The organism is Alteromonas sp. 5NW40-0090, from assembly GCF_057552975.1.
Window position 1 is genome coordinate 1 of record NZ_BAAJLT010000019.1, and the last position, 46,788, is coordinate 46,788.

The 46,788-nt window shown below is 41.8% G+C and carries 40 protein-coding genes and 1 pseudogene; 29 read left to right on the forward strand and 12 right to left on the reverse strand.

The genetic code is table 11. The annotated features are described in order from the left end of the window. Positions 1-127: 127 nt before the first annotated feature. From AC27KT_RS19360 to AC27KT_RS19410, 11 genes and pseudogenes are all read left to right on the forward strand, one after another. Entirely contained in the window at positions 128-322 is a 195-nt protein-coding gene (locus tag AC27KT_RS19360) for a hypothetical protein (RefSeq protein ID WP_487132675.1), read from the forward strand. A gap of 176 nt (positions 323-498) precedes the next feature. Beyond that, positions 499-1,273 (forward strand): annotated as a pseudogene (locus AC27KT_RS19365) (IS3 family transposase); the annotation flags it as partial. Positions 1,274-1,549: 276 nt separating this feature from the next. Next, the gene (locus AC27KT_RS19370; RefSeq protein WP_150140772.1) at positions 1,550-1,894 is read left to right on the forward strand and encodes a hypothetical protein; all 345 of its coding nucleotides are present in this window, start codon (positions 1,550-1,552) and stop codon (positions 1,892-1,894) included. Positions 1,895-2,314: 420 nt separating this feature from the next. After that, positions 2,315-2,980, forward strand: coding sequence for a recombinase family protein (locus AC27KT_RS19375; protein ID WP_487132677.1), 666 nt, complete (start codon positions 2,315-2,317; stop codon positions 2,978-2,980). Positions 2,981-3,488: 508 nt separating this feature from the next. After that, complete coding sequence (gene hsdR / locus AC27KT_RS19380) at positions 3,489-7,004, forward strand: type I restriction-modification system endonuclease (protein ID WP_487132679.1); 3,516 nt, start codon at positions 3,489-3,491, stop codon at positions 7,002-7,004. A 270-nt stretch (positions 7,005-7,274) separates the two neighbouring features. Further along, entirely contained in the window at positions 7,275-8,378 is a 1,104-nt protein-coding gene (gene fic / locus AC27KT_RS19385) for a protein adenylyltransferase Fic (protein ID WP_487132681.1), read from the forward strand. Between the two features lie 55 nt (positions 8,379-8,433). Beyond that, positions 8,434-10,023, forward strand: a complete 1,590-nt coding sequence (locus AC27KT_RS19390) for a class I SAM-dependent DNA methyltransferase (protein WP_487132683.1) — start codon at positions 8,434-8,436, stop codon at positions 10,021-10,023. Between the two features lie 2 nt (positions 10,024-10,025). Next, on the forward strand, positions 10,026-11,534 hold the full coding sequence (locus tag AC27KT_RS19395) for a restriction endonuclease subunit S (RefSeq protein WP_487132685.1): 1,509 nt from the start codon (positions 10,026-10,028) through the stop codon (positions 11,532-11,534). 9 nt (positions 11,535-11,543) lie between these two features. Next, positions 11,544-11,732, forward strand: a complete 189-nt coding sequence (locus AC27KT_RS19400) for a hypothetical protein (protein ID WP_487132687.1) — start codon at positions 11,544-11,546, stop codon at positions 11,730-11,732. Between the two features lie 530 nt (positions 11,733-12,262). Then, complete coding sequence (gene trpS, locus AC27KT_RS19405) at positions 12,263-13,282, forward strand: tryptophan--tRNA ligase (RefSeq protein WP_487132689.1); 1,020 nt, start codon at positions 12,263-12,265, stop codon at positions 13,280-13,282. Positions 13,283-13,632: 350 nt separating this feature from the next. Next, positions 13,633-14,379, forward strand: a complete 747-nt coding sequence (locus tag AC27KT_RS19410; RefSeq protein ID WP_487132691.1) for a hypothetical protein — start codon at positions 13,633-13,635, stop codon at positions 14,377-14,379. A 266-nt stretch (positions 14,380-14,645) separates the two neighbouring features. Here AC27KT_RS19410 and AC27KT_RS19415 read toward each other — a convergent pair whose 3' ends face one another. Further along, positions 14,646-15,422, reverse strand: a complete 777-nt coding sequence (locus AC27KT_RS19415) for an endonuclease/exonuclease/phosphatase family protein (protein ID WP_487132693.1) — start codon at positions 15,420-15,422, stop codon at positions 14,646-14,648. 109 nt (positions 15,423-15,531) lie between these two features. Further along, positions 15,532-16,437 (reverse strand): restriction endonuclease, encoded by a 906-nt coding sequence (locus AC27KT_RS19420; protein WP_487132695.1) that lies wholly within the window; start codon positions 16,435-16,437, stop codon positions 15,532-15,534. A 279-nt stretch (positions 16,438-16,716) separates the two neighbouring features. Between AC27KT_RS19420 and AC27KT_RS19425 the strand changes: the two genes are divergently transcribed. From AC27KT_RS19425 to AC27KT_RS19440, 4 genes are all read left to right on the forward strand, one after another. Next, entirely contained in the window at positions 16,717-17,328 is a 612-nt protein-coding gene (locus AC27KT_RS19425) for a tyrosine-type recombinase/integrase (protein ID WP_487132697.1), read from the forward strand. A 138-nt stretch (positions 17,329-17,466) separates the two neighbouring features. Beyond that, positions 17,467-18,327, forward strand: coding sequence for a hypothetical protein (locus AC27KT_RS19430; protein ID WP_487132699.1), 861 nt, complete (start codon positions 17,467-17,469; stop codon positions 18,325-18,327). Positions 18,328-18,698: 371 nt separating this feature from the next. Further along, on the forward strand, positions 18,699-20,264 hold the full coding sequence (locus tag AC27KT_RS19435) for an ATP-dependent nuclease (RefSeq protein WP_487132701.1): 1,566 nt from the start codon (positions 18,699-18,701) through the stop codon (positions 20,262-20,264). Then, positions 20,249-21,271: a DEAD/DEAH box helicase family protein gene (locus AC27KT_RS19440; protein WP_487132703.1), complete on the forward strand. Its 1,023-nt coding sequence runs from the start codon at positions 20,249-20,251 to the stop codon at positions 21,269-21,271. The genes AC27KT_RS19435 and AC27KT_RS19440 overlap by 16 nt, the downstream gene beginning before the upstream one ends. Before the next feature lie 252 nt (positions 21,272-21,523). Here the strand turns inward: AC27KT_RS19440 and AC27KT_RS19445 are convergent, their stop codons facing one another. The 4 genes from AC27KT_RS19445 to AC27KT_RS19460 all read right to left on the reverse strand — a co-directional run bounded on the left by AC27KT_RS19445 (position 21,524) and on the right by AC27KT_RS19460 (position 25,449). Then, positions 21,524-22,252, reverse strand: coding sequence for a hypothetical protein (locus tag AC27KT_RS19445; RefSeq protein WP_487132705.1), 729 nt, complete (start codon positions 22,250-22,252; stop codon positions 21,524-21,526). Continuing rightward, positions 22,252-22,407, reverse strand: a complete 156-nt coding sequence (locus AC27KT_RS19450; protein ID WP_239220452.1) for a hypothetical protein — start codon at positions 22,405-22,407, stop codon at positions 22,252-22,254. The genes AC27KT_RS19445 and AC27KT_RS19450 overlap by 1 nt, the downstream gene beginning before the upstream one ends. Before the next feature lie 449 nt (positions 22,408-22,856). After that, complete coding sequence (locus AC27KT_RS19455; RefSeq protein ID WP_487132707.1) at positions 22,857-24,170, reverse strand: hypothetical protein; 1,314 nt, start codon at positions 24,168-24,170, stop codon at positions 22,857-22,859. Between the two features lie 175 nt (positions 24,171-24,345). Continuing rightward, positions 24,346-25,449: a tyrosine-type recombinase/integrase gene (locus tag AC27KT_RS19460; protein ID WP_487132709.1), complete on the reverse strand. Its 1,104-nt coding sequence runs from the start codon at positions 25,447-25,449 to the stop codon at positions 24,346-24,348. A gap of 178 nt (positions 25,450-25,627) precedes the next feature. On the opposite strand from AC27KT_RS19460, the gene dusA reads away from it, so the two are divergent. From dusA to AC27KT_RS19510, 10 genes are all read left to right on the forward strand, one after another. Then, positions 25,628-26,644 carry a tRNA dihydrouridine(20/20a) synthase DusA gene (gene dusA, locus AC27KT_RS19465; RefSeq protein ID WP_487132711.1) on the forward strand — a complete coding sequence of 339 codons (1,017 nt, stop codon included), beginning with the start codon at positions 25,628-25,630 and terminating at the stop codon, positions 26,642-26,644. 192 nt (positions 26,645-26,836) lie between these two features. Beyond that, complete coding sequence (locus AC27KT_RS19470) at positions 26,837-27,124, forward strand: hypothetical protein (RefSeq protein WP_039216335.1); 288 nt, start codon at positions 26,837-26,839, stop codon at positions 27,122-27,124. A 345-nt stretch (positions 27,125-27,469) separates the two neighbouring features. Beyond that, positions 27,470-28,138 carry a phage shock protein PspA gene (gene pspA, locus AC27KT_RS19475; protein ID WP_487132713.1) on the forward strand — a complete coding sequence of 223 codons (669 nt, stop codon included), beginning with the start codon at positions 27,470-27,472 and terminating at the stop codon, positions 28,136-28,138. A 62-nt stretch (positions 28,139-28,200) separates the two neighbouring features. Next, positions 28,201-28,401 (forward strand): PspC domain-containing protein, encoded by a 201-nt coding sequence (locus AC27KT_RS19480; protein ID WP_025254029.1) that lies wholly within the window; start codon positions 28,201-28,203, stop codon positions 28,399-28,401. Next, positions 28,401-28,763: a hypothetical protein gene (locus AC27KT_RS19485; protein ID WP_136783721.1), complete on the forward strand. Its 363-nt coding sequence runs from the start codon at positions 28,401-28,403 to the stop codon at positions 28,761-28,763. Before AC27KT_RS19480 ends, AC27KT_RS19485 begins: the two co-directional genes overlap by 1 nt. Positions 28,764-28,918: 155 nt before the next feature. After that, on the forward strand, positions 28,919-29,911 hold the full coding sequence (locus tag AC27KT_RS19490; RefSeq protein ID WP_487132716.1) for a DUF2333 family protein: 993 nt from the start codon (positions 28,919-28,921) through the stop codon (positions 29,909-29,911). A gap of 3 nt (positions 29,912-29,914) precedes the next feature. Further along, entirely contained in the window at positions 29,915-30,670 is a 756-nt protein-coding gene (locus AC27KT_RS19495; RefSeq protein ID WP_487132718.1) for a TIGR04219 family outer membrane beta-barrel protein, read from the forward strand. A 199-nt stretch (positions 30,671-30,869) separates the two neighbouring features. Next, positions 30,870-32,693, forward strand: a complete 1,824-nt coding sequence (locus tag AC27KT_RS19500) for an assimilatory sulfite reductase (NADPH) flavoprotein subunit (RefSeq protein ID WP_487132720.1) — start codon at positions 30,870-30,872, stop codon at positions 32,691-32,693. Continuing rightward, positions 32,693-34,414: an assimilatory sulfite reductase (NADPH) hemoprotein subunit gene (gene cysI / locus AC27KT_RS19505; protein ID WP_487132722.1), complete on the forward strand. Its 1,722-nt coding sequence runs from the start codon at positions 32,693-32,695 to the stop codon at positions 34,412-34,414. The genes AC27KT_RS19500 and cysI overlap by 1 nt, the downstream gene beginning before the upstream one ends. Beyond that, positions 34,404-35,150: a phosphoadenylyl-sulfate reductase gene (locus AC27KT_RS19510; protein WP_487132724.1), complete on the forward strand. Its 747-nt coding sequence runs from the start codon at positions 34,404-34,406 to the stop codon at positions 35,148-35,150. The genes cysI and AC27KT_RS19510 overlap by 11 nt, the downstream gene beginning before the upstream one ends. Here the strand turns inward: AC27KT_RS19510 and AC27KT_RS19515 are convergent. Next, positions 35,147-36,052, reverse strand: coding sequence for a TIGR03899 family protein (locus AC27KT_RS19515; protein ID WP_487132726.1), 906 nt, complete (start codon positions 36,050-36,052; stop codon positions 35,147-35,149). The two genes, AC27KT_RS19510 and AC27KT_RS19515, sit on opposite strands and share 4 nt — an antisense overlap. Before the next feature lie 143 nt (positions 36,053-36,195). On the opposite strand from AC27KT_RS19515, the gene AC27KT_RS19520 reads away from it, so the two are divergent. Then, positions 36,196-38,421, forward strand: coding sequence for a bifunctional diguanylate cyclase/phosphodiesterase (locus AC27KT_RS19520; protein ID WP_487132728.1), 2,226 nt, complete (start codon positions 36,196-36,198; stop codon positions 38,419-38,421). Here the strand turns inward: AC27KT_RS19520 and AC27KT_RS19525 are convergent. After that, positions 38,418-38,996: a uracil-DNA glycosylase family protein gene (locus tag AC27KT_RS19525; protein WP_487132731.1), complete on the reverse strand. Its 579-nt coding sequence runs from the start codon at positions 38,994-38,996 to the stop codon at positions 38,418-38,420. The two genes, AC27KT_RS19520 and AC27KT_RS19525, sit on opposite strands and share 4 nt — an antisense overlap. Before the next feature lie 114 nt (positions 38,997-39,110). Here AC27KT_RS19525 and AC27KT_RS19530 point away from each other — a divergent pair, with 114 nt between their 5' ends. Beyond that, a complete protein-coding gene (locus AC27KT_RS19530; protein ID WP_014950713.1) occupies positions 39,111-39,416 on the forward strand; it encodes a hypothetical protein in 306 nt (101 codons plus the stop codon). Positions 39,417-39,472: 56 nt separating this feature from the next. Here the strand turns inward: AC27KT_RS19530 and sthA are convergent, their stop codons facing one another. Further along, positions 39,473-40,894 carry a Si-specific NAD(P)(+) transhydrogenase gene (gene sthA / locus AC27KT_RS19535; RefSeq protein WP_462586381.1) on the reverse strand — a complete coding sequence of 474 codons (1,422 nt, stop codon included), beginning with the start codon at positions 40,892-40,894 and terminating at the stop codon, positions 39,473-39,475. 238 nt (positions 40,895-41,132) lie between these two features. Continuing rightward, a complete protein-coding gene (locus AC27KT_RS19540; protein ID WP_039216323.1) occupies positions 41,133-42,260 on the reverse strand; it encodes an acyl-CoA desaturase in 1,128 nt (375 codons plus the stop codon). A gap of 340 nt (positions 42,261-42,600) precedes the next feature. Here AC27KT_RS19540 and fabR point away from each other — a divergent pair, with 340 nt between their 5' ends. Then, positions 42,601-43,194, forward strand: coding sequence for an HTH-type transcriptional repressor FabR (fabR, locus tag AC27KT_RS19545; RefSeq protein ID WP_423078933.1), 594 nt, complete (start codon positions 42,601-42,603; stop codon positions 43,192-43,194). Between the two features lie 78 nt (positions 43,195-43,272). On the opposite strand, the gene trmA is transcribed toward fabR, so the two are convergent. Next, on the reverse strand, positions 43,273-44,370 hold the full coding sequence (trmA, locus tag AC27KT_RS19550; protein ID WP_487132734.1) for a tRNA (uridine(54)-C5)-methyltransferase TrmA: 1,098 nt from the start codon (positions 44,368-44,370) through the stop codon (positions 43,273-43,275). 175 nt (positions 44,371-44,545) lie between these two features. Between trmA and AC27KT_RS19555 the strand changes: the two genes are divergently transcribed. Then, positions 44,546-45,862, forward strand: coding sequence for a DUF5610 domain-containing protein (locus AC27KT_RS19555; RefSeq protein WP_487132736.1), 1,317 nt, complete (start codon positions 44,546-44,548; stop codon positions 45,860-45,862). Between the two features lie 76 nt (positions 45,863-45,938). Here AC27KT_RS19555 and AC27KT_RS19560 read toward each other — a convergent pair whose 3' ends face one another. Then, positions 45,939-46,403 (reverse strand): RNA recognition motif domain-containing protein, encoded by a 465-nt coding sequence (locus AC27KT_RS19560; RefSeq protein ID WP_487132738.1) that lies wholly within the window; start codon positions 46,401-46,403, stop codon positions 45,939-45,941. Positions 46,404-46,788 lie beyond the last annotated feature (385 nt).

Below are 46,788 nucleotides of genomic sequence, written 5' to 3' on the forward strand. Positions count from 1 at the left end.
TTTATTCACGGTTTTCATTCCTAAGGACGCGCTAACTCAGGTGCTGAGTTGGAAAAAATTGGTGCTTTCATTCATGGTTTTCATTCCTTAAGACGTGCTAACTCAGGTGCTGAGTTGGAAAGAATTGGTGCTTTTATTCACGGTTATCATTTCTAAGGCTGGGCTAACTCAGGTGCTGAGTTGGAAAGAATTGGTGCTTTTATTCACGGTTATTATTCCTAAGGCCGGGCTAACTCAGGTGCTGAGATTTTTGGTTAATGGGCAGTTGTGCACGCTCATCTACTGGGAACTCGAGCTTAACTCAGGTGCTGAGTTGGAATAAATTAGTGCTTTTATTCACGGTTATTATTCCTAAGCCGGGCTAACTCAGGTGCTGAGTTGGAAGGAATTGGTGCTGTCATTCATGGTTTTCATTCCTAAGGACGCGCTAACTCAGGTGCTGAGATTTTAGTTAAAGGGAAGTTGTGCTCGCTCATCTGCAAAGCAGTCCGACTGAGGTACGCCTTTATTAAACAGAATTTGGACCGGCGGCCTGTTCGTTGGCTGTACAAAATGTTCGATGTGCATCCATGTGGATGTTACGTATGGAGTAAGCAGCTTCACTCTAAACGAGCTAAAGTCAATCAACGTCTTACAGGTTTGATAAAACAATTTTGGCTAGAGTCAGGTGAGGTTTACGGCTTACGTAAAGTCCATTCTGACTTACGTGATATCGGCGAAAAGCGTGGTGTTAATCGCGTTTATCGACTACAGCGTCAATTCAATCTTGAGCCGCCAGATGAGTCATGGGTGAAGGACATTACTCACACCCGAATTCATGAGTGACTGCTTTATTTAGCCGTGGTGATCGATTTGTTTTCACGCAAAGCCTTTGGTTGGTCAATACTATCTCGTATTATGAAGGAAGTAGTGTTAAATGCGCTATTAATGGCTGTTTGGCGGTGTAATTCCAAGAGAATGGAGACAGTTCATTCAGACCATGGCAGTCAATACACAAGCTATGATTGGCACACTTCTTTAAAGTAATTGTCTTGAAGGTAGCATGAGGAGACGCGGCAACTGCCATGACAATGTGGTGGCTAAAACTTTCTTCCAACTGCTGAAACGTGAGCGAGTAAAGCGAAAAATCTATTTAACAAGGGATGATGCTAGAAGCGATATTTTCGAGTACATGAAGATGTTTTAGAACAATAAGAGAAAACATGGTTCCAATGATCTGCTTTCGCCAGTAGAGTATGAAAAGCGATACCCAGAACGATGGAGAAGCGCATAGATTATTGGTGTCGATTCATTAAAATGAATTTATTAGCGGTAGGCTGAAAGCGAATTATGATAATAGGATTGTAAGACCAGATTTACTTAAAGGCATCACTCTTCCACCACTCACCGCTGATAATGTCTTTGAGCATTTCTACAAATCAAAACGATTACTAGAATGCATGATAATTGTTAAAGAAATATCGCATGATTATTTTTATTAGAGGATAAAACTATTAACGATAATGAATCAAATATACCATCACAGGATGAACTTGATCGCGCAACTCCTGTGGCATTGAAAACTGCAATTCGCATCTTGGAGTCTTGGTCTTGTGAACCAGCTCAAATGGAGGTGATTTTAGGGCTTTCAAAACAGGTGATGTGTGAGTGCAATCATAATCCGAAACAAGTGAATCTGACCCAAGAGCAGCAAGAAAGGCTAAGCTATGTTTTGAATATCTACCAAGCAATTAGAATGCTCTTCAGTCAGCAGACCAATGTTGATAACTTCATGTCATTGAAAAACTGTAATGGCTTGTTCAATGGCAAAGCGCCGTTGGATTTTATATTAGAAGGCCATTTAGATAACTTGAAATATACTTATCTACATATTCAATCACTCAGTGGGCATTAGGATTAATCCGCAAAGCGTCTTCTTTCAGCATGAAGCTTTAAACGAGAGGAAGTCTATTATGCCAATCATAACGATATCTGTTTTTCTGGTAAGTGCTTTAATCTTAGCAACTGCATTCTACATATTGAGCAAGTATGCAAAATAGCTGGTTAGCTAACATTTTTCAGGTGAAACTATCCACCTAAAATATATAGGCGCGTGAAGAGTTTCGTACGCAACTATCTATAGTTTTCTCATTTTTGTTGAATGGCTTGAGCTTGAATGAGTTTAAGTAGTCTTGCCGCGACACTACCAGTAGAGTCCTCATTTTTGTAACAAAGTCTAGTGTGTAAAAAAGAGCTAATCCCTCGTTAAGCTCTTTTTTGACAGGTGCCGGTTTGGTCTCATTCTGGTCTGAAATGACCAGTTGAGGAAAACTATATGCAATTCATCGCTTATTATCGAGTATCCACGCAACGCCAAGGTATTTCGGGTTTAGGCCTAGAAGCTCAGCAAGATATTGTTGAAGACTACATCCGTCGTCAGGAGGGTAAGTTGCTCCATATTTATACTGAAATAGAATCGGGTAAGAGGGATGACCGTCCACAACTGTTAAAAGCGCTGCAACATTGTCAGCTCACTAACTCAACGTTAGTTGTGTCAAAGCTCGATCGTCTTAGTCGCGATCTCCATTTCTTATCAACCGTTATGAAAAGTGGGATCCCATTCATATGTTGTGATCAGCCGAACAGTGGCCCGCTAGTTCTTCAGGTGCTTGCCGCAGTAGCAGAGGAAGAACGTAGAATGATTAGTGAGCGAACTAGGTTGGCACTAGCTGCTGCAAAAAAGCGTGGTGTAAAACTGGGTAATCCTCGCCTCCATGAAATAAGAAATAGCTGCATGAAGAATGCGCGAGGCACATGGCAAAAAAATAACGATGAGTTCAACCAAGCCATCCGGCCTGTTATCGAAAGTTTGCAACAACAGGGCCTCGACACCTACACAGCTTTGGCAAGTGAGCTTAATCGCCTTGGCTTCAAAACTCGCTATGGTCGTCAGTTTTATTCTGCGACGGTACGGAATATATTGTTAGGTCAGGATAAGTAATCTAGCTTGTGTACCTCTCGTTATTTGTTAGAAATAAAGCAGGAACTAAGCTGAACTTGACCACGGGTGCCAGCAATTCATTAACCAGTATTTGATACCATAGTAGAACTATGTGTTGAATTACTATAACTCTGCATATTATTCCTCGCAGGAAAACGGTCATCCTGCAATAGCCGCCAATTTCATAGGGATAAGAGTTTCTGCAAGATATTGCAGGGAAAGAGCTAAGTAGGGAGTGTTTTAACGTCAGAACATGAGGTCATGACGTTAGCTTAAATGACAGTAGTTCTGCGAGTCATTGCAGGACTAAAAACAAGCACGCTGTAAGCTATCTTCTGACCAGAATGATAGTGAAAATTCCACTTGAAATAGAATTCTGCAAGGTATTGCAGAGAAACGGTAATATCGTCTCGCCAAGACTATGACTAACCCTCTGTGATAGTTGTACAAATTCCGCTATTCTAGGTAACGATAAGACAAAAAATAACGGCTCGAAGGAACGATATCAGTGGCGAGTAATTTCAGTTTTTTAGAAAGTCATGACCCTATTTTTTATCAACTAGCGCATAACGCAGAAACCGTTTTTGCGACAGACCCAAATACTACACTGATAAAATTGCGGCAGTTTGGCGAAGCCATTGCTCAGGAAATTGCGACTGGCGCAGGGATTTTTTTTGATGAACAGACTAGTCAAAAAGATTTACTTTTTAGAATCCATCGTGACTTAAATTTAGATCCGCTTATTAAAGATGTCTTTCACCACCTTCGGATTGAAGGCAATAAAGCAACTCATCGCTTTAAGACAAAACATAAAGAAGCCATGGACGGGTTACGTGTTGCTCGCCAACTGGCAATTTGGTTTCATAAGTCGTCAGATAAATGCCCAGCCAATTTTAAGCCTGGTCCATTTGTTCCGCCAGAAGACCCAAGTGAACACCATAGAACACTGCAAAAACAAATTTTACAGCTACAGTCTGAACTTACAAATACTCACCAACAGCTTGAGTCAAATCAACAGCTCACTCAGCTCTTACAGCAAGAAAAAGAAGAGTACGCTGTATTAGCTGAGCAAATGGACAAAGAGGCTCGCCAATATAAATCACTGTTCGAGTCACAAGATAAAGAATTGGAAAAGCAGCGTGCTGAATTCAACGAAAAATTAGCAACAACGCAAAAACAAGAGCAGCAGCAAAGCGACGAAGAAAAACAAGCAACCAAACAAAAGCAAAAGATTTATGCCAAGCAGCTTAGAGAAGCTACTAAGGTGCTATACCTCAATGAAGAGGTCACTCGTATTGTTATCGATCAACACTTAATTGAAGCTGGTTGGGAAACAGATACTGAAAACTTAAACTTTAAAAAGAACAAAACCATGCCTGAAGAAGGCAAAGACATGGCGATTGCCGAGTGGCCAACGGAGTATGAAGGTAAAAAAGGCTATGCCGATTATGTTCTGTTTAAAGGGTTAACACCGATAGCGGTGGTCGAAGCGAAAAAAGAAAACACCAATGTCGCCGGTAAAATTGGTCAAGCTGAACGCTATTCCAAAGGATTTAAAAATACGCCACCTTTAATGCCAGCTTGGGAGCTTGAGGGCAGAACCATTGCATGGCCAGAAGGAGAGAAAGGCCACTATCATGTGCCATTTGTGTATTCATCTAACGGACGTCCGTTTGTCAAACAGCTAGCTGAACAATCAGGTATTTGGTTCCGCGATGTGCGTGACCACAGTAATATTGCAAGGTCGCTAGCTAATTTTCACAGCCCTACAGGCCTTGAAGATAAATTAACGCGTAGTAAACAAGCTGCAGAGCAAACACTTAAGAACGAAGGTTTCGGCTACCTTAAGTTGCGCGACTATCAAGAAAAGGCAATTAAAGGGGTTGAAACGGCGTTAGAGCAAGATGCTCAGCAATGTTTGTTAGCCATGGCGACAGGCACAGGTAAAACCCGAACGATTATTGGCTTGATGTATCGATTTTTAAAAGCTGAGCGCTTTAAGCGGATATTGTTTTTAGTCGACAGAACGTCTCTTGGGACTCAAGCACTAGATAGCTTTAATGAGGCGCCACTGGAAGAAAGTAAACCGCTTTCTAAAATTTATAACATTACTGAGCTTGGCGACATGGCGGCTGAAGCAGAAACACGTATACAAGTGGCAACCGTTCAGGCAATGGTTAAACGCTTGTTTATGTCTGACTCGCCACCGCCTGTTGACGAATTCGATTGTATTATTGTTGATGAAGCCCACCGAGGTTATACCCTCGACCAAGAGATGACTGAGGGTGAGCTCGAAACAAGAGATGCTTCACAGTACCTGTCTAGTTATCGTCGTGTGCTCGACTATTTCGATGCGGTGCGTATTGGTTTAACAGCTACGCCAGCGAAACATACAACTGAAGTATTTGGCAAACCGGTATACACCTACTCATATCGTGAAGCCGTTGCTGAAGACTGGTTAATTGACCATGAACCGCCCATTCGATATCAAACTAAGTTATCAAAAGCGGGTATTAAATTTGAGAAGGGTGAAAAAGTCAGTGCCATCAACACAGGAACAGGTGAAGTAGAGTCGGCCGAACTGGAAGATGAAGTTAACTTTGCGGTGGAAGCATTTAATAAGCGCGTGATTAACGAAAACTTTAATCGTGTGATCTGCGAAGAGTTGGTTAAAGAACTTGACCCATTTGGTGAAGAGAAAACCATGATCTTTTGCGCAACCGATATGCACGCTGACATGGTTAAACGCTTACTCGACGAATCCTTTAAGGAAATTTATAACGGCGATTACAATCAAGCTGCAGTATTAAAAATTACTGGCCAAACCGACAAAGTCGAAAAGGCCATTAGCCGGTTTAAAAACGAAGACTATCCGAACATTGCCATTACCGTCGATCTACTGACAACAGGCATCGATGTACCAAAAATTTGTAATTTGGTGTTTATGCGTCGAGTGCGTTCGCGCATTTTGTATGAGCAAATGATAGGGCGAGCAACGCGCCGTTGCGATGACATTGGTAAAACGGTTTTCCGCATTTACGATCCTGTGGATATATACGCTGCACTTGAAGATGTTTCTACCATGAAGCCTTTAGTGAAAAACCCGAACATTACCATAGAGCAGCTAGTGGATGAGCTTACCGATGAGAAGCGTTTAGAAAAAGCCCTCGATACAAAAGGTGAGGCAGCAGATACATCTCATGCAGATGACTTACTAGACCAGCTTAGCCAAAAGGTCATGCGTATATTGCGTAAGGCAAAGAAAAAAGCGGAGTCTAGACAAGACATCAAAGAAAAGCTTGAAGAGCTCACTCAGCTTTGGGGAACCGAAACAGATAAACTTCCACAGTACTTGCGTGAACTAGGTCCTAAGCAAGCAGTAAAATTTATTAAAGATAGCGGTGGTTTATTACCTCAGCTTACCGCGGTCAATCAATTACTAGGCTCAGAGCGTTACCCTCTTATCTCAACACATGAGGATCAACTAGAGGTCCGTGAGCAAAGTTATGGCAAATATAATCGTCCAGAGGATTATCTTGGTAGCTTTGAAAGCTTTATTAAACATCAAATTAATGAGTCGGTGGCGCTTTCTACTGTGGTTAACAAACCAAAAGACTTAACACGCGAACAACTGAAAGAAGTACGACTAATGCTCGATGCCGCAGGCTTTGGTGAAAAAACATTAGAGACCGCATGGAAGAATAAAACCAATCAAGACATTGCGGCTTCTATCGTGGGGTATATTCGCCAAGCAGCCATTGGTGAAGCGTTAATGCCATTTTCCGAGCGTGTGCAACTGGCTATGCAGAAAATGTATCAACTGCACAACTGGGCACCTGCACAACGTAAATGGCTAGACCGACTCGCTAAACAGCTTACCCACGAAGTGGTTGTAGACAAGAGCTTTATTAATCGGTGTTTCGCAACACATGGCGGGGTTCAAACCTTTAATAGGGTTTTGAATGACCAATTAGACGATGTATTAAATGAAATAAACGACGCATTATGGCCTGAGCAGGCGTAAAACTGCCTTGAGCAGACATAAGGCTAGCAAGACGGTTATGGCAACTGCGCATACTTAGGCATATGTATATTTTTTGGCTTTTTTTATACATAACTTAATTACGTGTCGAAATATTTAGATTATATCGACACGATTGATTTATATGTCGATAGTATCGACATAAGTTTATTACATGTCGAAATATTGCACTTTTTTCGACATAACGTGTTTACATGTTGAAGCAATCGACATAAGCTGAACATTATGTTGATAATTTAAGGTTTTTTAAACATGACATGGCAAGCTGAGCAGCCGTTTAATACCATGCCACCATTACCGCCGCCGGGCGATACCTTGGATAGTATTGAAATACTTAAGGCATGTATACCAGCTAGGGCTGCGTTAGCAGAACTAAAGCAAGCAGGGGAGCTACTGCCAAACCAAGGCCTTCTGATCAACCTTATTCCATTACTTGAAGCAAAAGACAGTTCTGAAATAGAAAACATCGTCACCACAACCGATAAACTATTTCAGTATGCGCAAGAAGACAGTAGTGCCGACAATGCCACCAGAGAAGCACTACGATATCGTACTGCTTTATACGAAGGCTTTATGCAGCTTTCAAGAAGGCCATTAAACACCAATACTGCAGTAGAAGTGTGTAGCACCATCAAGTCGGTTGATATGGAAATACGCAAAGTGCCAGGCACTGTGCTAAGTAATCAGACAACGGGTGAAATCATCTATACGCCACCAGTAGGTGAACGGGTTTTGCGAGATTTACTATCAAATTGGGAGCAATTCCTTCACGCAGAAGATGATATTGATCCACTCATTAAAATGGCTGTATCTCACTATCAGTTTGAAGCAATTCATCCATTCATTGACGGTAATGGCCGTACTGGCAGGGTACTTAACATTTTATATCTGATAGAGCAGAATTTATTAACTCTGCCTATTTTGTACCTCAGTCGCTATATCGTACAAAACAAGCAAGACTATTATCGACTGCTCTTGTCGGTAACTCGCGATGGCGATTGGCAGCCATGGATCATCTATATGCTTAATGCAGTAGAACAAACCGCCAAATGGACAACCAAAAAAATAGCTGCAGTGCGAGAGCTTATTGAACACACAACCCTATTTGTAAAAGAGCAGCTACCTAAAATTTATAGCCATGAGTTAGTGCAAGTGATTTTTGAGCAGCCTTACTGCCGCATTAACAACTTAGTGGAAAGCGACATAGCAAAACGACAAACAGCCTCTGTTTACCTAAAGCAACTCTGCGATATTGGTGTACTAACCGAAGTCACAGCGGGTAAAGAAAAGCTATTTGTTCACCCTAAGCTAATTACGCTCATGACAACAGACAATAATAATTTCTTGCCTTACTAATTCGAGAAGCTTGCAGAAAGCCAAGTATTAAAGTAAGGCACATAAAGGATTCAAAATGACCAACAACGACATCGTACAAAAACTCTGGAACTTATGTGACGTACTACGTGACGACGGTATTAACTATTCAGATTATGTTACCGAGCTGGTATTGCTACTGTTTATTAAAATGGTGCACGAAAATAACGAAGCCGGCATTTTAAACCGCCATCCATTGCCAGAAGGTTGCCGTTGGCAAGATTTAAGCGGTAAAGACGGACTGGTATTACTTAACGACTACAAAGCTATCTTACTCGCACTTTCAACCGGTAAACGTACCGAAGCAGACCCTGAAAATCCAGGTCAAACCATGGAAGTGACTATTCATGAAGATCCGCTTATTCAAGCAATATATGCCGATGCACAAACACGCTTACGTGAACCTCGCCATTTAAAACAGCTCATTGAAGCCATTGATAAAATTGACTGGTTCAGTGCAGCAAAAGACGGCCTAGGTGACTTATACGAAGGACTACTTGAGAAAAACGCGAACGAGACTAAATCGGGCGCAGGGCAATACTTCACACCGCGTGCACTTATCGACTCTATGGTGCGTTGTATTAAGCCGCGAGCAGGTGAGGTTATTCAAGATCCAGCCGCGGGTACCGCAGGTTTTATTATCGCCGCTGATAACTACATTAAAGAACAAACCGATGATTTGTTTGACTTGAACGAGCAACAGCAACAGTTTCAAAAGACGAAAGCTTATATGGGTGTTGAGTTAGTACCGAACACCCGTCGTTTAGCACTTATGAACTGTTTACTGCACAATATTGAAGGCGACGACGAAGGCGCGGTGCATTTGGGTAATGCTTTAGGTCAAGTGGGTTCAAGTTTAGCTAAAGCTGATGTCATATTAGCAAACCCACCATTTGGTACGTCAAAAGGCGGTGAAGCATCTATTACTCGTGACGATTTAACCTACCGCACCAGTAACAAACAGCTCGCATTTTTACAGCATATTTACCGGAACCTTAAACCAGGCGGTCGTGCCGCAGTAGTTTTGCCAGATAATGTATTGTTTGAAGCAGGCCAAGGCACAGAGATCCGTCGCGACTTAATGGAAAAGTGTAACCTGCACACTATTTTGCGTTTGCCAACAGGTATCTTCTACGCACAAGGTGTAAAAACCAATGTATTATTTTTCACTAAAGGTGCTGCTGACGATAAAAGCCAAAAAGAAGGCTGCACCAAAAATGTTTGGGTATATGACTTAAGAACCAATATGCCTTCATTTGGCAAGCGTACTCCCTTTGGTGAAAGCCACCTTAAACCGTTTGAAGAAGTTTACGGCGAAGATGCCAATGGCGCATCCTCACGCACAGAAGGTGAATACAGTTTTGGTGCTCGCAAAGTTGAAGTGGACAACGCAGAGGAAAACAAAGGTGTAGACGACGAGTTAGCACACTCCCGTTGGCGTTGTTTTACCCGTGACTGGATCCGCGACACCAAAGGTGACTCACTCGATATCAGTTGGCTCAAAGACAAAGACAGTGTTGATGCAGCAGACTTACCTGTGCCAGAAGTTTTGGCAAAAGAGGCTAAAGATGGCTTAGCCAGTGCACTGCTGGAGTTGGATGAGTTGTTGGCTGAGTTGGGTGAATAACTATGAAATTTAAGTTCCCAGATGAATGGGCATTAGTAACGGGGTCAGAATATGTTGTTGATCCAAAGTCTGACATTGTTGATGGACCATTTGGTTCAAACCTTAAAGCGTCTGAATATAAAGATGAAGGCGAACCAATAGCTCGTATTCAAAATGTTAAAAGATTCCGCTTTATTGATAAGAACATTAGGTTTGTCAGTCCAGACAAAGCTTCAGAGCTCCAACGGCATAGCTTTAAGTCCGGTGATATCCTGATTACTAAACTTGGTGACCCTTTAGGATTGGCTTGCGAAGTGCCTTCATCGTTCGAGAAAGGTATAATTGTTGCGGATTTAGTTCGAATGAGAGCGAATGAGGATGTCTGCTCTAAAAGTTTTTTAATTTACTTAATTAATTCTGAAGTTGTCATAAAGCAAATAGAGCAACACGTAAAAGGAACGACTCGCCCGAGGATTAACCTTGGAGTAATTCGAGGGCTAGAGTTACCACTCCCCCCACTCGCTGAACAGAAAGTAATTGCTGAAAAGTTGGATAAGTTATTAGCGAAAGTCGATAGTATCAAGGCACGCCTCGACGCCGTTCCCGACACCCTAAAACGCTTCCGCCAATCTGTCCTCGCCGCCGCCGTCAGCGGTAAATTGACGGAAGAATGGCGTGAAAAGTTCAAACCAGAAATAGTTGATATTGCGTCTATTTCTGAAGAGCAATTTTCATCAGGGCTTACAATGGGAAACTTTGGTAAAAAGAAGGACAGGTCCCCAGATATCGCTGTTGAGGAAAGTCGAAAATTTGTGAGTCATATAGCAGGTTGGCCCTCTATAAGATTAGGTGCTCTATGCGAGTGCGTTGTACCGAATAGAGATAAACCAAAATCTTTCTCAGGTGGTTATCATTGGCTGTTAACTCCGAATTTTGACGAACAATCTATTTGGATTGATTACAAGGAGATTGAAAATGGTTTAAGTGAAGACGAGGTTATTACTTACAGAGCAAAAATCATAGAACCCGGAAATGTTATCATGACCTGCGTTGGACGTGTTGGTCTTTCAGCCGTTCTAAAGGAAAGCTCCGTAATTAATCAACAACTTCATGCCTTCAAAGTTAACAAGCATATCAAAGCTGAATATCTAGCATATTGTGTGAGAGCAAATGCTGAATATTACGAAGATAAGGCGACATCGACTACAGTTAAATATTTGAATAAGACAGCTTGTAACTCGTTGCCGATCCCATTACCAACCATTGAAGAACAAACCGAAATTGTTAGTCGTGTCGAAAAACTCTTCGCCTACGCTGACAAAGTCGAGTCCGAAGTCAACGCAGCCCAAGAGCGCGTCAACAAACTCACCCAATCTATCCTCGCTAAAACGTTTCGTGGTGAGCTCACCGCCAAATGGCGCGAGCAAAACCCGGAACTCATCAGCGATGAAAATTCAGCAGAAGCCTTGCTAGAAAAGATCAAAAACGAGCGAGAAAAGCTAAAGCCTACAAAGAAGAGAAAAGCGAAATAAGGAAGTTGTATGAAGTTAATTAGCGTGGAGCTGACAGGAAGTTATAAGGGATTGCACGACAGCGTTTTCGACTTCTCTGAATCAGATAGTTTTTTGCTCGCATTTATAGGGTTAAATGGGTGTGGTAAGTCGCAACTTTTGGAGCTTATTGACGTAATCACATCATCAATGTTGTCGTGCTTCAGCAAGCTTTGCTAACCGTAATGCAGTCGTATTCATGTTTTCCCTCAGCCAGATATTGCGAACGCCGCTAGCGTGTATGTCGACGTTTCCTTCGGGTTTTAACAGCCATGAGACCTTGGATTGTTCCAAGTATGGGGTAGCGAGGGAGAATCCCATGACCACTTCCTCAATAGCTCTATCAGTACTATTTTTGTGATGAGGAGCTTAGTGGCATTGGCTATCGTAATTTTACGTTCTGCCACTTTGGCTAGGACATCAACTGTCAATTTCCCTTGGTAATTAGCGACTACGACAGAATCACTTGGTGTTAACAATCAAACTTGTTTGGTAGACAATTACCAAAACACAAGTGGTTGTTACACACAATCTAATTTGATACCTTGTCAACATGAAAAAGATACTTATGAACACAACCTCTTCTTTCAACTGGTGGCGCTCAATCTGAGCGGCACGGAATTCGTACATTCTTTTGCTGCTGGAAGGTAGCTAAGTTTGTATGTCCTTTATATCTCCAGTAGCACGTTTTATTTACTTGGAGATATATCGTGAACAATAAAACAAATACCGAACGACAAATCATTCTTACTGGCGACAGAGCGACTGGGCCTCTTCATTTAGGTCATTATGTTGGATCGCTGAAGCAACGTGTATCCTTACAACACAAGCATGATCAGACCATTCTTGTCGCTGACATGCAAGGTCTGACGGACAATGCACACAATCCATCAAAGGTATCATCTAGCATATTAAATGTGGTGGCTGATTATCTGGCTGTTGGCATAGACCCACAGAAGACCACTGTTTGTCTGCAATCACAGCTACCTGCACTCGCTGAGTTGACTATGTATTACAGTAACGTGGTAACTGTAACGCGACTTGAGCGTAACCCAACCGTAAAAAGTGAAATCAAAAGCAAAGGCTTTGAGCGCTCTTTACCCGCAGGCTTCTTGACATATCCAATATCTCAAGCGGCTGACATCACCGCATTTAACGCAACATTGGTTCCTGTTGGTGATGACCAATTGCCAATGATTGAACAAACCAATGAAATCGTAAGGAAGATTAACTCGTTAGTCGAAAAGCCTGTGCTTAAAGAGTGTAAGCCATTACTAAGCAATGCATCACGACTACCTAGCACTGACGGCAAAAACAAAATGAGTAAGTCGATGGGAAATACCATAAACCTTGGCGCTACAGAGAAAGAGATAAGCACTGCAGTTCGTAGCATGTACACAGACCCTGATCACCTGAAAGTTGAAGACCCAGGTAAAGTAGAAGGCAATGTTGTATTCACGTATTTAGACGCTTTTCACCCAGATACTGAGTATGTCAGCCAACTCAAAGAACATTATCAGGCTGGTGGGCTAAGTGATGGGACGACAAAGAAGATACTGGAAGAGTGCCTGCAAGAGGTGTTGAAGCCAATTCGTAAGCGTCGAGAGCACTACCTTACGGATAAGGCACAGTTAATCGATATACTACGTGCTGGTAGCGAAATTTCACGAGAGAGAACCAACGAAGTTCTTCTCAGAGTAAAAAATGTTTTCGGGTTGAACCTGTTCTGACTTATATGGATAAAAGAGAGAGCATTTCAACTAAAAGTCATCAAGTTAGAGGATAAAGAAAGGCGCACAGTTTTAAAACTATGCGCACCTTTAAAAGGTGGTCAAAGCAATAACTCAAATTGTAGTAGCTCATATCTGATCTGACAGTTTCGATGAATAGGTTTAGCCTCTATCTGAAGGGCAGCTATGAGCGTATTACGGACATTAAATATTTTCTTTTGATACTGTTATTATATCCAGGTTTTACAACGTTCCCCTATATTCAGGAAAATGAGCAATTTGCGCATTTTTGTCCTCAGAGCACTTTGCCAGCTTAAAAAATTTTCTTAGCTAGCAAAAGGTTAGCTAATTTGATAAAAAGTAGTAATCAGAAAATTGAGCCGTTGCGTGGTAGAAATATGCGCGATTTGCGCACTATTAAATTGTTAGATTACTTGAAAAAAAGGGTCGGTATTAATTTTATGAAAATGATCATTGCTTTTTATTTAAAACTTTTCGATCATCCATTTTGTAAAGCGGTTGTAGATACTCTTGTCGGTGTAATCTTGTGTTTAATTGGTCCTTTACTCTTTGTTTTGGGAAATTTGTTAAGGGAGAGTCTAAATCTTCCTTGGCGCTGGGAGTGGACATGGGATTTCTGGGGACTTGACTGGTTGAGGGATATCCTTACAGCTATTATTGAGTTCTTTGTAAATACTGTATTCGCGTATTTCGATATTTTTTCTTTTGTACTTTTAGGTCTTGTGTTTATTGTAATGTTCTACAAAAGAAAGTCTATCCATTCTTTTATAGCGTTATATCTATTTAAAAAGGTAACAACGCCATTATTAATTTCGTATTTCATTTTTATTCTAGTGGATAGCTTGATCAGAACGGAAACGTTTTCAAAATCAGAATTTCTTTTCAATCGCTGGTCTGCAACGAGTGCTTCTGCAAGCGGCATTACGTTCTTTCTAATATTAATATTGTTATGGTTTATTTGCTCATACGCCTTAAATAAGCAGTCTGAAATAGTAGCCAAAGAGAATTGTGATGGAGAGTCTTTTATGGACAAGCTTCATAAAATCAGAAAAGAAGAGCTTTCTAAGCTTGGTTAAAAAAGTAATCTAACAAGTTGCTAAACGGAAAAATAATAGTTGGCCATCGCTTCGCGATTATAGCCAACCATTATTTTCCGCTTAGCAAGGCGTTACCAACGGCCGAGTTTGGCACATTTCTGTCTCACAACTTGAACTGGGGTCTTGGAACAAGTATCGAACGATACTGCCGAGATAGCTAAAAATGAACTCTATTTCATTTTTCGGGAATCTGTTTTCCCCTCAGAAAACTAAAAAAGTTGCGCGCGGCCTTTTTCAGCACTTTGTTATCTAATCACCTTTAGACTGAGGGGCATATGATCACTAACACCAATCCAGTCTTTACGCTCGCCGATCCATAGTTTTGACTTGTTAAGAATATCATTAGAAACAAAGGCATAATCGATGTGGTATGGTTTTTCTTCTCTTCGATGTAAGTAGAATGTTGGTGAACTCTCTTTACCTTGCTCCTCTTTATATTGTTCGTGATATAAGCTCGAAATTCCCATTTCTTTTAACTCAGTTATGACGTCGCTATGACTCCACCAACGATCTTCCTTATCCCAGACCGCATTACTATTAAAATCTCCGATAATAATCGTTTTCTCATTTTCCAAATCATTCCTGTGAATTTGGAGATATTTCCAGAATTGCCCCATATAACCAAATATCTGGGAATCATTGCCTTTTGTCCAAACGGCTAGCACTGTAATGTCATCATTGATGATGAAAGGTATAAATAAGTTTAAATCTGATGTTGACCAAGAGAGAGAAGGGCTTTTACTAAGTAGACCCTCAATCTTATACTGTCCATCCCAGTTCAATGCTTTGACCGTGTTTCCGTTTTTGGGGAATATGCCAATACCTTTATTCTTTGAGGTTCCGTTCCATAAGAATTCACCAGCCCATTCACGATATTGGTTTGTTGATTGTGCCGGATCTTCGCATTCTTGTACGATCACTATATCTGCATTAAGAGAGTCGACCTCATTGGTTTTCTTCCTTAAAGCACCATTGCAGTTCCACGTAACGATATTCATTCTTAATTGCCGTTCATAATTCATCAACAACACTTTATAATAAGACTAGTAAAAACCAAAAAAACAAATTTTTCAGTGGCTTGGGAGAATGCACACGTAATCGAAAGCCTGTGTCATTTTTTATTTGCTTATATTAATTATCAAAAAAATCCTCATCGACTCGCTTTAGATGCAATGTTTCCACATCTCTGCACCCCACATTGAATCTCAGCATTAGTTTCGAGAGCTGTTGTCCATTAAATAAAACGATTCGGCTTCCAAGGTCTCTTGCGGTTTGAACGGCCGACTGAGTGAAATCTGAAGTAGTTATAAATAGCCCTTTGTTTGCCTTTTTCAGGTTGAGTGCTCCAAAGAAATCTCGAATATCACTTGCTCCAACGTTGTTTCCTTCAGCATATCTTTTCGCCTGAATATAAATTTGGTCAACGCCTAGAGGGTCTTGATTGATAACGCCATCGACGCCATTGTCCCCTGTTCTTCCTAGTGCATGAGCAGCACCTTCTTCGTTTCCTCCGTATCCCATTTCGACGAGCAAGTCGACAAGTAGCGTTTCAAAGAAAATGGGAGAAACAGCTCGTACTCTAGTTAGAAGATCTGTCGATAGTGAATCGTTGATTTTTTCATAAGCGCGCCTCAATACCTCATCGGGGGTCATCTGTTCGTCGTCTTGAGTGAGAGTGTTATCAACTACTTTTATTTCAGAACTTTGTCCGTGAAATGAGTTGAATGTGTCAAACTGCTTCAAATATTTATTGTCGATATTCTGGCCAGAATTAAGTGCTTCTATCCCTCGATCAGTTATCGTGAAGAAGCCTCTTTTTTTTGTATTTAATAGCCCAGCTTTGGAAAGGTAAGTTTTCGCCCATCCGATACGATTAGCAATAACTGTTTGTTTACCGCTTGGGAGAAGCTCTGAGAGTTCCTCATCAGTTAGCTTTAGTTCATTACTAATATCATCTACAGCATCTCGAAATTTTACTTCGCCTTCTCTCGCTCTCTCAAGGACTGGTGTCATTAATTCTTGGTAGGTTGGAATCATCAGTAAATCCTTTTAAGTCACTTCACCGTTCGTCGACATAAATAACGCTCCCAATGTTCTATCAAAATTGCTACTCACACTTCTTTTTTGACTAAGGCTTACATAAATACGCTTCACACGCAAAAAGAAAGCGGCGAGCACTGCTTTTTGGTCAGTAGCCATAAAAAATTGTTGTAAGTCAACTTCCGCAACTAGCACAACTCTGAAGTTCTACTCATATTATTACGCCATTCAACTTGACTGCCATACTTGTGGTTCCTACTAAGCAGGAGACAACTTATGGCAATTCGAATCCATACACCTTGGAACAAAGATCGCATAATTGGGCAGAAGAAACCTCTTCAGATATCACATATATGGGGTATCCGAATTCGATTAGAGCTTGAAGGTCGGACGCGTGACCTTGCACTGTTCAATCTTGGTCTTGATAGCAAGCTACGAGGTTGTGACCTCGTTAAACTAAAAGTTTCAGACGTCGTCTGCGGACGTTCTGCGCTTAGGCGTACGAACGTTGTTCAGCAAAAAACAGGGAGTCCTGTCCAATTTGAGATAACACCAAACACTGGTGAATCGATTTTGGCTTGGGTGAAGAAAGCAGAACTAAAAGCGTCTGACTACCTTTTTAAATCTCGTATACATGGCGCTGAGCATATATCAACCAGACAATATAATCGCATTTTCCATGGCTGGATTGAAAAACTTGGACTTGATACCTCGCTGTACAGCACCCATTCACTGCGTAGGACCAAACTTTACTTAATTTACAAGAAGACTAAAAACCTTCGGGTAGTTCAACTCTTGCTTGGACACAAGAAGCTAGAGAGTACAGTTTGTTACTTAGGCATCGAAGTTGATGACGCTTTGGAAATATCGGAGTCTATTGAAATCTAGGCTGTACGGGGCTGCTTGTGCAGCCCCTGTGAGCGTAAAGCGGACCCTAAGTTGAACAAAAAAGCGTCTTGCTATATTGTTTTTACCAAGACAATTATTACCACTTCGCTACGGCTGTTGCTGCCATATAGGGACATCATGAAAGCGCCATTTTTACCCATTAAAGCTGTTAAGCGCCTCAGTATTCTTGCTGTTGTCGTTGCGTGTTTCGCCTGTACTAACGCTTTCGCTCAGTCTACAGACGACTGGAACTGGGAGCATTCACTACCCGGCTTTGGCCCTGAGATTTCACTAGATAGAGGTCTTGGTACTGTCTACACAATGGTGAGTAACAATAGCATAAGTGATATTGATGCGTTCAATATTTTAGCCGGTAGAACACGGTTCTTAAAACTCGATAGTGACGGAGGAATTGGAGACTTACTTCCTGCAATGGAATGCGATGGCGGCTATGCCTTTCTTACTGCCTATCTGGCAAGAGAGAGAAATATTAGAAGCCCTGCGATGACTCTGGACTATGACCAATTAGAAAAAGAGTCGCCGTCCATGGGTTCGCTAATCATCGGCTTTGGCCAATTCCTAAAGAATAAAAGCTTTGAAAGGGCTGAATCATATTTTCTCAAATCCATATTCATCAACGCATATCAAGACGTGGCTATCGCTGAACAAAAGGTTGAGCACTACCTGAGTAACCCACAATCAAGAGAAGCAATCATTACAGAAGTAAATGGTCTGTTTTCAAAACTTACTTTTGACCTTGCTGAGTACCGCAGTTGTAACCCAGAGTCAGATTCCAGCCGTTTGATGCTTGCGCAATGGGGTGCGTGGGGACTGACGAATTTGAATAGAATTGAGTGGGAAAATGGTAATAAAACGAAAGAAGACGGCGATATTATAAATTCGATTGAAAAGTCGGTAAGATTGAAAACAGGCAGAATAAGAGCATCAGGTAGTACGTTTTACGTGAGTAGAAGGGAAACTGACGGATATGACTTTTGATTAACCGCAACACAACAGGTTTCCCCATTAAGAAACGTCCGCTTCTGGCACAGAGCTGCCCTACGGCAAGCACTGGCGAGCTTCAACAGACAAATAGCAGACGTTAAGATCATTAAATTTTAGCTTCCGGTTTGTGCCAATCTAGGCCGTTCAACATCGACTTTATGATTTACGGCCGATCATGTTATCAGGCGTTCAGTCACCTCCGTGTAAAAACATCGTGAAGTAATTCGTTTTTAGTTCTTCGTGCAATCGGTCATTCGAGTTTTCTGAATAGCTCCACTCTCTTTCGTAGTAGCAATAGCACTCTTATAACTTTGAGTGCTGTATAGTATTCTGGTTAAAGTTCTCCATGGCAGGTGAGTATTACAATGACGTATATTTTAAAAGCAAAAATAAAAAACTTTAAAAAATTCAGAGAGTATGAGGTTCAATTTGACCCTAAAAGAAATATTCTGATTGGGGACAATGAAGCAGGAAAGAGCTCTATATTGACGGCTATTGAACTTGTATTGAGTGGTAGTAGAAGTAAGGTAGAAAGCTTGGGTATTGAAGCTTTGCTTAATGCAAGCGTTGTTTCAGAATTTCTAGCGGGTGAGAAAACTATAGACAGCCTCCCGAGTCTTCATATTGAGTTATTTCTCAACGAAGCAGATAACCCAGACCTCAACGGTAGAAACAATAGTGATGGAGTTTATTCTGACGGGCTTCAACTGATTTGTGAACCAAATGAGGAGTTAAGCGCGGAGATCCGGCAGGTTTTGGACTCTGAAGGTGACAACTTTCCATTCGAATTTTACATGGCTAAGTTTATTACGTTCAATGGCGACTCATATTCCAGTTATCGAAAGTTTTTACGCTTTTTATTAATTGATAGCACTCAAATCAACAACGAGTACGCAAACAGTCAGTATGTTAAAGCCATGTATGAAGCTACCGTAGAGCAACCTGTACGGTACAGTTTAATGAACGAATATAGACAGCAAAAAAATGCCTTCAGGGATACTCAACTAAATGCGATTAATGATGATTTGGAACGATACGATTTTACTATCCGTTCTAGCTCAAAGTTCAATTTGGAAACTGACTTAACCCTATCAGAGGAAGGCATTCCTATTGAAAATCGCGGTAAAGGGAAGCAGTGCTTTATAAAAACAGAGTTCGCACTAAGAGAGCGTGACGAAGGCAAGAAAATAGACGTCTTGTTACTAGAAGAACCTGAGAATCACCTTAGCCACACCAGCATGTATAAGTTAATAAGTCAGGTAGAGAAGGCTCATAATAATCAGGTGATAATCGCAACCCACAGTAGCCTAATTAGCTCTAGGTTAGATTTAAGAAAGTCGATATTGCTGAATAGTGGTGCAACCAGACCTGCAACTTTGAAAGACCTCACCAAGGATACTGCTAAGTTTTTTGCGAAAGCTCCCAACCATAACATCTTGGAGCATGTCCTTTCTGAAAAAGTGATACTTGTTGAGGGTGATGCGGAATATATTCTGATGGAGTGCCTATACAAGCGAACTAAAGGTCATCCACCAAGTGAGGATGGAATTTATATAATCTCAGTTGGGGGGACTAGCTTTAAACGATATATGGAAGTTTCGAAGTTGTTGACCATTAGAACGGCGGTGATCCGTGATAATGACAGCGACTATCAGAAAAACTGTATAGACAACTATCGTGATTATCGGGCAGATTGTATAACTGTCTGGGCTGATCGAGATAACACAAGAACAACTTTTGAAATATGCATGTATCAGGACAATAAAGATATATGCGACGACTTATTTTCAGGCGGAAGAACCCAATTAACACCGCAACAGTATATGTTAAATAACAAAACTACCGCAGCATTTAGGCTACTTGATGAGAAAGCGAATGAAATCATTGTGCCTCAATACATTAGAGAGGCCATTGAATGGATAAGCGAGTAGTATTAGCAGTTGCAGGGGCGGGCAAAACACAACATATAATTGATAAATTAGACATCAATAGTCGTGCGCTGGTCGTTACTTACACTGTAAATAATACTAATAATCTGAAGAAGCGTATTTTAGCCAAATTTGGAGTAATGCCTAAAGGTGTACGTGTTTACACCTATTTTTCGTTCCTAATATCGTTCTGCGTGCGACCAATCGTTGGTAACGACGTTAAGATAAAGGGGGTTAGCTATAGTGAACCGCCTAGATTTGCAAAACGCAATACTCACGAACATTACATCAGCCAAGGTGACCGACTTTACCATAACCGTATTGCGAAGATGATGATAGATTGTGATGGTCTGTCTGACATTTTTGAGCGCGTTGGCAAGTACTTTGATTTCTTCTGCGTAGATGAAGTTCAAGATTTCGCAGCTAATGACTTCAATTTGCTTTGTCAGTTGTCGAAAATGGACGTGGAGATATTATTCGTTGGTGACTTTTTCCAACATACTTTTGATACTAGCCGCGATAGTAATATTCAAAAAAACCTACACAACAACTATGAAGCATATCTTACCAAGCTCAAAGAATCAGGATACACAATCGACTTAGATACACTCTCCCACAGCTATAGATGTAGCCCTACAGTTTGCAGATTTGTAACCGAGCAAATTGGCATCACAATAAGCTCGCATCGAACAGATGAAGTCAATATTACCCTAGTTGATGATGCTGAACATATTAAAAGGTTATTCTCTGACGACTCCATCGTTAAATTGTTTTTTAAAGAAAGCTACAAGTACATTGGAAGGACTGATAATTGGGGAAATACTAAAGGTTTGGATGATTTCGCTAATATCTGCATAGTTTTGAACCCGACCACATTTACAGCTTATACAAAAGGACAATTGGCTACTTTGCCACCATCGACGTTAAATAAACTATACGTAGCGTGTACAAGAGCTAAAGGTAATGTTTACTTTGTCTCACAACGATTACTAGACGGCTATAAGAAGTAGATTATATGTCCGCTTAACGTACAAATGATACTACGGGGCTCGGTTCATAAACTAATGAAATTCCCCCACATAGATAGATGCCGTAAACTTCGGGAATACCCTAGTGCTCCAAAGCACATAATACAACTCGCGGTAATACACTGACGGTCATCAACAGGTCCATATTCAAAAATACGGCTAAATTCGCTGTTCAGGGGTTCTGAATTTCCTAATAATTGTTCAACATCTCTATGACATCATGTTTCTGGTGAACTATGACGAGGGCTCAACTTCCGCGCTTTGAGTTACATCCTTTCGCCCAATAGTTCCTCGGTGTTTATGGGGCTCAATATGTCTAAGCCAATATACATTTGCAGTACTGAACTGATTTAAGTCGGTGGCCTCAGTATCGATTTGCAGAAAGTCATTTGCGATTAGGAAAGACAAAGCAGGTTTAATATCATTTCGTTGTACAGCAGCGTATTGGGTGATTTTTTCATACCCGAGCTTAGTGTACCCAATCTGACTATCTCTAAATGCAACAACGACTAAATAAATTTTAAGAGCGTTTAATTCAACTTTGCTTCTTAATTTGAATGACTCAAAAACTTTTACCTTTGAAAGTTTTTTGTCATATAGACCTTTAGCTGGCAACTTACCCCATCTTGCTCCCTCGGCAAGACCTATTATTGTGAAGATATTAGGTCTCTTGTTAGTACTCACCTTTATGAGTGAAAGGCTCTCAAGAACTCTTATACCATTAGAGACCTTCGTTCTACTTATGCCCAACAATTCTGTGAGCTTATCGTAAGACATTTGGGTATCACCTAACCGCCCATTCGCTAAACTATCTTTGTCGCTAGCATGATGAGACAAAACTATGAGTAACATAAGGGCAGCAATGTAATCTGACTTGGCGTCTCCACTCCATTTCATTTTATGCAGTGGAGAATCCGCAACATCTAAAAACCTAACACTGGGTATTTTTGTCCATTCAAGCATTACTTACTCTCCTTAGCTTTGGCTGGTTCCAATACTTTTACCACTATTCGCAATGCACAAAACACTACTACCAACGAAAAACCGACTATTAGTAGCGCAAGCTGCTCCATAGGTAGACTCAATATTAATTTGAATAAATTAGTTAACTCACTCATTAGTTGTTCCTAATACTATTGATTAGGCTCTTTTTTAACAATTCTTCCGTATTGTATCTAGAGACAGTATGTCAAAGAAAATCCAAAATTTAAGGATTAACCTTTATTATTCAATTAATTGAGTCAAAATGGAGGGTCCACATGATAACCCATTAGAGTCCATAAGTAGATGGGTTTAGTTGTAGTAGCTCATGTCTGATCTTACAGTTTCTATAATAGATTTGGGCTTAATCTGACAGGCAGCTAAACGTTCATCGCTGCCTGTCAGATGACATATAAACCTATCACTTAAGCTAATCCAACTTAAATGCATTTTTGACATTTCAAGGCTCAGTTTTAACATTGACCCTTCTTGAGTATTTAAGAAGAGAGAATGGAAAACCTGATTGATCTTACACGCTATATCCAGCGCTTATAGGAAGGTGACATTGTATAAGTGCAGCCTTCAGTCACTCTCTGCTAGCGATAGGGTTTGCGCTTTTGGCTCGTTTACGCTGCATAACTTGAAATACGGCGTTTAGAATATCATCTGGAGACTTACCTTCTCGTGATATCATTTTTACTATCATATCTGCCGCTTGCTGGTGGAAGTGCTTATTATGGTTTTTCAGAACACCTTCTTTAGCGGCTTTTTGTTTGCGACTAGGTAGGTTAACTTTAGCTTCTTGCGCAACCTTTTTGATATCACTTTTGATGTAAACTTCTTCGAGTGTTTTGCTCTTGGCACTATGCGTTGAGACAGTTCTGATCTTGGCAAGTGAGTAGCCGTTGTCATCAAGGTTTGAAATGGCTGTGCGTCTGCCATCGCGAAATACTTGAATGCCCTTAATTCCTAGTTTGTTCAAGATGCGTGTAAACCCTGTTGTTACAGAGTTTGGGTTGAACGGAAAAATTGTATGATCGCTGTTAATTCCATCTGATTCGTGAAAACCCATTTCCTCGAGTACTTCTCGAGTCTCGGGTAGCATTGGGCACCATTCTGGCTCGCCTTTATTGGTAGCCTTATTTTGTTGCTTCTCGACTTTAATCAGGCTTTCTTTAAAGTTGATATGTTTTCGTTTGAGCCCACCGATAATAGCTGAGCGTCGTAACGACTGCGCCATTACGATTCGATATATTTTAGCGTAAGGTATATTCGTTCTAGATGATTTCTCAGCGTCAATACAGGCCTCTAAAATATAAGCACCTTCACTGGTGTCATCTATAACTCTGTCTCTGATTGAGGATTTGTCTATGAGCTTCTCTGACCATAGTGTTTTCCAGGCGTTCTTGACAGCTAGGTTGTTTACTTTGATTCGACAGCTTGATTCCGCATGAACTAGCACATTGTTCAAGTAGTTAATGTACCAATTTACGGTCTGACGTTTAATTTTCCCACCGTCATTAAGTTCTCGGGCGTATTGAACCACGTCAGACGAACATAGCTTAGAGAGAGGGACATGCGCGATGCTGTGCTTCAGTATTCTTCTTATACCGCTTTTTTCTTGTGAGCGTAACGCTGCTCCACGCACTTTCAAAGTTTTAGCGACAAGATCTGCTAATTTAATTTTATTAGTGCAGAAGCGAAGGATACACTCACCGCGTTTTAATGCTTTTTTTACATCATCGCACCATGCCTTCGCATCTGACTCAAATACGAAGTGCTCACTATGATTAAATGGTTCTTTGCCAACCTCAATAATGCGAATTCGACCACGAAAATAGTGACCTCTACTTTCACTGTAGCGCGGATCGTACGTAACTTTACAACTCAAATCTGTCATCTCATTTGATTGGAAAGTTACCCATTATTAGAATCTTTTGGTTGTTCTCGAGAAGTACCTTTGGTTTTCACTTATTCGTGAATTTTGAGGAAAAGTGTTCTTAGAAAACGTGTAAGCTGGTTGCTTGAAGCAGATTGGTTCTGCGAACCAATCTGTTAGGTAAACATTTTATACTTTAGGTATTTGTTTTTGTCATTTCTAAGTGAATAAGTGTTTCTGGGAAAACGGTCACATAGATGTCGTGCAGGATCTTCAGATCTTTGTGACCTGATACAGCCGCAACTTGCGGTAAGCTAAACCCTTTCTCAATAAGTAAACTACAACCTTCACGTCGTAAGTCTCGATATTGAAAATCTACTATACCAAGACTTCGAATAACCCTCCTAAAGCCCGTAGCAACTGTTTTTGAGTTGTAAGGAAAGATGAATTTACTGGTACGAGGTTGCTTTAGAATTAGCTCAAGCGCTCTTCCTTTACCTAGTAATGGTAACAACATATCGTTACCCTGTTTGTGTGTAGGGTGCTTTCGATCCGTCACCCTTATTAGGCTTTTCTCTTCCATCAAGTTCTTCCATTCCAGTCGACATAACTCCGATACTCGAAGACAAGTTAATACAGACATTTCAAACAAATCAGCGTATGGAAGTTCTGTCTTGTCGCGACTTTGATATTCTTCTAGTGCTTCTAATATGTACTCGTATTCTTTACCTACCAAGCGGCGGTGACGTTTATCCGATTTGGCAATTAAGCGAAGTCTGCGAAGCGTTGGGTAAGACTCAACAATTGCTTGATCTGTAATTTCTAAGCCAAACAGAGATTTTGCATGAATTAGTACACTGCGCAGAAATGAAATATCACCCGCAACGGTTTGCGGTTTAGGTTTTCTCTCTGATTCAAGCCGTTCGAGTGCAAAATCAATAATGTGTTGAGAACGTAAATCAACAAGTTTCACTTTACCAATATTGTATCGGCCTGTTTGCTTTAAGGAGCTTTGTGCAGAACGTCCTAAAGGTTTGGTTGAACGGTTACATTTATCAATGTACTTTAAAATAAGCTCAGATACCGTAAGTACTTGCAGCTCACGGTCTGTAGGTTTCTCGCCGTTCTCTAATGAGTGAATGAGCTCTTTTGCCCACTTGGTAGCTGCGGCTTTGTAGTCAAAGGTTTTGCGTTTGCTAAAGCTAACGCGACCGCATGTCTTTTCTCGCACTGTTGCTCTATACCTAACTTTATTTTTCCTGTTGGCAGGCTTAACGACTTCTATGGTAAAATACGCCACTTTTTTCTCCGTCATATGATGTAACTTAGCGTCATTTTCAGGGGCCTATTTGGGGTCCCGACAACGCTAAGGGGCCTATTTAGGGTCCCAAAATGATGGTTAAATGAACGATTTTGAAGTTGAGAGGTGCTTGTGTTGCATGAGCTGAACCTAGTAAACACAAGGCTTAGAGAATAATATGAGCAGAAAACCAATTAACCGAAGATTCTCTGTCGCTCCAATGCTGGATTGGACAGACAGGCATTGTCGCTACTTTTTACGATTAATGTCTAAGCACACGCTGCTTTACACTGAAATGGTCACTACAGGTGCGATTATTTATGGTAAAGGCGATTACCTTGGTTATAACCAAGAAGAACACCCTGTGGCGGTTCAATTGGGAGGCAGTGACCCGTCTGACATGGCCAAGTGTGCTGAATTATCACAAGAGCGCGGCTACGATGAAGTCAACATAAACGTAGGCTGCCCAAGTGATAGAGTTAAAAATGGCAGTTTTGGTGCTTGTTTGATGGCTCAGCCAGAGGTAGTAGCAAGTTGCGTTAAGGCTATGCAGGCAGCGGTAGATATTCCCGTGACGGTAAAATGCCGAATTGGTATTGACGATATGGACGAAGATGAAGACTTTGCTCGCTTTATCGATATAGTGGCAGACGCTGGCTGTGACACCTTTATCGTTCATGCAAGAAAAGCGTGGTTACAAGGTTTAAGCCCAAAAGAAAATCGTGAAATTCCGCCTTTGAATTACCCTCGAGTTCACAGGCTAAAGCAGGCGCGCCCTGAGTTATCTATTAGCATTAACGGCGGTATTAAAACACTTGCTGAAACTCAGCAACAGTTAGAGAACGTTGACGGTGTTATGGTTGGCCGCGAGGTTTACGCAAACCCCTATATCATGTCTACCGTTGATAAAGACATATTTGGTGACGCTAATGCACAGAGCCTGTCACGTCGTGAAATAGTGCTTCAAATGCAGCAGTATATTGAGCGCCAAGAGGACCCATATTTTAAACCTTGGCATGCTGCACGGCATATTTTGGGCCTTTATCAAGGGCAAGCGGGTGGACGCATTTGGCGTAGATATCTAAGTCAAAATGGTACAGGTAAGAATCCAGATCCTAATTTACTTTTGAATGCACTCGACGCTGTTGAGAACGCGCAAAAAGAAGTTGCTGAGTACAATAGTCAAAAAGACTAATAACTTAGTACTTTTGACCAAAGTTTAATATTTGTTCAATTTCGTTAAAGGCTCGTGTTTACACGAGCTTTTCTTAAAGTTTATATATATCAGCTGCTTAATTTGTTTTTAAGGAGTTGGCACAGCTCTCGCAATCCTCTAAGTATCGCAACAACGGCGTGTTGTTGCACTGACTAAATTTAGAGGGATATCATGAAAACTTCACTAATCGCAGCAACTTTACTGACAGCAAGCATGGCAAGCAGCGTAGCAAATGCAGAAGAGTCAGTGCTTCAATCGTTCTTGACCAATGTAGTTACTAATGCAGTCGCCAGCACATCTCAAGAGATTAAGGCTGACGTATATCAAGCAGTAGCAAACGCAACTTATCACTTTGAACTTAGCCCACAAGAAGAACGTGGAAGCGGTAAGGTCAGTGTGACTGATTTAGTGGCTGCCGCTACTTCAGACGGTAGTTCAACAGAAGAAGATGCAGACTAGATAAATATTGTTAATTAGCAGAAGCGCCGAAAGGCGCTTTTTTTTGCTTAAATCACGATGTAAGCATGTTTGAAATATTCAAGATTGAATGCTGACGATTAGAAGTGGTCAATTTAACAATTCAGTTAGTTAAATACACTAATTTATCGTATCTGCTATAAAAGTGTACAAATTGTTAGGCTGTCATTTTTCAATAAATCTATATATATCAATATTTTAAATAAGTGGCATGGTCATTGTAATACTAAAAGTGTTGAGGAGAACTCAGTCAGCGGTAACCAGCAGTGTGTGAACTTAAGAATAAATGCTGGGAACCACAACACTACTTTTAACGGAGAAAGAATCATGGGTATGTTTTCACGCATTAACGATATTGTTCAAGCAAACATCAACGCGATGTTAGATAAAGCTGAAGATCCTGAAAAAATCATTCGTTTGATTATTCAAGAAATGGAAGAAACCCTGGTTGAAGTTCGCACTGACGCGGCGCGCTTTATTGCACAGCAAAAAACATTAGCACGTCATATCGCGTCAGCAAACAAAGAAGTGGAAGGTTGGCAGCACAAAGCACAAATTGCAATGAACAACGAAAAAGAGTCATTGGCAAAAGCGGCGCTTATAGAGAAGCAAAAATATGTGTCTAAACTTACGTCTCTTGAAGAGCAGGAAGCGCACCTTGCAGAAAGTATCGAAAAGATTCAAGGCGATACTGCTCGCTTGAACAGTAAGTTGGCTGAAGCAAAAGCTAAGCAAAAAACCTTAGTTCAGCGCAAACATTCAGCGCAAACACGCTTGAAAGTGAAGCAAGCTGATCACGAGGGCAAAATTGATGACGCAATGATGCGTTTCGAAAGCTACGAGCAGCGCATTGATCATCTAGAAGCGCAAGTGGATGCGTACGACCTAACAAAGTCGAATGAAGCAACATCTTTGCAGGCTGAGTTCGATGCGATGGAAGCAAACGAAGCGATTGAAAAGGAACTGGCAGAGCTTAAGAAGAAAAAGGTTGCGTAAGCGGCCTTAGCTACCGCCCATATTGTTGAAGATATCGAAATTAAGCATTTTTGGAGAAGATGATGAAAGTACCATCACAAAAAAGAATTTATAGAGACCTTGATTCTGGAATCATTTCAGGAGTATGTGCAGGGGTTGCACGTTATTTTGATATAGATGCAGTATGGGTGAGAGCGGCAGCGGTAGCGGGTTTATTTATCGCAACCCCTATCACGCTAGTGGCTTACGTGGCTGCCGTAATCCTGCTACCGAGATTAGTGTAATGAAAAACTTTCTTATTGCATTGATAATCGCCATTATACTGGTGAATTGCTTAGGTAGCCTTGTAGACAGCTACTTAGGTATGCACCTTATAATGTCTGACGAACTGCTTAGCCCCTGGGAAAATGTGGCTGTGTTATCGTTAATAGGTGTAGTCTTAGCCATTGTGGGCTTCGTCGTTGCCGTAAGCGTTTTGGGTACAATTCTATTAGCGTTGGGAGCGGGCTTTTTAGCACTCCTTGTAATGGGAGTCAGCGCTTTCTGGCCAGTTATACTTATCGGTATTGCCCTATATGCGCTGAAAAATCGTAACTCTGCCGCTTATAAGCAGCAAAATGATCAGAACATGCACCATACTTTATAATTAACATAATTAAATTTAAATTGTGTTAACGTAGTAAAAGGTGGTGTTATATCGGTGACCGTCATAAAGGTTTCGCATTTTTCACATAGTATTACGACTTCAAATAGCTGACCACCGTCGGCTATTTGTTATTTAAAAGGAAGGTTGGTGTTTATATGAGACAATCTATTAACTCAAAACGGATAGCGATTGTCGCTGTGGTGATCTTTTTACTTTTCTGGTTAATCGGGTGGTATTGGAGTTTGTCTCCAGACACGTTCGATGTCAGAAAGCGCTTGGAGCAGAATTCACCTGTAGAGAACCCCACAAGCATTGCGGGTTACACATTAACTACCACCATGATTGATGTTTCAGAGACTTTGCTAGATAAGCCTGGTGGCTACCTTTCAAACGATGTTCTTCCTCCCGGAATTTTCCTAGACAACATGCCTGCGTGGGAGTTTGGTGCACTGGAAATGGTGCGTGATCTGGCTCTTTCTATGCGTAAAGATTTCAGCCGTTCTCAATCACAATCAATTGAAAACCCATACCTCACCAAAGCGCATCCAAAATTTAATATGGACCATAAAAGCTGGGCGCTACCTTCGTCTGAATCGAGCTACGCCGAAGGTATAGAGCTTCTTAAAAAATATCGCGACGAACTGGCAAACACACGCAATTCAGATAGTCAGTTCTACACCCGTGCAGATAATTTGCGCGAATGGCTGAAACAGGTAGAAAAGCGATTGGGTAGCTATTCACAAAGACTCAGTGCCAGCGTAGGGTCTGCTAGGATTAATACGGATTTAGCTAGAGATGCAAATGCAAAGCAATCTACTCCAAGCACTAACCAACGAGTTGTTCAGACTAGCTGGTGGAAACTAGATGACAATTTTTATGAAGCGCGCGGTGCAACATGGGCTTTACTACACTTTCTTAAAGCCGTAGAAATTGAATTTATTGATGTGCTAGAAGATAAAAATGCTTTAGTAAGTCTTCAGCAGATTATTCGCGAACTGGAAGCAACACAACAGTCTGTATTCAGTCCGATGATTTTAAACGGCAGTGGCTTTGGTATGTTAGCTAATCACTCTTTAGTTATGGCTAACTATATTTCTCGTGCAAACGCTGCTTTAATTGAAATATCAGAACTTCTTAATCAAGGATAATTAATGAAAAAGGGTCTTATAGCTGCCGCATTGGGATGCGCATTATTTTCAGTTTCATCTCACGCAGACACTATTGCTGGCGTGTATGTTGGTGCACAAGTGTGGCAAACCGATACACAAGGTGGTTTTGCTGATAACAATAACACCGCTGACTTCAATTTTGACGATGAAACCAATACGGCGTTATATATTGCCTTTGAACATCCTGTGCCTTTTTTACCGAATGTGAAAGTGAATCACACTACGTTAGAGAATTCTGGGACTACAGCGCTTCAATCCGAATTTACTTTTGATGATGAATTATTCCGAAATGATGCTGTTGTAAATACGGACATTGAAATTGATACAACGGATTTCATTTTATATTACGAGCTATTCGACAATGATTTGGTCAGCTTTGATTTGGGTATAAATGCAAAGTATATCGACGGAGCACTAAGCGTTGTAGAGCGTGATAGCGACACGAGTGGTTCTGCTGAATTTTCGGGCATAGTGCCTATGGCATATTCAAAAGTGCAGCTTGGTCTTCCATTTACTGGTTTGTCTGCATATTTTGAAGGCAGCTATTTGTCATTCGATGACCACGAGCTAAGCGACTATCAAGCTGCGGTTCAATATTCGTTTATTGAGAGCTTAGCAGTCGATATGACGCTTCAAGTTGGTTACAGAAACGTAACAGTTGATATTGAAGACCTTGACGATGTTTATGCTGACATGGAATTTGACGGTGTATTCGCAGGCTTAGAACTTCATTTTTAAGCACTAACTATCTGTTTTTAAAGGCGTGACTGCTTGTACAGTTCACGCCTTTTTTATTGTTCAAAGTTAGAACGTGGCGGTGTTATTACCTATTCACACAGTCATTAGCACTTTCAGTAATAAAAAAGTTTCATTTATTCTTTTCTCTTCTTGTAGAAAGCCGTTAGCCTTAGCGCCATTGATAAAAGGCTAAAAGACTATGTCACAAGATTCTAATTCGAACACAGCGCCAGGCGCGGTATTAAACGAACAGCAGTGGAATGCAATTACGCAAGCTATTGCAGGCTTAAATCGTGATCAACTTACTTGGGTGAGTGGCTATGCTGCAGGCATGGCGGCTGCGCAAGGCGGCTCGGTTGCCCCTGCGTTACAAAGCGCGCCAGCCGTAGCGGGTGATGCGCCAACGCTAACTATTCTGTATGGCTCACAAACGGGTAATGCGAAAGGTGTAGCTGCGCAATGTCAAGCCAAAGCAGAGGAAGCCGGATTTAACAGTAAGCTGGTTAGCATGGCTGATTACAAGCCTCGTAACTTAAAAGCTGAAACTCACGTGGCGGTATTTGTAAGTACCCACGGCGAAGGCGATGCACCTGATGATGCCATCGAGCTGCACGAATTTTTAGCGGGTAAAAAAGCTCCCAAGCTTGCCAGCACCAAATATGCCGTTTTGGGGTTAGGTGACAGCAGTTACGAATTTTTCTGCCAAACGGGTAAAGATTTTGATGAGCGTTTAGGTAAGCTTGGTGGCAAATCTATCGTTGAGCGTTTGGATTGTGATGTTGATTATGAAGCTGAAGCCGAAGCATGGCTAAACAAGCTTATTGAATCATTAAAAGATGATTTTAGCGCTGCCCCACAGACTGCGGTAGCGGCGCAAACTGGTGCTGCAGTACAAGGCGTAGCAGCGCAAACTTACACCAAAAAAGCACCGTTTAAAGCAACGTTAATCGACGCACAGAAGATTACGGGGCGCGATTCAGTTAAAGATATCCGTCACATCGAAATTAGCCTTGAAGATAGCGGAATTACCTACAAGCCAGGTGACGCGCTAGGTGTTTGGTTCAAGAACGCTGCTTCTTTGGTATCAGAGCTTATTAGCATTTTGTCGCTAGATGGTAATGCCGAAGTATCGGTAGGTGATGCGTCAATGTCGTTAACTGAAGCGTTAACGTCTAAGCTTGAGTTAACGCTTAGCTACCCTAATTTTATCAAGTCGTATCAGGCGGCAACAGGTTCTGAATCATTGGCTGCCTTGATGGAAGACAAAGCACAGCTGCGAACCTACATGGCTGAGCGTCAAATCATTGATATTGTGCGCGACCACCCAGGAAAGCTATCTGAACAGCAGCTAGTAGATGCATTGCGTCCATTAACACCACGCTTGTACTCAATAGCATCGAGCCAAGCTGACGTAGAAGATGAAGTGCACTTAACGGTAGCTCACGTTGACTATGAAGCGTTTGGTCACCGTCACCAAGGTGGTGCGTCTGGCTTCTTGTGCGAATATTTAGAAGAAAACGGTGAGGTAGAAGTCTTCGTTGAAAACAATGATAACTTCCGTTTACCAGCAGATCCTAACACGCCAGTGATCATGGTAGGCCCGGGTACAGGTATTGCGCCGTTTAGATCTTTCATGCAAGAGCGTGATGTGCAAGGTGCTGAAGGCAAAAATTGGTTGTTCTTTGGTAACCCTAATTTCACCCAAGATTTTCTATACCAGGTAGAGTGGCAAGGTTACGTTAAAGAGGGTCTGCTAGATAAAATTACACTTGCATTCTCTCGTGATCAAGAAGAAAAAGTATATGTTCAGCACCGCTTATTAGAAAACGGTAAAGAAGTGTACGAATGGCTAGAGCAGGGCGCACACTTCTATGTGTGTGGCGATGCAATGCACATGGCGAAAGATGTTGAAAACGCCCTTATTAGTATTGTGCAAGAGCACGGCGGTAAGTCTGAAGCCGATGCAAAAGCCTATGTTGTAGAGTTACGTAAAGCGAAACGTTATCAGAAGGATGTCTATTAATGAGTAACGAAAAATCACCATTTATCGTTGAGGGCAAACTGGCTGACAACGAGCGCTTGAAGCGCGAAAGTAATAACTTGCGCGGTACCATCACTACCGATCTCAAAGATGATCTTACCGGTGGTTTTACGGCTGATAACTTCCAGCTTATTCGCTTCCACGGTATGTACCAGCAAGACGACCGTGATATTCGCGCTGAGCGTGCAAAGCAAAAACTTGAGCCGCTTCACAATGTGATGTTGCGCGCGCGTCTACCGGGCGGCGTAATTACGCCCGACCAATGGTTAGCAATTGATAAGTTTGCCGCTGACCACACCATGTATGGCAGCATTCGTTTAACCACTCGTCAAACATTTCAGTTTCACGGTGTGTTAAAACCCAAAATTAAGTCCATGCACCAGATGCTAAATAAAGCAGGTATAGATTCCATTGCTACTGCGGGTGATGTAAACCGAAACGTACTGTGTACGTCAAATCCGGTTGAGTCTGAGCTTCACCTTCAGGCATTTGAATGGGCGAAAAAGATAAGTGAACACTTACTTCCTAAAACTCGCGCTTATGCTGAAATTTGGTTAGACGGCGAAAAAGTTGAGACTACTGAAAAACCTGTTGAACCTATTTTAGGTGATAACTACCTGCCGCGTAAGTTTAAAACTACCGTGGTTATTCCTCCGCAAAACGACGTAGATGTTCACGCGAACGACCTTAACTTTGTTGCGATTGCAGAAAATGGTCAGCTAGTTGGCTTTAATGTACTTGTTGGTGGCGGTCTTGCAATGACTCACGGCGACAAGAGCACGTACCCGCGCAAAGCCTCTGACTTCGGATTTATTCCACTTGAAAATACGCTAGATGTTGCCGCTGCGGTGGTAACCACACAGCGTGACTGGGGGAATCGTGTTAATCGTAAAAATGCAAAAACCAAATACACCCTAGAGCGTGTTGGCGTAGACAACTTCAAAGCTGAAGTTGAAAAACGCGCGGGCGTGACTTTCCAGGATAGCCGTCCTTACGAATTTACCGACCGTGGCGATCGCTTTGGCTGGGTTGAAGGCATTGACGGCAAGTACCACCTTACGGTATTCATTGAGAACGGTCGTATTTTAGATTACCCAGGTAAAACGCTGAAAACGGGCTGTGCAGAAATTGCCAAAATCCATAAAGGGGATTTCCGTTTAACCGCAAACCAAAATCTAATCATTGCTGGTGTTCCACCCCAGGACAAAGACAAAGTAGAAGCCTTGGCACGAGAACATGGGCTTATAGCACCTTCTATTTCTAACCAGCGATTGGACTCAATGGCCTGTGTTGCATTGCCAACTTGTCCACTGGCTATGGCAGAAGCTGAGCGTTACCTGCCAGATGCTGTTACCGAGCTAGAAGGCTTACTTGCCAAACACGGGTTGGAAGAAGACAGTGTTATCTTCCGCGTAACTGGCTGCCCGAATGGCTGTGGTCGCGCCATGTTATCTGAAGTTGGCTTAGTAGGTAAGGGCCCAGGCAAGTACAACTTGCACTTAGGCGGAAACCGAGAAGGTACACGTATTCCACGTATGTATCGAGAAAACATTAGCGAACAGGAAATCATGGCTGAATTAGATACGTTACTTAGTCAATGGGCCAAAGAGCGTGAATCTGGTGAAGCGTTTGGTGATTATGTCGTTCGCGCTGGTGTTGTAAAACCAGTAGTAGACTCCGCACGGGATTTCTATGACGAATAATACAGCAGAAAAGCAGCAGCCACTTACGCTTGATATCAGCAAGGAAGACCTTGCTGATATCAACGATATGTTGGAAAAAATGACAGCGCAAGAGCGAGTCGCTTGGGCGCTGGTTAACTTGCCGGATACCCACATCGTGTCTTCGAGTTTCGGAGCGCAGTCCGCAGTTATGCTGCATATGCTAACTCAAGCACAACCGGATATTCCCGTTGTGCTTACCGATACCGGGTATCTGTTTCCAGAAACCTATAAGTTTATTGATGAGCTAGTCGAAAAGCTTAATTTAAACTTACACGTTTATAGCGCAGAAATGTCATCTGCTTGGCAGGAAGCTAGATTTGGCAGACTTTGGGAGCAAGGCATCGACGGTATTGAAAAATACAACAAGATGAACAAAGTTGAGCCAATGCAGCGTGCATTACGTGATCTAAAAGCAGGTACGTGGTTTGCGGGGTTGCGAAGAAGTCAATCTGATACTCGTGGCAAGCTGCCTGTTTTACAAAAAGTAGGTCAGCAGTTCAAGTTGTATCCGATTATCGATTGGAGTAATAAAGACCTTCACTATTATCTTAAAGACAACAACCTGTCTTATCACCCGCTGTGGGAACAAGGTTATGTTTCAATTGGTGACTGGCACACAACCCAATCGCTTCAAGAAGGAATGAGTGAACAAGATACCCGTTTCTTTGGTTTGAAGCGCGAATGTGGATTACATGAGTTTGGTGACGGTATTTAACTTATGTTGAATACCTCACTCAATACTTGCTTGATTTCTTGTAGATACGTTTCGTTAGTAGACTTAGTCACTAGTTTATAAAGCTCGCTACCCACTGACGTAAATTTATAATAAACCAATGCGACTCCCGGCGCTTTACATGTGAGTGTTATGTTCTCATTAACACATCGCCAAGTAACCTGCTGCCCTTCAGAGTACTCTGCACTCTCGATTTCACTGGCATAGATCAATTTCATTTCTTGCAGAGAGAGTATATCAGGGTAACTGAGGCCAACAGAGGCTAAGTTTATTTGCTCTGGAATGGGCTTTTTAAGGAACGATAAAAGACCCTTGCGCTTATGATACCCTACCAATATGCGCGGAACGGTATCATTACTCTTTCGACTCGCTATGTTAACTGCTTTGTTAAATACCTTTGCATCTCTGTGAGTGAGTGTCTTAAGTAGCTGCAGAGTACGTAGTGAAAAGCTGCCTGGGCGCGCTACTTCCACGGCAAAAATCTTGCCCCACAATTCCTGCATTGGTGGGCTATAAATCTCTTCAGCCATCGTACTAAATGCAAAAAACCAGTCAGGATCAAGATTATCGTTAGTTTGTTCGTTGATTGAGACATTTAGTGCTATATTTAGAACTGCTTGAAGATTGCTCGCTTTTTGGGTTTCTAGAATTTGTTTTCTTCGTTCTAAGGCGTGTTTTTGCTTTTTAGGATCGGGAGACAACATGGAAGGGCTAATTCCCACTCTAGCGAACCACGTTAGCATGCGTTGGCGACTTGCATCGGTTGGTGTGGAGTTTGCTACCTTCTCAGCTGCAGGTTGGCTAGTCGCTGCTATTGTGCCATTGACTTCTGTGTTCTGAGTTTTTTTAATCTCAGGAGAAATGTGCTGAGGTGTTATCTTCATGTTTGTTTAAATAAAATGAATGTAAATTAGCGTGTACCATGTGAGCACTATTGCATTGCGTAACCCATTTATCAATGTAATCGTCTCTTTAATACAGCAAGTGATGCATTCTTGTTTGGTATGTATCGAGGAAATGAGCGGTAATGTCGGCAATGGATTACGATAACGACGAGTTAGTTTTTTTAGACGATGATGGTTCAGATGAAGAGCAGATTTTACTCGGTAAAGACTGGAATATTCTTATTGTCGATGATGATGAAGAGATTCACACGGTAACGCGCCTTGCGCTGTCTGACCTTATCGTAAATGATCGAAAGTTAAACTTCGTCCACGCTTATTCTGCAAAACAGGCAAAAGAGAAGCTCCATGAGCATGGTAACAGTATTGCCATCATTCTACTTGATGTTGTGATGGAAACTGACGATGCTGGCTTCGAAGTTGTTAAATACATTCGCAAAGATATGAAGCTCTTCGAGCCTCGTATAATACTGCGTACAGGACAACCAGGGTATGCTCCAGAAGAGCAGGTCATTAAAGTTTACGATATTAATGACTACAAAACGAAAACAGAACTTACCCGCGCTAAACTACTTACGACCATTATCTCCTCACTTCGCTCCTACCAGCAGATTATCACCATAAGCCAAAGTCGTGCTGGCTTAGAAAAGATTATTACGTCCTCGGCTAATTTATTTGAAGAACATTCAGTTAAAGAATTCTGCGAAGGGGTGGTTACCCAAATCAGTTCTTTAATCGGGCTCGATTCTGAAGGTCTGTTATGCGCTAGAGCAGGATCATTGTTAGACAGAGAGGACGAACAAGTATATGTACTCGGTGCCGCTGGGGAGTATGCCAAATTTATTAATCACCCTGTTGTAGATGTCAAAAATAGCGAAATTGAAGAGAATGTGAATCGCTGTTTACGCCTTAAAAAGCACGTCTTTGAGCCTAGTTGTTCCGTGCTTTTTATAAGTCGAGCGGGCTTTGAAGCAGCGGTTTACGTTAAGCAAACGCACGAGATTAGTGAGTTAGATAAAAACTTACTAGAAGTTTTTCTATCCAGTATCTCTGTGGGTTATGAAAACGTTAATCTTTTTCATGAGCTAAGAAATGCTGCGTTTAGAGATTGGTTAACGCGTTTACCTAACCGCAACGAGTTTATCAACATGCTAGATAAACCTCATATATTCGCTGATGAAAATTATACGGTCGCTCTTATCGACGTGAATCACTTTTCAGATATCAATGACGGTCTTGGACAAGAGGCAGGGAATGAGCTTTTACGAGCAATTAGCGAACGCTTTCAATCTTCTCTAGATGCCAAGGTTCAAAAGGGGCGTATAGGTGCCGACGTGTTCGGGCTAATTGGTCCAGATGAATTAGTTTGCCCCAAATCAATCAACAAGATTTTTCAGTCTTCATTCACAGTCGGTGATCACACACTTCCGGTGAATATAACACTTGGATTGTGCAAGTTAGATAATAAACGCCACATCGGAATTGAGATATTAAAACGCACGAATATTGCGTTAAACCGTGCTAAGAAAAATCTGACAGATAACTTCGAATACTACGCCAAAGATATTGAAGATCAGACCACTTGGCGTCTAGATATGATTCGCCGACTTCGCAGTGACTTTGCGGCACGGAAGTTACAGCTTTGGTTTCAACCGCAAGTGGATTTACTTAGTGAAAAAGTGGTTGGGATGGAAGGTCTGTTGCGCTGGCCGGATGGCGATGGTGGCTATATTTCCCCAGCTGTTTTTGTACCACTAGCTGAATATTCAGGCCTTATTGTTGATATCGGTGAATGGGTATTAGAAGAATCATGCCGCCGCCTACAGCAGCTGAAGGAAAAAGGTTTTGGGCATCTTCGAGTAGCGGTTAATATTTCTATTCCGCAGTTTCGCGACAGGTTATTTGTGGAGAAAGTAAAACAAGCACTTTCCAAAGCTAACTGCGACCCGAGCTTATTAGAGCTCGAAATAACAGAGAGTGTGGTGATGGATGAACCACAAATTGTTATTGATGCATTGCGTGTACTAAAAGAATTCGGCGTTAAAATAGCCATTGATGACTTTGGAACAGGTTTTTCCTCCATGAGTTATCTACAGCAGCTACCGCTAGACCGGCTAAAGGTTGATCGTTCATTCGTTAAAGATATTAAGCCAGGCGCAAGTGCAGTGTTAGCTGAAACCATAGTTACGCTGGGTAACAAGCTAGGCTTACTGACTATTGCTGAAGGCGTGGAAAAAAGAGAGCAGGCAAGTTACATGATAAAGCTCGGTTGTGATGAGGCCCAGGGCTACTTATACGCGAAGCCCATGCCGTTCGACGCGCTTTTAGCGTTTTTTGAAGAGCACGATTAAACTTTCATTACAGACTCTATAGTGTCTCGCAACTTGGGAAGGATATCTAATTCAAACCAAGGATTTTTAGCGAGCCACCTGTTGTTTCTACCAGACGGATGGGGCAGTACGAAATGTGTTTCAGTCGGACTGCGTACTGCTTCAGTTAACGTTTTGTGTTGCGGTAAATAATACTGTTGCGAGTAACGTCCCACGTAAAGCGTTACTTTAGGTTTTAAATGAAGAAGAAAGTCATTATGCCAAGCGGGGGCACATTCTTTTCTTGGCGGGGCATCGGCTCCATTTTTATAACCTGGAAAGCAGAATCCCATTGGCAGAACCGAAATTAAGCGTGGGTTATAAAAGATCTCCCTCGAGACAGACAACCAATCGCGTAACCGATCCCCGCTGGGATCATCAAACGCAATGGTACGTTCATGAGCTTTCAACCCCGGAGCTTGCCCAATAATAAGCACCTTAGTTGATGGTGCGGTGCTAAATATGGGGTTGGGTTGATGCGGTAGGTGAGGGGCACACAGTCTACAATTTCTCGCTTTAACCACCAATGCATCGTGGCCTTTCACATTTTTCTCCAAATATTTCTCTTTGTCATACTTTTGTCACAAAACTATGATCTCAGTTTGACTATCATATGTATATACAGTATGTTTAATAGTGACAGTAGTAGACTGTAACACAGGAGAAGAAACATGCGTAAAGTAGTACTAACCCTAGCTCTATCAGCGGCCTTTGGTATTGCGCATGCGGAATCTGGTGATAACCAGCTTTTCGATTGCATGGATGCGAAAACATTCGAAATGAATAACCAATGTATGTCTGACAAAATCGGCAATAACATTCGTTTCCGTGATGCACAAGCAAAGTTGATTGACATTGCAAGCGACAGTCAGGGTGACTACGCCATTGCAACAATGACATTCGATCAAGAAAATATGCACATCGACATCGTAGCACATAAAGACTCGCTTAACGCGCTTGCTGCGAACCGTAACTAATTTCTTAGTAAACGCATATTAAGCCGGCGACAATTTCGCCGGCTTTTTTGTGCTTGCTAGAAAATCCTATTCAGCCCATTAATAGCAGCAACTCGATAAGCTTCGGCCATGGTCGGGTAGTTAAATGTGGTGTTAACGAAGTAGTCTATGGTATTCCCTTCGCCTTTTTGCTGCATGATGGCTTGGCCGATGTGAACAATCTCGGAGGCACGTTCGCCGAAACAATGAATACCCAAGATTTCTTTTGTTTCACGATGGAATAAGATTTTCAAACTTCCTGTCTGCGTAGACGCAATTTGCGCTCTGGCCAAATGTTTGAACTGGGCTCTTCCCACTTCATAAGGCACTTTTGCTGCGGTAAGTTCTTGCTCGGTTTTTCCTACAGAACTGATTTCCGGAATGGTATAAATACCAGAGGGTATATCTTCTACCAACGCCGAATGCGTTTTTATGCCAAGCATAGCTTCCGCGGCAAAACGACCTTGGTTGTAAGCTGCAGATGCTAAGCTTGGATAACCAATCACATCACCGACCGCAAAGACATTGTCTACGTCGGTCTGATAATTTTCATTCACTCTAAGCTGACCTCTTCCATCAGCTTTCAAACCAATATTTTCGAGTTTAAGTGTATCTGTATTACCCGTTCTTCCGTTAGCAAACAGAAGACAATCTGCACGCATGCGCTTGCCCGACTCTAAGTTTAAAATAACCGAGTCATCGGTAGCCTCAACCGAAGAATAGGCTTCATTGTGACGAATGAGTACGCCATTGTTCCACAGATGATAACTGAGCGCGTCAGAGATCTCGTCATCTAGGAAAGATAAAAGTCGATCGCGCATGTTTACCAGATCAACTTTGACACCTAAACCTCTGAAGATGCTGGCATATTCGGAGCCGATTACCCCTGCACCATAAATTATGATGGACTTGGGATCGTGATTTAAAGATAAGATTGTGTCTGAGTTGTATATTCGAGGATGGCTAAAGTCGATGTCTTTAGGGCAATAGGGGCGTGAACCTGTTGCGATAGCAATTTGACCGGCAGTGACTGTGTCTTTCGAGCCATCTTTACGGGTTATCTCTAACGTATGCGCATCTACGAAGCTGGCCTCACCGTGGAAAAGCGTTACGCGGTTTCTATCGTAGAATGAAGAACGAAGTCTAGTTTGGCTTTTTACCACACCGCTAGCATGTCGCATGATGTCTGAGAACGTAAGACTCTTACTCAAGTGGTTATCGGCAAACAAGGGAGAAGAGTTATATTCAATAAGACGACTTACTGAGTGACGAAGGGCTTTCGATGGAATGGTTCCCCAATGGGTACAACCCCCTCCCACTGCCTCGTAGCGCTCAACAACCGCCACTTTTTTTCCGGCTTTGGCAAGCTGCATTGCAACACCTTCTCCACCAGGACCTGTGCCGATAACTATTGCGTCATAGTGATATGATGGAGCTTTTGTTTTTTGCTTCGTTGCCATGTTACCTTCCCGTATTATTACTTCTATGATGTGGCGTCTGAAATCACAGTAACCGCCATAATTCAGTCTATGATGTAGCTTGAATATCTAACTCAGAATAAAGCTAAGTTTTTATCCCAACCTTACAAACTTCAGTATAACTACCTTACTTGAAGTGTCATTCCAACTATAGATCAAAAAAAACCACATAAGCATAGACTTATGTGGTTTTCTACGAATACAAGGGTAAAGAAAATAATTACGCCATTTGAAGCGACAAACTCTGCAATTGTGTCCATTTTTCTTTCTGAACAGCAAAGGCGTGTTTTAGCTCTTTATATTTATATGCAAGCTCAAGCCCTTCAATACTCCGCTTTAAGGTGCGTTGCTTAACGCGCATCACGCGTTTTTTCGTGGCATAGTATTCACTCATACGCTGCATCAACAAGTCGTACTCTTCTTGAATAGTGTGCATCATTTCTTCCGCGTTCGGCAGTAGTGATACTTTTTCACTTGCCCTTTGAAGCTGCATCGCCGCAAGGGCTTTTTCGATGCGCTCTTCAGGTACCTTGCGAAGGTTCGACGTCAAACCTACAAAAGACAGGCCTCTGATTAGCCACTTGGTAGGATCGAACTGGTACCAGCGAATGCCATTCCGATAATCGTACTCAAAAATATGGTGGTAATTGTGGTAGCCCTCACCAAAGGTAAAGAATGCAAGTATGCCGTTATCGCGAGCGGTATTCTTGTCTGTATATGGCTGACTACCCCAGAAGTGAGCAAGGGAATTAATGAAAAAGGTTACGTGGTGGACTAGCACTAGTCGAAGTACGCCGGCTACCAAAATCATGCCCATCACGTCGCCGTTAAGATAACCCAACAAACCAGTAATTCCAAAGTTAGCTGCGAGTACAATAGGTAAGTAGTACTTATGCTGCCACATCACCACGCTATCTTTTTGTAGATCTTTACAGTTGCTGTAATCGTCGTAACGCTTAGCTTGATACTCGCGTAACATCCAGCCAATGTGCGCAAACCAAAGCCCTTTCTTTGCAGAGTAGGGGTCTTTGTCGTTGTCATCTACATGGCGATGGTGAATGCGATGATCTGACGACCAGTGCAAAATACTATTTTGCAGGGCCATTGCCCCACCAATCGCTAATACGACGCGAACTACAATGTTGGCATCGTAGGTTTTATGCGACCATAAGCGGTGATACCCAGCAGTTATCGACATACCGGTGAAATAGAATAGGAATATAGCGGTACCGATTTCTGCCCAATCGATACCCTGATATGCCACCCAAAGCGGCACACCTATAAATGCAATTGCGCCTGATATTATAAACACCAGCACATTCGTTAGGATAAGAGGAGGTTTTTTCATTTTATACAACTTGGCTTACAACTGTTCGCTAATTTATCGTTTTACGAGGCTTCAGGCAAGCAAAACTCAGATTAGTTCTGCTTACATGTGTAAAGTTTAATTATAGCCAAATGTAGTCAAAACACAGATAAAACGTGACTAAAACTGCTTAACCTTTGTTTATTAAAGAGATGATTTTGTTTCTCTTTCCCGATGAGTAGATGTTGAGATAAACTATGCATGCTAGTCTTTGATGTACAAGGTTCGATTGCGTTAATGGTTATTCAGATGACGTTGAGAGTAGTCTTTAAAGTCAAAAAATCATCAGGCCATTGAAAGTTAATGAACACAGGGTGCAAACGTGAGCCGTCAAGAACAGAAATTAAAAACCCGCCAAAATATCATCCATGCTGCATTTTCGTTGTTGGACGAAAACCGTAGTTTATCGGCAATTAGCTTGCGCGAAGTTGCCCGAGAAGCAGGCATTGCTCCCACGTCGTTTTATCGGCATTTTAAAGATATGGATGAATTGGGTTTAACGTTGGTGGATGAAGCGGGTTTAGCGCTTCGTCAGCTTATGCGCCAAGCAAGAAGACGTATTGCTTCAGGTGGTGGCGTCATTCATACCTCTGTTGAAACCTTCATGGAATTCATCGCGGCAAACACAAACGTATTTCGTTTATTATTACGCGAGCATACCGGTACATCATCTGCCTACCGACTAGCAGTATTCAGAGAAATTCAACATTTCATCGATGAACTTACTGACTACATTATCGAACAGCAAGGTGTAGAATATGCCTGTGCGCAGCTCCAAGCTGACGCTATGGTAAGGCTTGTATTCAGTGCTGGAGCCGAGGCATTAGAGGCTGATGATAAACTCCGCCGAGAAATAGGTGAGAGAGTGAAAGCGCAACTCCGCTTTGTTCAAGTAGGCGCTACTCAAAAAGCCTAGCGCGGAAAAGAATTTACAGTATAAAGTGTTCTTCCACATTATATTTCAGTGTGAGCTTTTTCCTTACTTACACGCAAACTAGCTTTTGCGTGTAAGTAAAACGCCAGCCTCAATATGATGAGTAAACGGGAATTGATCGAAAAGCGCAGACTGCGCCACATTATGAGTTTCGCTTAAAAGCTCAAGATTCTGCGCCAAAGTTTCGGGGTTACACGAGATATATACTATATTATCGTAATCCTGAATCATTCTTAGTGAATCTTCATCTAATCCAGCTCTTGGAGGGTCGACCAATACAGTGGTGAAATTATAAGTGCTTAAATCTATGCCTTCTAAGCGACTAAACGTGCGTTCTCCCTTCATAGCCTGTGTAAATTCTTCGGCCGCTAACCTTACAATTTTTACATTGCTCAGCTCATTTTGCTCAATATTAAATTGTGCAGCCTGGACCGAAGGCTTAGCTATTTCTGTACCCACCACATTATCAAAGTGAAGTGCTAACGGCAGTGAAAAGTTTCCGGCACCGCAATACATTTCCAGTAAGTCCCCAGAGAGCGGCTTTACACAATCTAGCGCCCATTCAATCATTTTGCAGTTCACCTCAGCATTAGGCTGGGTGAAACTATTTTCTATATGTTTGAAAACGAACTCTTTACCGTTTACAGGTAAACGCTCAATCACAAAATCGCTGTCGATAATGAGTTTTTGTTTTCTAGCGCGACCAATGATGTTTACTTTGGGAAAGTGAGTCTCGAGTGTCGCTTTTAACTCTCTTGCAGCTTCTTCCCATTTTTCATCTAATTGGCGATGGTACAAAAGGCTAATGACAAGCTCGCCAGATAGTGCAGAGAGATAATCGATTTGAAAAAGTTTCTTTCTCAGTGATTCATTTGGTCTGACTTCTTCAAGCAATAGTGACATAGCATCGTTTATTGTTTTACAAGCAGGAGGGAAACTATCTACGCGATACTTCTCTTTCGTTTGCTGATTAAACATGATGTGAAATAAATCATCGCCTTCATGCCATACTCTAAATTCGGCGCGCATACGGTAGTGCGTTGGTTGCGATGGGAATACGGACAAGCCAGGCGCATTGAACGGAGAAAGCAACGCAGTAAGACGTTCTACTTTTTCGTCTAACTGAGTTTGATAGCCTTGTTGGTCGGTCGCGGTCATAAAATTCTCCAGTCACTGTTAAGGTCGCGAATTGTAGTCTCTTAGAAAATATCTGCAACAAGCGCAATCCACTACTGCACTATTATTGAGGAGCAGGTACAAAAAATTCTGTATTAAAATTAAACAATACTGATTCTTAGCCGATAATAAGAAAGAGGATAGTGAGGATCAAATTATGAACGTGGGTCAAATTAAGGCTTTCATGGGCGAGCAGAAGGTTGATCAAAAAGCAGATCAAAAGGCATCTATTCACCCGAATGAAGCATTAAAAAAACAGTTGCAGCAAGATGGATTGCAGCAAGCAGCTGAATTTTCTAAACAACAGGCGGCTTCAGTATCTGTTTCAAGTAGCCAAACTAGCATTGGCTTGCGTGTGGTAAGTAGTAGCCTTAATCAAGCCTTAGAAATAGATGGCCAAAAGCCGCAAGCAACGAAAGAGAAAAATATTGAAGAGAAGTCGAGCAGTTTGTTCGATTTTGAAAAGGTTGCCAGAAATGTACTTAAGTTTGTAGGCGGTGTTATTCGTGGAGCAGCTGATGGTGGTGCAAGCGATGAGAAGTTAAATGGTTTATTTAGCCAAGCGAGAGAAGGTGTAAGCCGAGGTTTTGCTATGGCTGAAAAAGACCTAGCGGGTTTCATGAATGAAGAGATTGAACAAGGAATGGTAAAAAGTCGCGATCTCATCGATACAGGAATAAACGATCTGGAAAGTGACATATTTGGTCGCCAGCAGCCGAACGCCGTATCACTTTCATCCTTAAACGCAGTAGCTGCATCGGATGAGAAAAGCGGGAGCTTGCTGATTCGAACTAAAGATGGGGACGAAGTGAGTTTTAGTTTTGAGAGTCTTCGCTCGTTCCAAGCGTCTCAACAACTTAACTTCCAGGCCCAAGCATCTCAGGAGCAATCAGGCGGTAGTGGTGAGCAAGGTGAAAACAATTTTTCAGCATCATACCAACAACAAACTTCTTACCAATACTATGAACGAAGCGGTATTAGTTTTTCATTGAAAGGCGAACTTGATGCAGATGAGTTGGAATCGATCGCTGATTTGGTCGGTCAAGTTCAGGATCTTGCCGATACTTTCTACAGCGGAGATATAGACAAAGCTTTCGAAGAGGCACTAAGTTTAGGCTTTGACGATAAAGAGTTGGTTGGCTATGCGTTACAGTTGAATAGGACTACGCAAACCGAAGTGTTAAAAACATACGAGAACATCCAGCATTACAACGAGGATAAAAGCGATAACGGGCAGTTTGGAAATGTGGTTAGTCCCATTGCTCAATACTTAGAGAAGATGATGGATACTTTTGCGAATGCAGAAAGCAAGCTAGAGAGTAGTGAAGACTACAATGCTTTAATAGCTGGTATTATTAACGAAATGGAAGATGTTCAGGTACCCGACCTTATATCAGCAATAAATAGATTCCGCTCATTTAACCAAACCCTGTTAGAGGGTCTTCCTCAATCTGCTGAAACTAGCGAAAGTTAGTGGTCTACCAAAATAAAAAGCCCGGAAGCAAAGCTAACCGGGCTTTTGTTGAATAACTGATACTGAGTATACAGGACTATACGTGTTCGACTTTATCCTTTGCAGGACGAACCTTAAGTGTTCGTTCCTGAAAGATTGAGTCGTTTGTCTTATCAATAACACTGTTTAGATCGTCTGTGACAACCTCGATAAAACCGTAGCCTTTTCTCTTTCCAGTTTTACGATCCTTCATTAAGCGAACCGACTGTACTTCGATAAAACTACTGAAGTACTCTTTCACCGCGTTTTCGTTTGCTCGGTATGGCAAATTACCTACATATAAAGTTTCTACTGATCCGTCATTAGAATGTGCTCTGGCATCTGAGGAAGATGAACTTTGAATAAGAGACGCTAGCCAAGGAGTAACGATACCGCTGATCAGCAGGGCTGCTGATACGGTCAATGGAACGTGGACGTTTAAACTAGCAGAAGAAAATAACAAGTAACCTGCAATTGCAAAAATAGCGCTAATAACAGCGCATTGAATAAAGCCTACTTTCATATACCTACCTTTCTATTGTTTATTATGGTGTTGGAGGCTGTATATAGTTTACTCATTTGTAACAATTTGAACAATAAAATGTGAAAAAACTAGTCTAAAGATGCATTGAGTCGATAGAAATGATGCAGAAATGAGCGGTTAACACCAAAAGTGGTGTAAAAAGCAAAAAAATCCAATTTAAGTGTTGATCTTTCTCAAGAGGTATCTATAATGCGCTCCACGTTCTGAGGGGGCTTCGAGAAAAAGAAAGCCAACTTAGCAACAAGTGCGAAACCAAGTTTTAAAGCAAATAAAAAGTTTAAAAACATGGTTGACATCGAAAATAAACGATGTAAAATGCGCACTTCACTCGAACAGGGTGAGTCACTAAGAAGCAACGGCTTCG

Bases quoted from the DNA above. Each gene is read 5' to 3' on its own strand.
- AC27KT_RS19375 (WP_487132677.1), top strand. From the start codon at position 2,315: ATGCAATTCATCGCTTATTATCGAGTATCCACGCAACGCCAAGGTATT.
- fic (WP_487132681.1), top strand. From the start codon at position 7,275: ATGACATGGCAAGCTGAGCAGCCGTTTAATACCATGCCACCATTACCG.
- AC27KT_RS19390 (WP_487132683.1), top strand. From the start codon at position 8,434: ATGACCAACAACGACATCGTACAAAAACTCTGGAACTTATGTGACGTA.
- AC27KT_RS19395 (WP_487132685.1), top strand. From the start codon at position 10,026: ATGAAATTTAAGTTCCCAGATGAATGGGCATTAGTAACGGGGTCAGAA.
- AC27KT_RS19400 (WP_487132687.1), top strand. From the start codon at position 11,544: ATGAAGTTAATTAGCGTGGAGCTGACAGGAAGTTATAAGGGATTGCAC.
- AC27KT_RS19415 (WP_487132693.1), bottom strand. From the start codon at position 15,422: ATGAATTATGAACGGCAATTAAGAATGAATATCGTTACGTGGAACTGC.
- AC27KT_RS19420 (WP_487132695.1), bottom strand. From the start codon at position 16,437: ATGATTCCAACCTACCAAGAATTAATGACACCAGTCCTTGAGAGAGCG.
- AC27KT_RS19425 (WP_487132697.1), top strand. From the start codon at position 16,717: ATGGCAATTCGAATCCATACACCTTGGAACAAAGATCGCATAATTGGG.
- AC27KT_RS19430 (WP_487132699.1), top strand. From the start codon at position 17,467: ATGAAAGCGCCATTTTTACCCATTAAAGCTGTTAAGCGCCTCAGTATT.
- AC27KT_RS19435 (WP_487132701.1), top strand. From the start codon at position 18,699: ATGACGTATATTTTAAAAGCAAAAATAAAAAACTTTAAAAAATTCAGA.
- AC27KT_RS19440 (WP_487132703.1), top strand. From the start codon at position 20,249: ATGGATAAGCGAGTAGTATTAGCAGTTGCAGGGGCGGGCAAAACACAA.
- AC27KT_RS19445 (WP_487132705.1), bottom strand. From the start codon at position 22,252: ATGCTTGAATGGACAAAAATACCCAGTGTTAGGTTTTTAGATGTTGCG.
- AC27KT_RS19450 (WP_239220452.1), bottom strand. From the start codon at position 22,407: ATGAGTGAGTTAACTAATTTATTCAAATTAATATTGAGTCTACCTATG.
- AC27KT_RS19455 (WP_487132707.1), bottom strand. From the start codon at position 24,170: ATGACAGATTTGAGTTGTAAAGTTACGTACGATCCGCGCTACAGTGAA.
- dusA (WP_487132711.1), top strand. From the start codon at position 25,628: ATGAGCAGAAAACCAATTAACCGAAGATTCTCTGTCGCTCCAATGCTG.
- AC27KT_RS19470 (WP_039216335.1), top strand. From the start codon at position 26,837: ATGAAAACTTCACTAATCGCAGCAACTTTACTGACAGCAAGCATGGCA.
- pspA (WP_487132713.1), top strand. From the start codon at position 27,470: ATGGGTATGTTTTCACGCATTAACGATATTGTTCAAGCAAACATCAAC.
- AC27KT_RS19480 (WP_025254029.1), top strand. From the start codon at position 28,201: ATGAAAGTACCATCACAAAAAAGAATTTATAGAGACCTTGATTCTGGA.
- AC27KT_RS19485 (WP_136783721.1), top strand. From the start codon at position 28,401: ATGAAAAACTTTCTTATTGCATTGATAATCGCCATTATACTGGTGAAT.
- AC27KT_RS19490 (WP_487132716.1), top strand. From the start codon at position 28,919: ATGAGACAATCTATTAACTCAAAACGGATAGCGATTGTCGCTGTGGTG.
- AC27KT_RS19495 (WP_487132718.1), top strand. From the start codon at position 29,915: ATGAAAAAGGGTCTTATAGCTGCCGCATTGGGATGCGCATTATTTTCA.
- AC27KT_RS19500 (WP_487132720.1), top strand. From the start codon at position 30,870: ATGTCACAAGATTCTAATTCGAACACAGCGCCAGGCGCGGTATTAAAC.
- cysI (WP_487132722.1), top strand. From the start codon at position 32,693: ATGAGTAACGAAAAATCACCATTTATCGTTGAGGGCAAACTGGCTGAC.
- AC27KT_RS19510 (WP_487132724.1), top strand. From the start codon at position 34,404: ATGACGAATAATACAGCAGAAAAGCAGCAGCCACTTACGCTTGATATC.
- AC27KT_RS19515 (WP_487132726.1), bottom strand. From the start codon at position 36,052: ATGAAGATAACACCTCAGCACATTTCTCCTGAGATTAAAAAAACTCAG.
- AC27KT_RS19520 (WP_487132728.1), top strand. From the start codon at position 36,196: ATGTCGGCAATGGATTACGATAACGACGAGTTAGTTTTTTTAGACGAT.
- AC27KT_RS19530 (WP_014950713.1), top strand. From the start codon at position 39,111: ATGCGTAAAGTAGTACTAACCCTAGCTCTATCAGCGGCCTTTGGTATT.
- sthA (WP_462586381.1), bottom strand. From the start codon at position 40,894: ATGGCAACGAAGCAAAAAACAAAAGCTCCATCATATCACTATGACGCA.
- AC27KT_RS19540 (WP_039216323.1), bottom strand. From the start codon at position 42,260: ATGAAAAAACCTCCTCTTATCCTAACGAATGTGCTGGTGTTTATAATA.
- trmA (WP_487132734.1), bottom strand. From the start codon at position 44,370: ATGACCGCGACCGACCAACAAGGCTATCAAACTCAGTTAGACGAAAAA.
- AC27KT_RS19555 (WP_487132736.1), top strand. From the start codon at position 44,546: ATGAACGTGGGTCAAATTAAGGCTTTCATGGGCGAGCAGAAGGTTGAT.
- AC27KT_RS19560 (WP_487132738.1), bottom strand. From the start codon at position 46,403: ATGAAAGTAGGCTTTATTCAATGCGCTGTTATTAGCGCTATTTTTGCA.